This is a genomic window from Dyella sp. SYSU CM1112 (assembly GCF_058216415.1).
Genome location: NZ_JBZEGI010000023.1, coordinates 1 through 52214, shown reverse-complemented (window position 1 = coordinate 52214; position 52214 = coordinate 1). Strand labels below are relative to the sequence as shown.

The following is a 52214-nucleotide window of genomic DNA, read 5'->3' as shown; positions in this document are numbered from 1 at the left end:
CGCGTCGGCGACGACGTGCAACGTCGAAGCGCCCAGCACCTCTCGGGCCTTGATCGCCATGGGCAGCAGTTGGCGATTGTCGCCCCCTGCGGTGGTGACCTCGTGCGCCACGATCAGGCCGGTGGTGACTTCCACCGCCGTTTGCACGTTGTAAGCAGGGATCTTGCCCTCGGTGGGGCTGCGCATGAAGCGGGCCTCCGGCTCCGGATGAGGCTTGGGTGCAGGACCTTCGGCGGCATCGGCCATGTCCAGCTCGCCCAGGTATCGAGCCCAGGCCTCGCGCGCGGCCACGCTGCGCTTGCTGCTCACAGCGCGGAACTTCGAGCCATCGATGGCGACCCTGCTACCCTGTAGCAGCGCCTGGGCCTTGGCCCACTGGATGAGCGCTGCACCGGCCACCGCCACGGCTTGGCCGTGCAAACGGCGAAACTCCGCGATCACCTTATGGTCAGGCACAAGCCGCCCCAGCAGCCACATCAGCTCAATGTTCCGGCTGCACTCGGTCTCCAACCGCCGCGACGAACGGATCTGTTGCAGATAACCGTACAAATAAAGGCGCAGCAAGTCGCCCGGGTCGTAGCCCGGGCGTCCCGTTGCGGCCGGTTTGCTTCGGGCAAAACCCAGCCCCTGAAGATCCAGACTCGACACGAACGCATCGATCAACCGGCAGGCGTGATCGCCCGGCAGAAGATCGTCCAGACTCAACGCAAACAATGCGCTCTGACCGCGACCTTCGCCGGTGATATGGCCCATAAATAAAATGCCCTCGGGGTCTGCGAGGGCATTCTTGCTTGCGACCGCTTCAGCGTCTATGTGTCAGATGAGTTTTGACACAGCCTGGAAAGGCGGGCTTTTTTTTGACACTTGGATAACAAAGCTTAGCCAGCTACCACTGCATACCCTTTCAACCGCTGTGCGAAGTCCTGCAGCGCACGGATACCGCTCTGCTCTGCTTCGGTGATCCATTGCTGCAGCCCCCTGAGCGCCTGATCGGCACCACGCTGTTCCATCAGTTCGGCCAAGCGATTGCGGAAATCACATACGACGCTGAGGTTGGGACGCTTGGCCAGCACGGCCTGCATACGATCGCGACCTTCACCATCGAGCCAGCGACCACCATCAGCAAAGGCGCGGCGCATGCGGCGCGGCACGGCTTTGATGCTTTCACCGGCATGCTGCGCTTCATCCGCCAGCGTCGGCACGATCACATTGCGGTAGTAATCGGTCATCGCCTGGAAGCGGTGGGTCAGCACAGCCTTGAGGGTTTCAGCATCCGGCAGATGCACATTGGGGCGGATGTCGAGCGTTGGCGCGACGCGCAGCACCTTAGCCAGCCCCACACCGCGCAGCAGACAGATCATGGCCCAGCCGATATCGAACTCCCACTTGCGCAGCGCGAACTTGGCCGAGCTAGGGAAGGCGTGGTGATTGTTGTGCAACTCTTCACCGCCGATCCAGAAACCCCACGGGATCAGGTTGGTCGCAGTATCGGAGCTTTCAAAATTGCGATAGCCCCACCAGTGCCCAATGCCGTTGACGAAACCCGCAGCCCAGAACGGAATCCAAGCCATCTGCACCGCCCACACTGCCAGGCCGATCACGCCGAACAGGGTGAAGTTGATGATCAGCATGAGGGCCGGGCCCCAATACGGATGAGCGCTGTAAACCTTGTGCTCGATCCAGTCGTCCGGCGTGCCGCGACCGTATTTCTCCAGATCTTCTTTGATATAGCTGGCGTCGCGGTACAGCGAAACGCCATCCCAGAACACCTTCTTGATGCCGTAAATCTGCGGACTGTGCGGATCTTCCTCGGTCTCTACCTTGGCGTGGTGTTTGCGATGCACCGCCACCCATTCCTTGGTGACCATGCCCGTGGTGAGCCAGCCCCAGAAGCGGAAAAAATGCGAGATCGACGGATGCAAATCGACGCCGCGGTGAGTCTGGCAACGATGCAGGTACAAGGTCACGGTAAAAATGGTGATCTGCGTGACTACCAGCAGGTAGACAAGGATCGCCACCCACCCGGCACTACTCACACCGTTGGAGAGGAAATGCAATACAGCATCGAACATCTGAGAAAGATCCTAGGATATTGAAAAGCAGTCTAGTCGACAGCGTCCGTACCCACCAGCATGGAGTCCTGGGGCATTATGACCCCGGTTAACCCCATACTTCGTGACGACCACCGGTTGTATGGCGAATGGGGTCACCCCGACAATCATGCAATGAACGCGCCTAAACCTGCTTCACCTCCCGTATTGCAACTTAAAGAAGTCACCCGGCGCCGTGCCGGCCGGGCAGCCGTCTGCAACCTGTCTCTGAGCCTTGCATCTGGCCAGGTCCTGGGGCTGCTGGGGGTTAATGGAGCCGGCAAATCCACGACCCTGGCGATGATCGCTGGGGCGCTCCGGCCGGACCAGGGTTCGATCCGGCTGCAAGGCCAGGACTTCCTGGAGCAGCCGGAACTGGCCCGACACGCCCTTGGGTGGCTGCCTGAAGGTGCCCCCTTTTGGCCGGAACTGACCGTACGTGAACATCTTGACGCACACGGCCATCTGCGCGGCATTTCTGGCGCAAGGCTGCAGCAGGCCGGCAACGAAGTCCTTGAACGCCTGGATTTGAAAGACCTGAGCCGACGGCTGGCAGGCGTTTTGTCGCAGGGCCAGCGCCAACGTCTCGGCCTGGCCTGCGCCCTGCTCCATCGTCCTGCCCTGCTGGTACTGGATGAACCTGCTAACGCCCTCGATCCCGTGCAAGTGACAGCGCTGCGCACCCTGCTGCGCGAATTGGCCGCCAATGGCACGGCCATCATTCTTTCCACGCACCAGCTTGCCGAGGTCACCGCCGTGTGCGACCGCGTCGCCATCCTGCATGAAGGACGCTTGCGCTACGACGCACCGCTTCCGGCAGACCAGCACACCGCGCTGGAAAAAATCTTTTTCGACATCGCCATGGCCCGAGCCGCATGACCTTGCTTGCTGTGACGCGGCTCGAACTACGCCGCCTGTTTGTACGCCCTCTTGGCTGGATCATCGCCGCACTCGCCCTTGCGGAACTCGGTTGGCGTTTCGCACTGTTGCTGCAGATCTTCTTGCTCAACCAAGTGAAACTTGCCGCGTTGCCGGACGGGCCGGGCTATACCGATCTAGTGGCCGTGCGGATGTACAGCAGCCTCATCACCGGCAGTCCATTACCCTTCGGCGTGATCGAGCTAGCGTTGCTGGTGGTTCCCTTGCTGACCATGTCCACGCTGGCCAGCGAACGCAGCGCCGGCACGTTGCCCCTGTTCTTTGCGGCCGGTCTTTCCGCCTGGCGCATCCTGCTTGGTAAATATCTGGCGATATTGATCTGGCTGACGCTTTGGTTGCTGTTGGCGCTGGCCATTCCAGTGAGCCTCGCCCACGGGGCGACGCTCGATTGGGGCAAGCTCGCTGCCGCTACGCTAGGCACGTTTCTGGGACTGGCAGTGCTTGGTGCAATAGGCGTCGCCTGTTCGGCATTCGCTTCTCATCCGGCGGTCGCGGCCATTGCCGCCTTGATGGTCGGCCTGGCGCTGAACTGCATCAACCTGGGCGCACAACTGGCCGGCATCAACTATGGCTTTCTCAATTGGCTGGCCATGAGCACGCATCAGGAGACCTTACTGCGCGGCCTCGTCTCCAGCGCCGACCTGGTCTGGTTTCTGCTCGTCATCGTTGTTGCCTTGGCCCTGGGTGCGCGGCGATTGGCTGCGGACAAGGAACGCGGCTGATGACGACAAGGATCACGAACCGCCTCAATGGCTGGTTGTTTGCGCTGCTGGTGTTGCTGGGTGCCGGTGCGATCGCTTATCTCACCGTACGTCACGACCACATCTCCGATTGGACATACAACAGCCGCGTGAGCATGTCGCCGCAAACACGAGCGGTGCTGGCGAAGCTGAAAGATCCCGTCGACATCATCAGTTACGCCAGCCCACAGGGTGATCTACGGCAAACCATTGCGGCCGTGTTGCAGCGTTACCAGCAAGCCAAGCCTGACTTGCGCCTTCGTTTCGTGGATCCGCAAAAAGATCCAGCGGCAATGCGCCAGCTGGGCATCACTGTGGATGGCGAATTGATCCTTCACTATCGGGATCGCGAACAACGCCTGGATACCTTGACCGAACGCAGCCTCACCGATGCGCTGGAACGCCTGGTACGAGGCAACGACCGCATCGTTGCCTTCGTCACCGGTGACGGTGAACGACGCGCGGATGGCGTGGCGAATGCAGACCTCGGCATGTTCGTCACGCAACTCGAGCAAAGCGGGATGCGCGCAGTGCCCCTGAATTTCTCGCAGACCACAGGTGTGCCTGATCAGACCGACCTGGTCGTGCTGGCCGGACCGCAGGCACCGCTTTCCCCGGGCGCAACAAAAGCATTGATCAATTACCTCGGCAATGGCGGCAATCTGTTGTGGCTTGCCGATCCCGGCAATCTCGATCCCAGCCTGCAGCCGCTCGCCGAGGCACTCGGCATCCGCGTGCTACCCGGCGAACTGGTCGACGCCTCTTCCTCCGCACTTGGATTGAAAGATCCACGCATGATCGTGCTCGGCGATTATCCGCGCAGTGCGATCACACGCGGCTTCACACTCACCACGCTATTCCCTGAAGTCGCCCCGCTGGCGGAAGCGCAAAAAGACGAATGGCATATTGAGCCGTTCTTGCGCTCCAGCCCGCAATCCACCACACAATCGCTGGACGGCAGCGCGAGCGTCCCTCAGAAAGGCCCTCTCGATTTCGGTTTCGCACTCAGCCGCCTTTCGCCCAGCCCTGCCAAGAGCGAGCAGCGCGTGGTGGTGATCGGCAACGGGGATTTCCTCTCCAATAGCTATCTTGGCAACGGCGGCAACCGCGCGCTCGGCGAGCGCATTTTCGATTGGCTGCTGGGTGACGATGAACTCATCGACATGCCTTCGCGCGGCGCCCCTGATCGTGTGCTCCACGTATCGCAAGGTGAACTGAACGTGCTCACTCTTCTGTTCATCGTCATCATGCCGATAGGTTTGTTGATCATTGCCAGCATCATTGCGTGGCGGCGCCGGCGCGCATGAAACGAGCCACGCGTAGCCAACTATGGCTGTTGCTGGCCGTCGCACTGCTGATCGCTGCTGCCGGATGGCAATGGCGCAGCGATGACCGTGCCGCACCCGGCACTCTTCTGCCGCTCAAGCCCGATGCCATTACGCGTATCACGCTGCAGATGGGCAACGCACCCTCCGAACACTACGTGAAGCGCGGCCAGCATTGGTGGCGCGTCGAGCAAACCAACCCTTCGCACGCCGATGATTTGCGCCTGGGCGAATTGACGCGCATTGCCGCGGCTCCCGTCCAGAGCTGGCAGCCGGCCGGCAGCTACGACCTGGCCAAGATCGGACTTGCACCGCCCCAGGCCAAACTGGAATTGGACGGCCAAACCTTGCGCTTCGGCGAAGCCACCGCCGTAGGTCAGAATGTCTACGTGCAAGCGGGCGAACGGGTTGGCATCGTATCGCTTCGCTATATGCCCCGCTCCGCACAGAGCGCATCCATCCAGATGCAATGACATGCCTGAATTACCCGAAGTCGAAACCACGCGGCGAGGTATCGCCCCACACCTGATCGGTCGGCGCGTCGCCGCCGTGACGTTGCGGCGCGCCGATCTGCGCTGGCCGATTCCGCAGGAAATCTCCACGTTGCTACCTGGACAGCGCATCGACGACGTCGAACGGCGCGCCAAATATCTACTACTGCATACTCATGTCGGCAGTGCGCTGTTGCATCTGGGCATGACTGGCGTGTTGCGCGTGTTGCCGCCCGATGCCGCAGCCGGTTTGCACGATCATGTCGATATCGCGCTGGAACCTTTGCAAGGCGAACGTCCACGTATCTTGCGCTTTACTGATCCGCGGCGCTTTGGCTGCCTGCTTTGGCAAGCGGCAGGAACGACTCACGAATTGCTCGCTGATCTTGGCCCCGAGCCATTGACCGATGCCTTCGATGGCGATGTGTTGTGGCGACGATCGAGAGGGCGCAAGGCTGCCGTCAAATTATTTCTGATGGACAACGCCATTGTGGTGGGCGTGGGCAACATCTACGCGAGCGAAGCGCTATTTGCCGCCGGCATCGACCCGCGCCGCCCGACCGGCTCGATTTCTCGTGCTCGTTACCAACGCTTGGCAAGCGATGTGAAGCGCATTCTGGCCTGGGCTATCGAACGCGGCGGCACCACGCTGCGCGATTTTCTCAATCCGGATGGTGCACCGGGCTATTTCTTCCGGGAGCTATTCGTCTATGGGCGTGAAGACGAACCGTGCAAGGTATGCGGCACGCCGATACGGCAGCAGGTTATCGGGCAGCGCTCGACGTTCTGGTGTCCGCGCTGCCAGCGATAGCTGATGTTTTTTTCCGCATCTGTCTTGCGCAACCAGCCACAGCCAACGCCTGTTTCGACGTAAATTCCCGCTTGCGCGGGAACGACAGCGAACAAGGCGCTGAGTAGGGCCATCCGGCAAACAACCGCCGATTACTCTTCGTCGGGCCAATGAAATGCAACGTACGTATTGTTGAATTCCGGGTCGTCATACCCGCCACGCAGTTCGGCGACCAGGCCACCAAAGATGCCATCGACTTCCAACACCTGGCCATCGGTGAAATGTGCGCCCAGCGCTTCCAGCTCCATCAATTGCTGGCACAACGCCCCAGCGCGATCGACCTCGCCTTCAGGCACATTACGCAGACTGATATCGGGACGACCGAACTTACGCAGGCCGCGTGTGTGAATCCACTGCCGTCCCGGCGTTTCGTCGTCATCCCGCAAGATCAATGCATGGTGCCGCAAAGGAGCGCCATCCTTGATCAGATAACGATGGCGCCACTCGTCGGCACTGAACAACGTGAGGATCTGCGGATCGAGAATCGCCACGCCCCCGATATCAAGCAAGCCAGCGAGCACGCCGAAGGTATCGCGCAGATAGCCTGTATCGGGCTGATCCTTGAACTTGCCGTGCAACACCAGCACCTGCGGCGCGGCCATGGCTTGCTCGTAGGCTTGCGGCGCGTCGTTCTTGAACAGTTCGCCCAACGGCCCCTTCAGCGGATACCCCTCCCAGTCACGCAACACATGATGATGATGACTGGTCAACTGCACTTCTTCCGGCAAGCCGTCGCTGCCGTACTGCACGGATGGCACCCGGGTCGGCTGAAAATCACCGAACACGTAGAACTGCAGAATGGTTTCCTCCTCGCGAGGCTGCCAATGCGGACGCTGCCAGGCGGGAAAATAGGTGACCGGATTGCTCATGTTTTTTCCTTGATAGCCCCGATGGCTTCAGTCGTTGCCTGATCCCGATCAGGACTTGTCATCCAACGGCAAGTTCGGCTGTTGCAGTTCGATGCGGCCATGCCCCTGTGTGATTTTCTTGAACTCGGCGCGGCTCACCGAGACATAGCGCTCATTGCCACCAATCTCAACCTGAGGCCCCTCGGTGATCGCGCGTCCTTGCTCATCCACCCGCACCACCATGATGGCCTTGCGGCCGGTATGGCAAATCGTCTTGATCTCTTCCAAGCTATCAGCCCACGCAAGCAGGTAACGACTGCCTTCGAACAATTCGCCACGGAAGTCCGTGCGCAATCCATAAGCCAGTACGGGGATGTTAAGCAGGTCGACCACGTCCGTGAGTTGCCATACCTGTGTCTTGGTCAGGAACTGGGCCTCGTCGACGAACACGCAATGCAAGTCACCGTGCGCCGCCATGTCGGCACGCACGAGCGCAAGCAAATCACTTTGCGCCGTGAAACGCTGGGCCTGCGACTTCAAGCCGATGCGTGAGGCCACCATGCCATCGCCGTACCGATTGTCTAGCGCCGGGGTAAGGATCAACGTGCGCATACCGCGCTCGTAATAGTTGTAAGCGCTTTGCAGCAGATTGGTGGTCTTGCCGGCATTCATTGCCGAGTAATAGAAGTAGAGCTTGGCCATAGGCGTGCCGGATGGAACAAGTGGGGCATGGTAGAGCCGGGGGTGGGGCATGAATAGAGGGCGCCTGCGACGCTGTCTGCCCGGGCGGCCCTGCAAATGTTTTCCATCACACCGTTCCCTGAGCTTACTCTTTGCTACCATCACTCGCTCGCCGCCCGTTAGCCTCCCATGCTCAATCCCCAACAACTGGCCGCCGTCGAACACGTCGACAGCCCGCTGCTGGTGCTCGCCGGCGCCGGCTCCGGTAAAACCTCCGTCATCACCCAGAAGATCGCGCATCTGGTGCAGCGCCATAAGCTGGCGGCTTCCAAAATTGCCGCGATCACCTTTACCAACAAGGCTGCGCGTGAAATGCGGGAGCGCGTCAGCAAACTGGTCAGCGCGGAAGACGCCGAAGCGCTCACCGTTTGCACGTTCCATGCACTAGGGCTGAAATTCCTGCAGATCGAACACGCGCGCGCCGGCCTTCGACGCGGCTTCTCGGTGCTGGACGCTGATGACAGCGAGAACATCGTCAAGGAACTGGCCCCCAAAGGCGCCAAGCCGGATGTGTTGTTCGGATTGCGCAACCTGCTCAGCCGCGCCAAGAACAGCGGACTGTCGCCGGAGGAAGCCCTAGCCGCCGCACGTAGTCCGCGCGAACTGGACGCGGCGACCATCTATCAGATGTATCAGCAACGCCTCGCCGCTTTCAATGCAGTTGATTTCGATGACTTGATCCGGTTGCCCCTGCGCATTCTGGAATCCGATCAGGAATGCCGTGACACCTGGCGCGAGCGCCTGCGCTATCTGCTGGTAGACGAATATCAGGACACCAACGACGCGCAATATCGCCTGCTGAAAGCCCTGGCGAGCGAGCGTGGCCATTTCACCTGTGTGGGCGATGACGACCAGTCCATTTACGCCTGGCGCGGCGCCAATCCTGAAAACATCGATCAGCTCGGCAAAGACTGGCCGAGCCTGCGCGTGATCAAGCTGGAACAGAACTATCGCTGTGGCAAACGCATCCTGCGTGCTGCCAATCAGCTGATTGCCAATAACCCGCATGTGCATAGCAAGCGGCTGTGGAGCGACCATCCCGAAGGCGCTCCCATCCGCGTGATCGAATGCAAGGAGGCCGATCATGAGGCCGAACGCATCGCTGGCATGGCTGCCACGCTGGCCGAACGGCACAAAGTGCGCTGGCATGACATGGCGATTCTTTATCGCGGCAATTTCCAGGCACGTCCACTGGAGAAAGCACTGCGCCTGGCACGTGTGCCGTATCACCTGACCGGTGCGCTGTCTTTTCTGGATCGCGCGGAGGTCAAGGATCTGCTCGGCTACCTGCGCCTGCTCACCAATCCCAGTGACGACGCCGCCTTCCTGCGCGTGGTCAACGTACCCAAGCGTGAAATCGGCGCCACCACGCTTGAGAAACTGGGACAGCTGGCGCAATCGCGCCACTGTTCGTTGCTTGAAGCCACACGCAGCGATGGCGTGCTGCGCCAACTCAGTCCGCGGCCCGCTGCCGCACTGGCATCGTTTTCCGAGCTACTGGATGAATTGCGCAGCGCTTCATTGCACGAAAGCGCCGCGGATCTGGTCGATCGCTTACTGACCCGCACCAACTACGCGGCGCACATCGCCACGGGCACCCAGGATGCGGCACTGCGCGAACGGCGTCTTGGCAACCTGCGCGAACTGGCCGACTGGTTCCGCGCCATGCAGAAGGGCGGCAACAGCGCTGGTGATCTTGCCTCGCAACTGGCGCTGCTCACACATGCCGATCGTGACGAACCCGGCAACGCGCTGCGCATGATGACCCTGCATGCAGCAAAAGGTCTGGAATTCCGCTTCGTTTTCATCGTTGGCTGCGAGGAAGGCACGTTACCGCACGATGGTGCCATCGATGAAGGCCGCGTCGAGGAAGAACGTCGCCTGATGTATGTGGGCATCACGCGTGCCAAGGAATGTCTGACCTTGTCCTGGTCGTCCAAGACCAAGCGCTACGGTGAAGTGCACAGCAACCAGCCCAGCCGGTTCCTGCAGGAATTGCCACAGGAAGATCTGCACTGGGAGGGCAAGGATCCCGAGGCCGATAAACAAGCCGTGCGCGAAACCGCCGAATCGCACATGGCGAAGATTGCGGCGCTATTGGCCGGCAACTGAGAGCAACCATGAACGATCACCGCTTTTCCGACGAACAGCGTGCCGGACTGTACCGCGCCATCCACGAGCGCCGTGACGTGCGCTCGCAGTTCCTGCCCGAGCCGATCGCACCGGCTGTGCTGGCCCGATTGCTGCAGGCAGCGCATCACGCACCCTCCGTCGGCTTCATGCAGCCTTGGGACTTCATCGTCATCGAGAGCATCGATGTCAAACACGCGGTGAAAGCCCTATACGAGGAGGCCAATACGGATGCAGCGACCCGTTATGCAGGCGAGCGCGCGGAACAGTACCGCCGGCTGAAGTTGGAAGGCATCGTCGACAGCCCGATCAATCTCTGCATCACCTGTGATCGCCAGCGTGGCGGCCCGCACGTATTGGGCCGCAATACGATGCTGGAGACCGATCTCTTCAGCACCTGCCTGGCAGTGCAGAATTTGTGGCTCGCCGCGCGCGCTGAAGGCATCGGCGTTGGCTGGGTCAGCATTGTCGATCCCGTCAAGCTAGCCGGCGTGCTGAAACTGCCATCGCATGTTTATCCCGTGGCATATCTGTGCCTGGGCCATGTCAGCGAGTTTCTTCCCAAGCCGGAATTGGAAATCGCCGGATGGCGTTCACGCCTGCCATTGGAACAGTTGCTTCATGGTGACACGTGGGAAGGCCGCATGGAGAACGACGCGTTGCTGGAAGCCATCAATCGTTCGTAATCCCTGAAGACCTGGGCCGTCAGATCAGTGCCCTCGCCTCCAATTCGCTCTTGAGATACGCATAGTAAACGGGCGCCGCGATCAACCCGGCGAGACCGAATGCCGCCTCCATCACCAGCATGGCGACCAGCAGCTCCCACGCACGTGCACGGATGCGGATACCGATGATGCGCGCGTTGAGAAAATACTCCAGCTTGTGAATCACGATCAAAAAGCCGAGCGATGCAACGGCCACCCACACCGACACGGACAGGCCCGCAATCGTGACTGCCGTGTTCGAGATGAGATTGCCGATCACCGGCAACAAGCCGGCCAGGAAGGTAACGATCACCAGCGTCTTTGCCAGCGGCACATGCACGCCAAACAACGGTAGCGCGCCAAGCAGGAAAATGCCGGTTGCGATGGTATTGATCAGTGAAATCTTGATTTGCGCAAACACGATGTGATGGAACGCGGTCGCCAGATGCTGGCAGCGCTCCCCCAGTCTCGCTGCGAGAGGCCCGATCTGATGCTGCGGACGCTCCTGATTGAGCGCCACCAGCGCACCCAACACCAGCCCGACGATGATGCGCGCCAAGACCCGCGCCGTTTCCTTGCCGGCGTTCTGCAGGCTCAAGGCGTGCTTGCGAGTGAGATCCAAAGCCATCACCCGCAGTTCGTCGACACTATCGGGTAACCAGCTCGTGAGCGATCCAGGCAGTTGCTGACGCGCCTTCTCCACCAGCGGCATCAGTTGCTGTTGCCACAAGAGCTCCGGGTCGCTGACTTCCTTGCGGAAAAAACTGATCAACGCGATCACCAGCAAGGTGAGCAGTCCCACCACGATGACGCCTAGCACCGTCACCACCACTACGCGCGCCCGCTCGCCCGAGATACGACGACCCAGCAAGGGAGTCATTGCATGGACCAGCTCGTACACCAGCAAACCAGCGAACAATGCGGGAAGTAGATGCAGGCACAGCACCAGTAGCAGGGCAAACGCGCTTAAGACGTAACTGGTTATGCGGATGCCGCGAGTGGATTCAAAAGATGCGGGCACGCTGAGGTCCTGTGGGGGAAACCTGGTGCGGACAAGTCTGTCATAAACTTGCGCCATCCTCTGCACACTCCTTTTGCTTTTTTCACAGGGTGATTCATGATCAAGTCCCTGCCCGTCATCGTGGGCTCAATGTTCTTGCTTTGCGGCTGCGCAAGCCACGCGCCGCAGCCATCAGTGGCCGCACCGACGACGGTCGGCCAAACGACGACGCACCAGCCCGCCGTTCCCGCTGACGACAATCTCAATGCGGTCGCCTGGACGCAAACGGCGCTTGAGCACGATTTGATCTACCTTGAGACCTATCGCAGTGCGCAATCACAATTGCTTACCGCGTTGAAAGACAAAAACTGGGATGCACTGCCCGCCGAGGATCGCATCGCGCCCTATAAAGGTCTCAAACCCGCAGTCATTCTGGATATCGATGAAACGGTGCTCGACAACTCTCCCTATCAGGCACGCCTCATCCGGCACGGTGGCGAATTCAACGAAGCCGATTGGGCAGCCTGGTGCAAAGAAGAACGTGCCCGCGCCCTGCCAGGCGCCGTCGCCTTCACGCAATTTGCAGTGAAACACGGCATTGCCGTGATCTACATTTCCAACCGCTCGCAAGACCTGGATGCCGCGACAATCGACAATCTGCGCAAGGTGGGTTTGCCGGTCTCCGGCCCGAATGCCTTCCTCGGCCTGGGAACCATCCTGCGCGGCTGCGACCAGGTGGGTACCGAAAAGAGCTGCCGTCGTCAGCTGGTCAGCCAGCATTACCGCGTCCTGATGCAGTTCGGCGACCAGTTGGGGGACTTCGTCACAGTATTGAGCAATACCGAAGCTGGACGTGCGCAGGCCATGACACCCTACAGCCACTGGATCGGCGCCCGCTGGTTCGTTTTACCCAATCCGACCTATGGATCATGGGAGCCAGCCCTGTTTAATAATGATTGGAGTGCTCCGCGCGAGCAGCGACGCCTGGAAAAAATTCAGGCGTTACGTATTAACTAATAATATCAATCATTTAAGCGCATAAACTTAAAGTATTGCCTTAAATATGGCAGGGTCGTATCATCTCCCCTGCCGGATCCTGCTGACCTCCAAATCTCTGCGGGCACGGCCATTTCCCTTCCGGCTCTGCCGGCATGACCCTGCGAGACCTTCCGTCCGCGGGGTTTTCTTTTGGGCTGGACTGACCGGACTACGCATCACCTTCGCCAGGCTCTAAGATGCACCGCGCCCTAGACCTGCGGTGCTCCTTATCATCCTTGCCGTCGGCAAGCCACCGCCCTCCCATGTGAGATATTCCATGCGTTTTCAGACACTTGGCCGAAGCCTGCTACTGTTGGCAATGCTCGCCCTGGCTGCCTGCCACAAGAAGGAAGAGGCCACCGCAGTGCCAGGAGGCGCCACCCCGGAAGCTGCCGTGCAGCAATCCGTTGCACTCATCAAGGCTGGCGATTTCGCCGGTTTCTGGAAATCTGCCCTGCCCCCGGCGGACTACGCGAACCTGCGGGCCGATTGGACACGACTGCGTCCCGATGAGCATCCCATCACGGATGAAGACCGCGCCCGCTTCGCACAAGCGGTCAAGCAACTGACCGCACCCAACGCGGAGACCACGCTGTACAACCAGCTCAAGCCCAAGCTCGCGCAAATGGACCAGCGATACCACGATCAATTGCCGGTAATGATCGGCATTGGGCAGGCGATCCTCACTACCGGCATCGCACAAAGCAAGACGATGACGGAAAACCAGAAACAGCAGCTGCGCGATGCGCTCAACGTGCTATTGCCGTGGGCTCAGCAAACGTCATGGTTCGACCAGGATAAAGCGAAGCAGGCCGTGAACATTGTCGTCACCACTGCACGGCAACTCCATCTGAAAGATCCGGACCAGCTCCAGCACATGGATTTCGATAACGCCATGAAGGAGTACTCCCTTGCTTATGATGGCCTCAAGCAGCTACTGGCGATCTATGGGCTTTCCGTCGACGACGTGCTGGACTCCGCAAAAGTCACCACGCTGGGTATCGACCACGGTCACGCCCATGTGCAGATCGACTACACCTTGCTCGGCAAACCGTTGAGTGTCGATGCGCAGCTCGTGCTGGTCGAAGGTCGCTGGTACAGCCAGGACCTGGTCGACGGCGAGCGCGCGCAGCACCAACAGCTGCTGCATCCACCTGCACCGGCCAGCAGCAGCGTTCCGGCAGCCAGCTCTTCCAGCGGCGCCACACTGGCCGCCAAACCCTAGAAACCTGGTGGGTGATTTCGGGGAGAGACGAACCACTTACACTATGCAGATGCCGAATATGACGACCGCGGAAATGACCTACCGCAGCCGCGCCCCCTGGTGGTTCAACCTCGCCGGGCACCTGCTTGAGCCCTGGGTGCGCATTCGGCGGGATCCGGCCGAACCGGCCAGCCTGCTGCAAACCGACGTACCCGTTTGCTACGTGATCGAGCGCGACGGATTTTCCGACGCGTTGATTCTGGATCGTGCCTGCCGCGAGGCGGGGCTGCCCAGCCCCATGCAGCCGCTAGCGCATACGCGCCGGCGGCGCTCGGTATTCGCGCTGGCACGTCGCGACGGATGGCTGTTCGGCCGTAGCCGTCAGCGGTCGCCGAATGAACCCCTGGGCCAACTCGTGCGCTCGCTGGAAGGGTTCCCGGACCGTGACATCCAGATCGTGCCGGTCTCGATCTACGTCGGCCGCGCACCCTCGCGCGAATCGGGCTGGTTCAGCGTGCTGTTTTCGGAAAATTGGGTGGTGGTCGGCCGTTTCCGCCGCATGCTCGCGCTGCTGCTCAACGGGCGCGACGCCGTTGTGCATTTCTCGGCACCCGTCTCGCTGCGCACGGTGCTGGACGAAGCAGGTGATGTGCGCCCGGAACGCTTCGCACGCAAGATGGCGCGCGTGCTTCGCACGCACTTCCGCCGCATTCGCGCAGCAGTGATCGGACCCGATCTTTCGCACCGTCGTACGGTGGTCGATGCCGTACTCAATGCCGAACCGGTGCGCGCCGCCATCAGGTCCACTGCGGCCAAAGAAAACATCAGCTATGCGAAGGCGTGGGAACGCGCGCACAAGATGATGATGGAAATCGCAGCCGACTACTCCCACCCGGTGGTGCGCTCGGCCTCGTTCCTGTTGCGTAATTTCTGGAACAAGCTGTACGACGGCATCACCATGCATCACTTCGACAAGGCCCGCGCTGCGGCACCCGGTTACGAAGTGGTGTATGTGCCCAGTCATCGCAGTCATGCGGACTATCTGCTGCTGTCGTATCAGCTGCACGTATCGGGCGTGGTGGTGCCTCACATTGCCGCTGGCGTAAACCTCAACCTGCCGCTGATCGGAGCATTCCTGCGTCGCGGCGGCGCCTTCTTCCTGCGCCGCAGCTTCAAGGGCAACGCCCTGTATTCGGTGGTGTTCAACGAATACGTCGCGCAGTTGATCGATCGCGGCGTACCGATCGAATACTTCATCGAAGGCGGCCGCTCGCGCACTGGTCGACTGCTCGCGCCACGCGCCGGCATGCTGGCGATGACCGTACGCGCCTTCCTGCGCGCACCGCGTCGCCCGGTGCTGTTTCAGCCCGTCTACATCGGCTACGAAAAGCTGATGGAAGGCAAAAGCTATACCGGCGAGCTTTCCGGCAAGCCAAAGGAAAAAGAATCCCTGATCGGCCTGATTCGCGGACTCGGTGTATTGCGTCAGCGTTACGGCCACGTCGCGCTGAATTTCGGCGAGCCGATCGAATTGACGCCGATGCTTGACGTCGCCAGCAGCAACTGGCGCGAGACCACCACCGACGCCAGCGCCAAACCCGAATGGCTGAGTGATGTGATCGATCAGCTCGCCGAGAAGATCCAGATCAACATCAACCGGGCCGCAGACGTCAACCCGATCAACCTGCTCGCGCTCGCCTTGCTGTCGACGCCCAAGCACGCGATGGCGGAAAGCGATCTGCTCGCACAGCTCGACTTGCTGAAAGCGCTGCTGGAAGAACTGCCCTATTCGGATCGCATGACGCTTACGTCGCTGGCACCGGATGCGATCATCGCCTATGGCGAACAGATGGGCTGGATCACGCGCGTGCGTCATCCACTGGGTGACGTGCTCACCGTGGAAGGCGAACCTGCGGTGCTGTTGAGCTATTTCCGCAACAACGTGCTGCACCTCACTGCCGCCGCCGCATGGGTCGCCTGCTGCTTCCTCAACAATCGCCGCATGTCGCGCGCCTCCGTACTGCGCCTGGGGCGCATCATCTATCCCTTCATCCAAGGAGAATTGTTCCTGCCCTGGGATAGCGAAGGTTTTGGTGTACAGCTGCAAGCGACCATCGATTTCTTCGTGCGGCGCGGCTTGCTTGAAGCCACCGGAGAAGGGCGCGTGCTCGAACGGGGGCCCGGCCAGGACGATGCCGCCTATCAGCTCAAGGTTATCGCGCGTAGCCTGATCCAGGCCTTCGAACGCTACTACATCACTATCGCCGCCCTGGTGAAGAACGGGCCGCACACGATTACCTCTGCTGAACTCGAGAACGTCTGCACCCTCACCGCCCAACGCCTCAGCCTGCTCAGCGAACCGCTGGCACCGGAATTCTTCGACAAAGCGCTATTCCGAGGTTTCATCCAGAAATTGCGCGAACGCCGTGTGGTCTGGACCGACCCCGAGGGCAAGCTGGATTACGACTCCGCCCTGGAAGACATGGTGCGCGATGCACGCGTGATTCTTGCCCGCGAAATGCGCCATTCGATTCTGAAGATCACCGGCAGCGAAGAAAAAGAAACGCCGCGCGCCACGCCGGAACTGACGGAACCGGAAACACCATCCACGCCACCGGCAGCAGAAACCGAACCGATGAGCACCAGCGAAGAGCTGCATCAACGGCATGTCGCCGCCGAACACCACGAACACGAGCGTACGCCAGTCGATCACGATAAGCATTGATCGTGCAGCGACTGCACACACTCAAGGGCCCGTCACTCCATCACCCAGCGCCTTGCCGTTCACCGTCATGCCGTACAACGAATCCGGCGTATCGTGATACGCCTTGCGCGTCTGCGGAATCGAACCTTTGAAGCGCGGATCTTGCGGACGCTCGTGGGCATCCATGAAATAGGCGACATCCCACGCATCCTGATCAGTCAGTGTGTTGCCGCGACCCAATGGCATATTGGCTTTGATAAAACCGGCGGCGTTATTGATACGTTCCATGCCTGCCCCCCAGTTGAAGGACTGCGGTCCCCATAGCGGCGGGAACACCGTTTTTGTGGCGACTTGCTGCCCTTGTCCATGGTCGCCATGACAAAGCGCGCAGTCACGATGGTATACCGCTTCACCACGCGCATAATCCGGTGGCAACGCAGGCTTGGATATTTTGGGATAACCGCGTCCCGGCAACGAAGTACCGATCGGCGCGCCTTGGGACATCCAGTAGGCATAGCTTTCCAACGCCACCAGCACAGGAGAGCCTAACGGAGGCGCCTTGCCATTCATGCTGTACATGAAACATCCCTGCAGGCGTTCCGCAAAGGTGTTCACGTGATGGTTCTTGCTACGGTAGGCGGGATACATCGGATATGCGCCCCATAGCGGCGCCGAATGCGCCAGACGTCCCGCGTCGAGATGGCAGTTTTCGCAACTGAGTTGATTGCCCACGTAGGCTTTGGCGTAGCGACCAGGGTCGACGAAGACCTGTCGTCCTAGTGCAATCTGCTTGCCGAATTCGTCATTCGGTATGGCGGAATCCGAAGGCGGCTTAAAATATACGGCAGGTATTGAAGGCGAAGTCGTCGCGCGACTCGCCGAAGGCTCGGTGGCCTGGTGCGAAGGGTGACTGCAAGCCGCGAGCATCGCGCATATGACGATCGCCATCCAACGCGTCGATGTCATGGCTGCGCCTCCCCATGCATGGTAGGCGATTGCGCGGCGTACCACGCGCTGATCGCGACAATGTCCGCGTCGGTCAACTTGTCGGCCACGCTCTTCATAAGCTGCAGCGGATCGTTGTGTCGCGACCCTTGCTGCCATGCATGCAGTTCATTGCTCAAATACACGGCTGACTGCCCCGCGAGTGGCGGAAAGTGATCACCCACGCCGATGCCGCCCGGACCATGGCATTGCTCGCATGCGGGCAAACCCTTGGACCAATGTCCACGCGTGGCCAACATCTCTCCAAGCTGCGCAACATGGCCTGATGGCACGGTAACGGGTTGCCTCACCGGAACCGGCAGCGCGCTGTAATAACTCGCAGCCACCTCACGTTCCGCCTCGCTCAGTCCACTGGCTACAGGCTTCATCGTGACATTGGCACGCGAGCCACTGGCAAAGTCTTCCAGCTGTTTCAGCAAATAGGCCTTGGGCAAACCTGCCAGGCGAGGAAAACCCGCAGCAGGTTGTCCACCACCATCAGCGCCATGACACGCCATGCATGGCGCCCCGCCCCGCCCATTCCCCTGCTGGGCCAACGTGGCGCCATCCGGCGTGCCTGCCAGCGCATGCACCGTGAAAAGGGCACACAACGCGGGCAGAACACTGCGAAGCATTTTCATGGGCGTGCCGGCTGGAAGCCGTACTTGCGATAGATCGCCTGCGCCTGGGCGGACGCCATGAAAGCCAGAAAATCCTTCGCCGCCTGCGTGTGCGGTGCGTCTTTCATGCGTGCAGCCGTATAGGTGGCTGTTACGTTCTGATCCGGCGGGATAACTACCGTTTCCACCGGGCGATGCAAAATCTCTTGCTGAAAATATGCTTCTGTCGACCACACCGGCGCAGCGTCCGATTGCCCTTCCAGCACGCGCAGCGGCGATTCGCGATGGTGGATGCGGGTGAGATAGGTGCTGCCATTTTTGAGCTTGCTTTCCATGATTGTGTGGTCAAGCGCATCGCCACCCGCCTTCCGGTAGCTGGCTTCAATCTGCTTGGCGATGCCCTCCCACTGTGGATTGGGCATGCTGACGCGCACATCGGCTCGGCCAAGATCCTTCAATCCTTCGATGTGTTTTGGATTGCCTTTTGCCACCAGGATCGCCAGCGGGTTGCGGGCGTAATCGGCGGTAGCTGCAAACCAGCCGTGCTGCTTCTGCAAGGCGGTGATCGAACCTTTGCCGCCGGTAAAAATATCCGGCTTCAGCGCAATGCGAAGATTGCCCATCACCAGCGAGCCGGTTTCGATCTGCTTGGCGAGAATGCCGGGCGGCAATGTCTCCACATAGACACGCTGGTATTGCGGATAACGCTGCTTGAATGCTTCGATCAAGTCATGCACCACCATGAATTGATTGCCCGCAAAGAAAACGGTCAATTGCGGATCGACGATGTCGCCATGCAGATCGGCAATCGCGTCAAACGGCGGCACCGCGAACGAGACACCTCCCGTGGGAGGTGGGTTCCAAGGCGGAAGATAATCCGTCTGCGCAGCATAGGTGTTGCAACACACTGCAGCCAACAAGCCTGCCAACAGCGCGCGTGGCAAGCGCAAGGTGAAACACAACGACATGATCGGCTCCCCCGTCAGTCTTACAGCGGCATCAGGGCGTAACCCTTCTGCTCCAGTTCGGTGACCGTGGTCAGCGCCGATAGGCTCAGCGTCACATCTTTTGCCGCCCACTCATTCGGATAGTGATGTTCCGCCATGGCCTGGCCGCAAACCGCGACATCCACGCCTGCCTTGCGCAACTGCGCGATGACGGGAAGATTGGGATTGTCCACGCCGAACTGTGCCTTGTAGTGCTCATTGTCGAGCACCAATGAGGTGGCTGGCCCGGACGCCACGGCAACAAACTTCAGATGATCGACCGGCACCCCCGCCGACGCATAAAGATTGACCGTACGCGCAACGCGTTCCAGGGCGGGATTGACCTGGCCTGGCTTCTCGCTGCCCTTGGTCATCGAGAACACCACTTTATAGGTGGATGCCGGATCCGGCTGGTAAGCCGCATGCGGTAAGGGGTGATAGTTGCCGGCTGCGGTAATGACCTGCGTCGGCGCTCCCTGGGCAGCCATCGCAGCACAACCGAGCCCGACAGCCATACAGCACAACCACGTCGAACGCTTCATATTCCACCTCGTCAGCAGCAATGAGTCAGATTGCAGGAAGGCTACGCCGCCCGGGCTCATCCGGCCACTTCACCTTGCCTATATGGCGGATAAGGCCGCCTTATAGAAGCTATCGGGAAAGCCTAAGGGGTTCGGCTGTCCTTTCGGTACGACTTCGGCAACGTCATCGCGCCACCATCCTGTACCATGCGCGCATGAGCGAACCGTCCACCACCCATTTCGGCTTCCGCGACGTTCCGGTCGGGGAAAAACAAAAGCTTGTCGGCCAGGTCTTTACCTCGGTCGCCCGCAGCTACGACCTGATGAACGACCTGATGTCGTTCGGCGTCCATCGCTTGTGGAAGCGCCACTTCGTCGCCATCAGCGGTATCCGGCCCGGAGACCGCGTACTGGATCTCGCCGGTGGCACCGGCGATATCGCCGCGCTGATCAAGCCGGTGGTCGGCGAGAACGGTGATGTGGTCGTGGGTGATATCAATGCGGCCATGCTTAACGTAGGCCGCGACCGGATGACCGACCGCGGCCTGGTGTCCGGCTTGCGCTGGGTGCAGTCGAACGCGGAGGCGCTGCCTTTTCCGGACAACAGCTTCGACGCCATCACCATGGCCTTTGGACTGCGCAATGTCACGCACAAGGACAAAGCCCTGCGCGATATTTTCCGCGTGCTCAAGCCCGGTGGCCGGGCCCTGGTGTTGGAGTTTTCAAAAGTCCGCAGCGAATTGTTCAGCAAACTCTACGATTTCCACTCGTTCCAGGTGCTGCCCAAACTGGGCCGGTTGTTCGCCGGCGATGCCGAAAGCTATCAGTACCTCGCCGAGTCGATCCGCAAACATCCGGACCAGGACACGCTCAAAGCCATGATGGAAGAAGCCGGCTTTGGTGGCGTCGAGGTACGTAACCTCAGCAACGGCATCGTCGCCATCCATCGCGGCTACAAGCTCTAAGTTCCGCTAGTTTTCGCCAAGCCCAGAACATGCTGCGCATTGACTATGCGCATTACGCCATGCGCAGGTCTTCCAGAAGCGTGCCGGTCTCCAGCGTCTCTTTCTCGTGATCGGGATCGCGCCAGGCTTCCTTCAAGGCTGCCTCGTACCATTGCCGCATGGATGGCAACGACAACATACGCTGCACATAAGCCTGCAAATCGCCGTCCATCGGCAGCCGATAACTCTGTATGCGAAACGCCACAGGGGCGTAAAACGCATCGGCCGCCGTGAAGGTGGCTCCTGCAAGGTAAGGCCCACCGAAGCGTGTCAGTCCCTCGCTCCATAATTCCTTCAGGCGAGTAAGGTCGCTCGCCAAGGCGGACGGCACCACGTGCAATTGCAAACGAATGCCGCAATTCATCGGGCAGTACGAGCGCAACGCCTGGAATCCCGAATGCATTTCTGCCGCCGCGCTACGCGCCCAGGCGCGTGCACGGGCATCCGTCGGCCAGACGCCAGCATGGCGCTCGGCCAGGTATTCGGTAATCGCCAGCGAATCCCATACGGCAGTGTCCCCATCATGCAGGCACGGGACTTTCCCGGTCGGTGAAAAGGCGCGGAAGACAGACCAGCTCGATGAGGTGCCGGATCGGAACGGCGTGAGCTTTTCTCCGAACGGAATGCCGAGTTCCTTCAATAACACCCAGGGCCGCAACGACCACGACGAATAGTTTTTGTTGGCAATGTAGAGGGTGTACATGGCTTTTCCTTAGGCATTTTTCAGGGGTTTGCGGCGCACAGATCGAACATCACGATTTGCATGCTTGCTCGACAGCAGGCACAACAGTTTTGGCTGCAGCACCAGAACGGCGAGTGTTTGCCAAGGCGACACCACCGACGGTAATCGCGCCACCGACCAATGTCAGCCAACCCGGCTTCTCGCCCAGCCACGCCCAGCCGATCAGCACAGCAATAGGTGGCGAAAAATAGATGAAACTGGAAACCTGCGAGGTCGGCGCACGTCGCAGGGCAGCGTTCCATGCCAGGTAACCCAAGAACGTGGGCGCCACACCCAGATAGATAAGCGCAGCGATATGTGTCCATGGTGCGGCTACAAGCGCACGCGGCAGATGCAGTCCGAACGGTACGGCCCCCAGCGTTCCAGCAAAAAAGGCGAATGCGGTTACGCCAATCACGTTGTTGCGGCCGAACAGCGGCTTCTGCCCAACGAAGAAAATCGCACACACAAGCACACTGATCAGCACCCATGCCGCCATGGGCTGGAATGCCACTCGCTTGCCACTGGTAATCACCACCAACACAACCCCGAGCAAGGCGACTATCAATCCCATCGCCTGACGCATCGTAATCCGCTCCCCGATCCAGAAAGCGGACAGCGCGGTGGTCACGGCTGGCACCAGCGAAATCAAAATGGCAGCCGTACCGCTGGCGACGCGCGTCTCCGCCCGGTTGAGGCAAAGGTGATAAACCGTGAGGCCAAGCACGCCCAGCACGGCCAATTGCAGCCAGTCGCTACGCCTCGGCAACGGCACTCGCTTGCCCCACAGCAATATCGCGAAACAAGCAGAGCCGATCGCCAACCGCGCCAAGGCGACCTCGCCCGGTGTGAACGAGGTAAGTGCATAGGCAATCGCCGCGTATGCCGAAGACCAGGTAACTAAAGCGATCGCTATGTAAACCAGTGCGCGCCCGTCAAGGCATTCGGCATCGTTCATAACCGGCTCCGTGGGAAGAGTGGGAAATGCTAGTGCTGCGGCATTGCCCGAGGAATAATGGACCCAATACCCTCCCCCCTATTTCGCCGTCGATCAAAACGACATCGCTATTTATGACCTACGAATCGAAAGCCGAATGGGATGCCAAGGACTGGCAGCTGCTCGAAGCCCTGCAGCACGACGCGCGCCTGGGCTATGCCGAGCTTGGCCGCAAGGTCAACCTGTCTGCGCCGGCTGTCGCCGAGCGCGTAAAGCGCCTGGAAGAAGCCGGCGTGATTACCGGTTATCGCGCCATGGTCGATCCAAAGCGCGTCGGTTTCGGGATCGAAGCGATGGTGCGCCTGCGCTGCGATGGCGGGATCTGCTCACGTATTGGAAGCATTGTCGCGGGCGTGCCCGAAGTCCTGGATTGCCGCCGCCTCGCCGGCGAAGATTCCGCCCTGTTGCGCGTGGTAGCGATGTCCGTCTCGCATCTGGAAGCCGTGCTCGATCGCCTGCTGAAAATCCATCCAAGCATCAGTACGACCACGCTGATTGTCTTGCAGACACCTCATGCCAACCGTCCGCTGACGCGTACCATGTGGGACGCAGCGCGCGTGCTGTCGCAAGACTAATTACACCCCACCAACCCGCCCGATGGATCATCAGCATGCGCACGATGTACCCCGAGATCGAACCCTATCGCACACATCGCATGGCGGTCGATCAGCGGCACACCCTCTATGTGGAGGAATGCGGCAATCCAAGTGGGCTGCCGGTCGTCTTTCTGCACGGTGGTCCCGGCGCGGGCCTGTCGCCCTATCATCGGCGCTTTTTCGATCCGGCGCGTTATCGCATCGTCCTGTTCGACCAGCGCGGCGCCGGACGTTCCACACCTTTTGCTGATCTCACGGACAACACGACCTGGCATCTCGTCGCCGACATCGAAGCTATCCGCGAACAATGTGGCATCGAGCGCTGGGTCGTGTTCGGCGGTTCGTGGGGTTCCACGCTTGCTCTCGCCTATGCGCAGACACATCCGGAACGCGTGCTTGGCCTGGTATTGCGCGGCATCTTCCTGTGCCGGCCGGAGGAAGTCCGCTGGTATTACGAAGAAGGCGGCGCATCGTGGATCTTGCCGGAGAAGTGGCAGCGCTACGCTTCGGCCATACCGCTGGAAGAACGCGCCAACATGCTGGATGCCTATTGGCGAAGACTGACCAGCACCGACGAAACCGTGCGCCTGGAGGCCGCCAAAGCCTGGGGTGCATGGGAGGGCGGCGGCATTACCCTGGAAGAAAGCCCGGAAACCGAAGCAAGCTTTGCCGCCCCTGAAGTCGCGCTGAGCCTTGCCCGCATCGAAGCGCATTACTTTCGCAATCACGCCTTCCTCCAACCTAACCAACTTCTGCGTGACGTCGGCAAACTGCGCGGCATTCCCAGTGTGATCGTGCACGGGCGCTACGACATCATCTGCCCCGCCAAGAATGCCTGCGATCTTGCCGCGGCATGGCCTGAGGCGGAACTGCATATCGTGCTGGCGGGACATGCCGCTTCGGAGCCGGCCATCGTCGACGCACTCGTGCAGGCGACGGATCGGCTTGCTGATCGTTATGTGTGAGGCTTTGAGATAAGGTCACCGCGCGATCGTCGATAAACACGGCATGTTTCATGCGCCACCTGCGAAGCGTGCGCCGATAGCTCCGAATACCAGCGGGCAAGACATCGTATAAGTGACGCACACGTCCATCACCGCAAGAAACGGATATCGCGTGCGTGGCACATTGGAGACACTGCAGCGTCGTGCTACGTAGAGAGACGCCTGCCATGCTGACCTTCTTCGACTATCCCGCTTCTCAAAATGCCTGGAAAATCCGTCAGCTTTTACATCACCGGCAGCAACCCTATCGCACTATTTCTATCAGCATCTTCGAAGGCGAAGGCCAAACGAAGGACTACCTTCGCATCAGTCCCACAGGAACAGTACCCGCGATCCAGCTGGACGACGGCCGCACCCTTGCGGAATCGAATGCCATCCTGTTTTTCTCGCCGACGGCACGTCTTATTTGCCCAATGATGTTTTCGGCCGCGCGAAGGTGCTGCAGTGGCTTAGTTTTGAACAGGAACGGGTGGAGTCGGTTATCGGCTCGCTGCGTCACTGGGCATTGACCGGCAAACTGGAGCGTCGCGCGCCGGCGCTGGTGGCGCTGAAGCGCAATGCCGGTCTGCGCACGCTGTGGATTCTCGATCGCGAACTGGCGCACCGGCCGTTTCTTACCGAATATGGGACAGCATCGCGGATATCTCTGTATTCGCCTATGCCAGCCGCGCGGAGGAAGCCAGCTTTGCGCTGGAAGGCTATTCGCACATCCTTGCCTGGATAGAGCGCATCAAGTCGCAATCCGGCTTCCTATCCACCGTGCATGCGTATGCGGACGACCCGCACAGCGGCCACGAACTCCCCTAGCACCGGGTCTGGCAACGCGAAGAAGACGACGCAGCCATCGCAATGCTGCTTATAAAACAGCCTGCCAGCAGCGCCTGAGCGCCGCCAAGGACCTCTCTCACAGGCCAGACAAAGGGCGGCGATGGCATACTCGCCGCTTCCCACTGTTTGGAAGCTGTCCGATGTCCCCGCTTCGAACCTTGGCTCTTGGCGCGCTGCTTTTGCCGCTGGCTGCGCACGCCAACGATCCCTATTCCTATGCCCAGCCCGAGGAGGTACGCATCACTCACCTGGATCTGAAGCTGAAAGTCGACTTTCAGCATCGCCAGCTGGACGGTCAAGCAACATTGACGCTGAACTGGGAAGATCCCAAGGCCCATGCACTGGTTCTCGACACACGCGACTTGAACATCGCCAGCATTGCGTCGGTCGATGCCGGCGGAAAGAGCACCCCTCTGAAGTACGCGTTGGCGCCACGCGATAAGCAACTCGGCAGCAAGCTTACAATCCAGACACCACAACGTCCGCACGAAGTACGCATCGTTTACACCACGTCGCCCAGCGCCTCTGGATTGCAGTGGTTGTCGCCTGCCCAGACAGCAGACAAAAAACAGCCCTTCATGTTTTCGCAGTCCGAATCGATCCATGCACGTTCGTGGGTGCCGCTGCAAGACTCTCCGGCGATTCGCTTCACTTACACCGCCCAGGTGAGCGCACCTCAAGACACGCGCGTCGCCATGAGCGCGCCGAACGATCCAGCGCATCCATTGAATGGATCGTTCGCTTTCAACCAGACACATCCGATTCCTTCTTACTTGCTGGCTATCGCAGCCGGCGATCTCGCCGTCCGCGAAACCGGTCCGCGTTCTGCCGTGTACGCAGAGCCTTCGGTGGTCGGCAAAGCCGCACACGAGTTTGAAGACACCGAAAAAATGATCGAGACCGCCGAGAAGTTGTACGGCCCTTATCGCTGGGGCCGCTACGACATCCTGGTGCTTCCGCCAAGCTTCCCCTATGGCGGCATGGAGAATCCGAACATGACGTTCGCCACGCCGACCGTGCTGGTAGGCGACAAGAGCCTGGTGTCACTGGTTGCGCATGAGCTGGCACATTCCTGGTCCGGCAACCTCGTGACCGCCGCGTCGTGGCGCGACATCTGGCTCAATGAAGGCGTGACCACCTATGTGCAGGGACGCATTACCGAGGCGCTCTATGGCAAGCGGCAAGCCGATGAAGAGACGTTGCTGAGCATCCATGGGCTGCAAAAGGAAATCAGCAGCATTCCGTCGAATGCGCAGCGGCTCGCACCGAAGCCGGGCAACATCGATGCGGACGACACACTCTCCGATGTCGCCTACAGCAAAGGCTCCTGGTTTTTACGCACGCTGGAACAGCGTTTCGGCCGGGAAACATTCGATACCTATCTCAAAGGTTATTTCGATCACTTTGCCTTCCAAAGCATTACTACCGAACAGATGCTTGGCTATTTGAAGCCGAATCTGATCGACAAATACCCGGGCAAAATGAGTTGGGATGAAGTGAAGGACTGGGTGTACGGCACGGGTATTCCCAAAGATGCACCGATCCCCGATTCACCACGCTTCGACGCTATCGACAAAGAGCGCACGGCATTCCTGGCCGGAATCCTGCCGGCGAACAAACTGGACGCGAAGGACTGGAACACACAGGAATGGATGTACTTCCTGGATGGGCTGCCCGATAGGCCGCCACTCGCCAAGATGCAAGCGCTGGACGCCGCATGGCATCTCACCGGCACACCTAACGCAGAGATCGGCATGCGCTGGTATGTGCACGCCATTGCGGCTGGCGACAAGGCAGCATGGCCGGCCGCTGCGGAACATATGACCCGCATCGGGCGTCTCTACCTGACCATGCCGATCTATGTTGCGTTGAGCAAGACGCCCGATGGGCTGGCATTCGCCAAGCAGGTGTACGCCAAAGCCAAGAGCGGTTATCACCCGTTGACGCAGCAGGCGGTCGAAGCACTGTTTGCAAAAGCTCAGGCCGGCCACCACTGAACAGGTCACGCGCCATTCTTCGATGTAGGAGTAGCGCGTGCGATCCATCTAAAATCTGCTCCCAGCCTTGCTATAAAACGAACGCGCATGTTGAACGCAATTTTGTGGCAATCACTACTCATCACTCTTCCTTCTCCTTTGAAGGAAGAGAACATGCTTCTTGAGGCATACGCATGAACACCAACACGACCCGCCCCCTCTGGCAACGCCTGCTGATCCGCCGCCTTAAATTCCTCGGCATGCTTGTCGCCCTGGTGATCGTGGTACTCGGCGGCAGTTATCTGTTCGCCCCGCAATGGCTGATCAAGGCCAACATATGGCGCGAAGCCATGAATGCACAGCTACAGAAGCACTCTGTGCAAGCCGGCGACACGCGTTGGGTGTACTACGAAGGCGGCCAAGGCCCCACCATCGTGCTTCTGCACGGCTTCGCCGCAAGCAAGGAAGTGTGGTTGAAAGTGGCGCCCATGCTTACGGCGCACTTCCATGTGGTGATTCCCGACCTCCCCGGCTGGGGCGAGTCGTCGCGCATTCCTGGCGCCAGCTACAACATCGACAACCAGGCGGATCGGCTGAACGACTTCATCCAGACACTCCACTTGCAGCACTCGCTGATCGTGGGACATTCCATGGGCGGCGCAATCGCCGGCGTCTATGCCGCCGAGCATCCCGACGACGTCGCGGAACTGGCGCTCATTGATTCATTCGGACTGAAATTCAAGGAGAACGCTTTCGCCAAGGAAGCCCTCAGCGGCAAGGATCCTTTCATTTACAACGATCGGGCCGGCTTCCTGCGTGCGAATGCGTGGGCGTTCGAGCATGTTCCCCACATTCCCGGACGCTTTATCGATGTATTCGTGAAGAACAACATCAAGAATCGCGCTTTCATCGAAAACACCTTCAAGGAGCTGAGCGAAACCTCGCAGGCACTATCGCTGCAAAACCGACTCGACAAACTCACCATGCCGGTGCTCGGCATGTGGTGCCGCGATGACAAGATTATCGATATCTCCGCGCTGGAGAGCCTGCGGACCGGCCTCACCCACGCCCCGGCGATCAGCACCAGCATTCTCAACGGCTGCGATCACATGCCACAGATGGAAAAGCCGCAAGCCTTCTCGGAAGTGTTGACCAATTTCATCCTGGCGCATTAGCTCGCAACCCCACGACACGAAGATCCCCGCGAACAGCGGGGATTTTTTTGCGTGCACTGAAAATCCGGCTAGCCTCCGGTCGCAAACCCCGGATAAAGCGTCATGCCGCCATCGATGAAAAGCGTGCTTCCTACAACATAATCGGACAGGTCGGAGGCCAGCCATACTGCGGCGCGCGCAACGTCTTCGGGCTCGCCGACTCTCCCATAGGGCACGAGCGTCATCAGACGCTTGTACGCATCCGGCGTGTTCCAGGCCGAGGTGTTGATCGGTGTGCGAATCGCCCCGGGTGCAATGCCGTTCACCCGGATGCGATGCGGCGCCACTTCCTGCGCCAGGCTTTCCATCAGCAGTTTGATTGCGCCTTTGGAACTGGCGTAATTCGCATGGCCCGCCCACGGAATTTCCTGATGCACCGAACTCATGCAAATGATTTTCCCCGCCGCACAGGACACTTCCGGCACGACACCTCTCCGGATGAATTCGCGGATCGCTTCCCGCGCGCACAGGAATTGCCCCGTAAGATTGACGCTTAGCACCGTATTCCATTGCGCCAGCGTCATGGCATGAAAAGGAGCATCGCGCTGCAGGCCCGCGTTGCTAACGAGAATGTCGATCGTACCGAAGCGCTCGATCACGTCACGAAACATCGCGGCAACGTGTTCTTCGGATGACACGTCCGCCTCGTAGGCGACGGCATTGACACCGTATGCACGGATAGACTCAACGACTTCATGGGCTGCCGCATCGCCCGTGACGTAATTCACCGCAACGTCGGCGCCGGCCTCGCCAAGTGCGATCGCCACGGCTCGGCCAATGCCCGAATTTGCGCCGGTAACCAGTGCTTTCTGGCCGACCAGCGTTTTGGGAAGCGTCAACGATGGCGCAGTGGAGTGCGCAGGTGCTGCCGCGGTATTCATCATGCATGTCTCATGGGTGATAGGGGACAAGCGTGTCGGCAAGCATGTTGGATGGACGTGAGCGCTGCGGCCATACGGTGTATGGAAGCTTTAGGCCGCTGCTGCAGCCATCGCATAATTGGCCTGATGCTCCGGCTTTTCATGCAGCAGACGGCGGGTTACGCCATTCGTCCAGCCGAAGCCATCCTGCAACGGGTATTCACCGCCGTCGCCACCGACCGAGCCTTCCGGCTGCACCAGCAAGACGTACTTTTCCACCAGCTTGCTTTCACGTTCATACAAACTGCCGATGGTGCGCAGCCAGCGATGGGCGATCTCTTCCGCCATGTCCAACCGATAACGGCGCAGGCCATGGATCGCTAGCCATTGCAGCGGTGCCCAACCATTCGGCTTGTCCCATTGTTCGCCGCTGCTAACCTCGGTGGTGCCCAGGCCGCCCTCTTCCAGCAGCCGCGCGCGCAACGCCTCGGCGACACGTTTTGCTTGCACGTCGGTCGCAAGACCGACGTAAAGAGGGACGCTTGTCGCTGCATTGAGCACCGGGCGCAGTGCATGCCGCTGCCAGTCGTAATCCAGAAAGCAGCCGTCCGCGTCGCTCCAGAGCACCTGGTTGATGGCCTCATGGCGCGCCTTGGCCTTGGTCGCGAAGCGCTCTGCCTGCCCGGCCTGTCCGTCAGCGCGGCTCAAGACCGCAATCTGACGTTCCAGCTGATACATGAAAGCATTGAGATCGACCGGCACGATGGCCGTGGTACGGATGGTTTCGAGCTTGCCCTCATCGCACCAGCGCGAACTGAAATCCCAGCCCGACGCGGCACCCGCCCGCAAATCGCGATAAACCTCGGTGGACGGCCTTGACGTGCGCTTTGCCGTTGTGACGTCTTCGCGATGCGATTCCTCGCGCGGTGTGTCGCGATCGTCCCAATAGCGATTGAGCAACGCACCATCGTCCAGCCGCACACAATGCCGATGCGCGTCGCCAGGGCGAAGCACGTCGGCGCCATCCATCCAGAAATCGTATTCCTTCTGCAATTGCGGCAGATACTCGATGGCCTCGCAAATCTTGTGGTGCTCGAACAGCTCCACCATAAGCGCGAACACCGGCGGCTGGGATCGGCTCAGATAGTAGGTTCGATTGCCATTGGGTACGTGACCGTACGTATCGATCAGATAGGCAAAATTGTTGGCCATCGAACGCAGCAAATCATGACGTCCGCTCTCGGCCAGGCCCAGCATGGTGAAGTAGGAATCCCAATAATAGAGCTCGCTGAACCGGCCCCCCGGCACCACGTAGTCATTCGGCAGGGGCAGCAGCGAAGATTTCGGCGGATGCAGATGCGGACGCCGTGTCAGCACATCCCATAAGCCGTCGATATGATCACGCAGCGACTGCCCGGGCTCAGACACATAATGGCTATGGTGGATATGCGGAATTTCGAAGTGCTCGTGCACGAATGCGGCAAGATCAAAGTCCGCCTGGCCTCGCTGCGCACGATACATGGCGAGAATCCGTTCCGGCTCGCCCAGCGGCACACAGTCGACGAAGGTCTTGCTGTCCGGAAAGACACGCCCTAGCTGCACCTCCACAAACAATTCCTGGTAACGGTCCGCAGGTGTCAACGTGTCGGCGGGTGCCACGCCTGCGGGCTTGATACGCGGGATTGCAATAGGCTGTTGCTTCATCGGCAAGGTCGGATAGCGCCACATGCGGGCGGACGGCCTGCAAGACATGCAGGCTTCGAGCTAGGCAAACCCTACGGTGATGGCCGTGGAGCCATGGTGAAATCCGCGCCGCCATCCCCGAAAGGACATCGCGCACGCGCATCCTGCGTTATCGGCTTTTTCTAGGGCCTGTTTACGCTACTGGCGTGGCACGCGTTGTCGTTGCGTAGCCGTCAGGTGGTAGTGCGTGGCGCAGGCCTGGCTGGCTGCCAGGTCAAGCCGCGCGCTGCCGCATGGCGGCTACGCAACGGCAACCCGAAGGGCTGGGTCTGTTTGCCCGCCATACCGCGTCATCGCTTAGTTGTGGACCGACGTACACGCCTTCGCTCTTCCTTGTCTGGCGCGCAAATAGCTCCCAGCGCGAGCGACGCCAGTAGCGTAAACAGGCCCTAGGCGATGGCTTAAAGCACCCACGGCACAAGCGCTTTTACATCGCGCATGTAATGCCGGTATTGGTCACCAAACAGCTCGCACATCCAGCGCTCTTCCAATCGCAGCTTGCGCCAGAAAGCGATCGCGACAAGAGCTGTGCCGACGAGCGCACGCCATTCGCCTATGACCAGCGCCGTGCCGAAGAAAGCGAGCAATAGCCCGGTATAGATGGGGTGGCGCACGATGCGGTAAGGCCCCCGAACGATCAGCTCATGATCCCGTTTGAGCTGTACGATCCCGCTCCAGTTACGGCCAAGAACGACACGCGCCCAGCAAGTAAATGCCAAGCCGGCTACCGTAAGAAAGAAGCCGAGCCAGATAACCCATGGTTGATCCGGAACAAACCGGTCATTCAAAAACGTGTGGTTCAACCGTGCAAACCGGTGGAATACGAGTATCGCCGCCAGCATGAGCAACAAGAGATGGCGCCCCAGGCGCGAGGAAGCCGATTCGGTGCGTACGGCCGGCTTCACCCGAATGGCACTGATTGCCCAGTAGAGCAACCATAGCAGCCAGATACCAGCAAACATCTGGTTGAAAGTCATGAATATCCCTTCGCCCTCGCACACATCATGGATGTTACGCCTGTGGCAGCACGGCCCGCATGGGAAGTATGTGGCGCATGCTCATTGTCCCGTCTGCCTGGTGCGCGATGCCAGGGCCGTGCTCAATCCGCGACGTCAGCGATCAACCTATCCAGTTCCGCTTTCAGCAGGGCACCATGCTGACGCAGCCAGTCGCGCTGCTCTCGCCAATCCGGAAAGATGGATTCCACGTGCGCCCAAAATCGCGGTGAGTGATTGCGCACTTTCAAGTGACATAGCTCGTGCACCAGCACGTAGCGCAACGCTGCGGCCGGCGCCAAGGCCAGGGCAAGGTCGAGATTGATGCGGTCGCGCGTATCCAGACTTCCCCACAAACTTTTCATCGGCCGTACGCGCAATGCTGTCGGCGCAAGTCCGAGCTGTGGAACATAGCTGGCCAGCCAGCGCGAAACGTCACGACGAATCTGTGATTCAAAATAAGACGCGAGCAATCCGCGCGCTACTGGCAACGCACGGCTGTGCGGCCGTGGGATTTCAAGGGTGAGGCCGCCATCGTGGGCAACGACGCGTGGATAGGCGCCTTCGGCCCAATCCAGCGCCACGGTTTCGCCGCGCAGAGGAAAGTCAACGGACACCCCTACTCGCAGGGGCGGCAATGGCTGCGTCACAAGATTCAGTTCGCCGAGCTTTCTTTCCAGCCAATCAGCGTTGTGCCGCAAAAACGCATTGACCTGCGAAGGATGCGTACCTTGCGGGTAAGTGATGCGCGCGCCCTTGGTCGATACAGTCAGGCGCAATCTTCGCGCCCGCGGATGCGAAGCTTTGAGCACACGAATAGTGTTGCCGCTGGGTGTCGCCAGCTCCAGCCAGTCGCCGTCGAGATACGCCATAGTGCTTGCCTTTCTTACTGCCGCCGAAGGCTGAAAAGGCCCCGGGTGTCCGCAGAATGTGGGGCGGCAGGGGCTCCGCGCAAGGGCTTTTTTTGCCGCTCCTCGGGAAGTCAGGCAGGGCGCGCGTCTCAGGGGTACTGGGACAATCGCCCAGGCGGATGTAGGCGTGCCACTCCCATGAAGCCCCCCGATCCGGGTCCCGGGCCAAACAGGTGGCTTTACCCCTTCATTCCAGCCCGGATCATTCCGGGCGTGGCAGACCGAACCATTCTTCCAGCTTGGCCAGCAGGCGCTCCAGCTCCAAAGTCAGCAAGGCGAAGCGGGCATCCATTTCCGCCGCAGCATCCTGCTGGCTGTCGCCCAGCTCATCGAGCACCACGTCAAGAAACTTCAGCTTGCGCAGCACCAGGTCTTCACCCAGCACAAAACTGATGCGATCGTCGAAAACCAGGCCAAGCTGGAAGACTTGCTTGCCGTTGCGGAGGTGTTCTTTCACTTCCTCCGCATCCAGGTCCTGACGGCGACACCGCGCGATCGCGCCGGTCGCCGTGGCTGGATCGCGCAGTTCGCACTCGTCGCCGAGCACCAGGCCGCCCGGCAATTTGCCATGGGCAAGCCAGTCGGTCATCAATGCACGCGGCCCTTCTTCAGGCGCGAGCGGTACCGCGGGAAAACTGCCCAAGGCTTCGCGCACCTGGGTCAGTGCATTCTCTGCGCTTTTACGACTGGCGGTATCAAGCACAAGCCAACCGTTCTTGCGATCAACGTAAGCGGACATGCGCGAACTGCGCACGAATGCACGCGGCAATAATTCGGTAAGCAGATCTTCCTTGATCCGCTTGCGTTCGCGGCCGCCGACCTTGCGCCCTTCCTCTTCGGCGATTTTCTGCACCTTGCGCTGCAGCTCGTCGTTCACCACCGCAGCGGGCAGCAGCTTTTCTTCACTGCCCACGGTCACCAACGTGCACGCATGGACGACATGCGTCATCGCTGCTTCGTCACCGCGCCCGACTGGCGGCACGAAACCGCGCGTGCCCATTTCCAGCGGCCCACATGGGCGCAGCCGGTGTTCGCCCAGCACGTCATCCAGACGTTGGAGATCTTCGGCCACAGAGGGTGAAAAGCGGAACAGCGTGAGATTACGAAAAAACATGCTTTGGCCCGATAGATATGCCCCTCCCCCTGCTTGCAGGGGGAGGCTGGGAGGGGTTATTGGGACTTGCCGTAAGCGTGGAATACACGCCACGCCTTCCCTGCTGCGCACGCAGGCGCGCGCGTGGCCATTGGCACTCAGCGAATCACAGCAGCCACCGCGGCCACCACGTTATCGAGATTGCTGCGATTCAACGCGGCCACGCAGATACGTCCCGTACCGATGGCGTAGATCGCATGCTCCTCGCGCAAGCGGTCCACCTGGGCCTTGCTGAGCCCGGAATACGAGAACATGCCTGCCTGCTTCTGGATGAAACCGAACTGCGGCGAGCCCTGTGCGGCAAGCTTCTCCACCATGCTGGCACGCATGGCATGGATGCGCCCGCGCATCTCGGCCAGCTCCTGCTCCCACACCACACGCAGCTCGGCGCTGTTGAGCACGCCGGCTACCAACGCACCGCCGTGCGTGGCAGGGCTGGAATAAATAGAGCGAATGATGCGCTTGACCAGCGACTGCACACGCAACGTTTCGTCGCGCGTGGCACCGACGACCGACAACGCGCCCACGCGCTCGCCGTAAAGCGAGAACGACTTGGAGTACGAATTGGCCACCACGAAAGATTCAATACCCGATTCGGCGAACAAGCGCACCGCAGCGGCATCTTCATCGATGCCCTTGTCGAAGCCCTGGTAAGCCATGTCGATGAAGGGAAGCAGCTTGCGATCCTTCACCAACGCAACCATTTGCTTCCACTGCTCGACCGAGAGATCGACACCAGTGGGGTTATGGCAGCACGCATGCAGCAACACGACCGTGCCGGGCTCCAGCTTGCCCAGATCCGCCAGCATGCCGGCAAAATCCACGCCGTGCGTGGCGGCGTCATAGTAAGCGTAGTCCACCACCTCGAAACCAGCCGCATTGAATACCACGCGATGGTTTTCCCAGCTCGGGCTGCTGATCGCCACCTTGGCCTTGGGCAATGCTTTCCTCAGCAACTCCGCTCCCACGCGCAATGCGCCACTGCCACCGATGGTTTGCGACGTGGCGACGCGGCCGGCTGCCAGCAGCGTGGAATCGGGACCGAACACCAGCTTCTGGGTTGCCTGCGTATAGGCAGGCAGACCATCGATCGGCAGATAGCCGCGCGGCAGCGACTCACGCGCCAATGCTTCTTCCACCTGGCGCACGGCGCGCAGCACCGGAATGCGGCCGCTTTCGTCGTAATAGATGCCTACGCCCAGGTTGACCTTGCCGGGACGCGGGTCGGCCACGAAGGCCTCGGTAAGACCCAGGATCGGATCGCCCGGGGTCATTTCAACAGATGCAAAGTGGGACACGGCTCTACTCGATTAGGGAAAAGGGGTATGGACGTCCAGACGTCCGCCAGCACAGCTAAGGGTTGTTCTCGTCATCAGTTCCCGCCAGCCAGCCGTGGACATCGGCCCGCCGGGCGCCTTCGCGGGCACCGAGCGAGACGAAATCGAACAGCTGGCGATCGGCCAGTTGCGAAGGCGCCACGTTGCCCAGCGCGCGAAACATCGTCTCGCTACGACCGGGAAACTGGCGCTCCCAATCCTGCAACATGCGGCTCACCGCCTTGCGCTGCAGATTCTCCTGCGAACCGCAAAGATTACAGGGAATGATCGGAAACTGCTTGTGCTCGGCGTAGGCGACGATGTCGCTTTCCTTGCAATACGCCAACGGACGAATGACCACATGCCGCCCATCATCCGAGCGCAGCTTGGGCGGCATTGCCTTCAGGCTGGCCTGATAGAACAGGTTGAGGAAAAAGGTACCGAGAATATCGTCGCGATGATGGCCCAGCGCGATCTTGCTGATTCCGTTCTCGGCAGCCCAGCTGTACAGCGCGCCGCGGCGTAGCCGCGAACAGAGGCTGCACATGGTTTTGCCTTCCGGAATCACCCGCGTGACAGTGCTATACGTATCCTGTTCGATGATGTGAAAAGGCACGCCTTGCTCGGTGAGGTACTGCGGCAGCACATGCTCGGGAAAACCCGGCTGCTTCTGGTCGAGATTCACAGCAATCAGTTCGAAGCGCAGCGGCGCTTTCGCCTGCAACGACGACAGGATATCCAGCATGGTGTAGGAATCCTTGCCGCCCGACAGGCACACCATCACCTTGTCGCCTTCTTCAATCATGTTGAAATCGGCGATCGCCTGGCCGACGTGATGACGCAGGCGCTTGGCGAGCTTGCCGGCTTCATAGGCCTTCTTGCGGGCGATGTCAGGCTGAACAGCCTCAGGATGGGCGGACATGGAAAACACTTCGACGGCGGGCAGGCGTTTATTGTAACCGCCCCTCGCCCCAGGCCGGGCGCGGTACAATTCGCCGTCTTCATTACCGCTCCCGCGATGACCGCCATGCAGGCCCAAGATCCCGCCCAGATCGCTCATTTGTTGGCCGAGTTGCGCCAAGAGCATCGCGATCTGGATGTCGCGATCCAGCAGATGGCCTCTTCTATCGGCCGGGATGAATTGCAGATTACGCGCATGAAAAAACGCAAGCTGCTATTGAAGGACGCCATCGCCCGACTCGAAAGCAAACTGATTCCCGATCTGGATGCGTGAGCGGCAACGGACTGCAACGCCTCCTCAACGCACTTGCCCCACTGCCTGCCGCCTGCTCATGCCCACCCTGACTCCCACCATGCTTGAAGACGATCACGTGCTGCTGGAACCGCTCGGGCTCCAGCATGTTCCCGAACTGGAGGCAGCGGCGGCTGACGGCGAACTCTGGGACCTGTGGTTCACCAGCGCGCCGGCGCCAGGACAGACCGAAGCCTATGTCAGGAAAGCGCTCGATGGCCTGGCTGCCAATGCCATGCTGCCGTTTGCAGTGCGCGAAAAGCGCAGCGGCGACATCGTCGGCACCACACGCTTTTACGAGTTTGCACCGGAATTGCCGCGCATCGCGATTGGCTACACCTGGTACGCAAAACGGTGGCAGAAGAGCCATCTGAATACCGCGTGCAAACGTCTGCTGCTGCAGCATGCCTTTGAAGTACTGCAATGCGTCGCTGTGGAATTTCACACGGATGGACGCAACCTCGATTCGCAACGCGCCATCGAACGGCTCGGCGCGCATCGCGATGGCGTACTACGCGCCCACAAGCGGCGCCCGGACGGCACGCTACGCGACACGGTGTGCTATTCAATCCTCGCTGGCGAGTGGCACGACGTGCGGCGCTGGCTGGACATGCGGCTAGCACGCCTGAGTATCCAAGCAGCTAAAGCAACCGGTTGAGCAGACGATCCAGGCGCACACGACTCAGCCGGCGCAGCAGCTTGCGTATTTCCGCAGGGTAATGCCGCGGAGAATCCAGGGCGCGGTCGTCTTCCAGCTGGGTGGCATAGCCACGCAGCGCTTCCCATTCCGCCTCATGCCTGGCAACAAGCAGCCCGGACGGATCGCGCAGCAGCAAGGCATTCTCAAGATCCAATGCCCACCCTCGCGGATTGAGGTTGTTGCCGGTAAGTACCGCCACGTCATCATCGATCAGCAAACCTTTGGCGTGGTAGCTGTTGTCGCCATCACGCCACAACCAAAGCTTGAGCTGGCCTCGCGCCATATGCCCGCGATGGGTACGCGCAAACCGTCGCAAGTTGTTCTCATAGAGATACGGAAGCAGGCCGATCCGGCGGAAAGCCTGCGACGGCGGAATGTAGAAATCATTGGCCGTTTTGTCGCCCACCATGATGTCGATTGTGCAGCCGCGTCGAAGCAGATGGCCCAGAGCGGTACGCACTGGACGCGGCAAATTGAAATAAGGTGTCAATAACACCACACGCCGTCGCGCATGGCGTAGCAGTGTCAGCAGTGTTTCGTTGAGCTGATTGTCGCTGCGACCAAACCCCAGTAAGGGAGTGACTGCGATATCCCCATCGGACATCGATTCGGGAGGTACGTGATAACGCGCCCGCTGCAAATCGTGCCGTAATCGGCGGATATAGGGCTGTAAATCACGTGTCGACGGTAGCGGTGAACGGTCCAGCCGGACGACCGCCTCCTGGTCTCGCAAATGCCGCTGCACGAAATCCACCAGGCTATCCGCCAAGCCAGCGTGTCGGATCAGATGATAGCGATCGAGCCGATAACGGCCCTGATGGGAAAGATATACGTTGTTGATGCTGGCGCCGCTATACAGGACCTGATCGTCGATAACAAAACCTTTCAAATGCAGCACGCCGAACAATTCGCGGTTTTGCACCGGCACGCCGTAAATCGCCACGCCCTCCCCTAAACGCTCTACATTTTCACGATAGAGCGACACGTTGCCCCGGCTCGCAGTCTTCCCGATCAGCCCACGCTGTGCGCGATGCCAATCCACGTATACCTCCACCTCAAGGGCTGGTCGCGCACGACGCACAGCCCATAACGCCTGAAGGATCTCGCGCCCGGCTTCGTCGTCTTGCAGATACAAAGCCACGATGACGATACGTCGCCGTGCCTGGGCGATCAGCTCCAGCAAGGTTTCGCCGAACGCATGCGGTCCACTCACCGACCGGATGTCACCGGCCGGCACTGCAAACGCGGGCAGGATGCCCGAGTGGCCCGTTGCAAAACGAGCCACAGCGCCTTGCTGTGGGGCCGACGCGTTTGATGAGGAATGAGTGAGGGGCATAGCCGTCATGGTAGCTGGCTGGAGGTTTTTCGCCCTGTTGGCCCGCTTTCACACCGCCTCGACGCGCTCCCGAAAGGATGAAGTGATGCAGCCGAAAGGTTTCCATCCGCCATCGCAGCCGCCCTGGCTGCCGCACCCATCGCATTTGCATGGTGTTGCGAGCATCTTTCGCCACGGCAATGATTGCCAGCCCATTTTGGTTTCGTATGAAACGAAACTTCCGCAAAGCGCTTGATCAATATGGACGTCCATCCGTCTGTATGTGATCCATCGATCAAATCGGAAAAATTTTCATAAAAAAAAGATTGACACTCTATCCATGTCTGCCGTACGGTCGACGACATGCCGCAACGCAACAGCCACCGCTATCTGATTTACGCGATTCGACCTCCCTCGATCGCGGATGTGCTGCCATTCGCCGGCCTCCTTCTTATTTCCCTTGTACTCGTACTCCTTATTACCAACGGAGGTGCGGGCTGAGGGCGCGTGTCAAGGTAAAGCAAAACTGACCTAGATACCCTGAAGAACCCCGCACCCGACAAGGATGCGGGGTTTTTTATCGCCCTTCGCCCCGCCCGAAACGGAGCCAGGCATGAAACCCGAAACAGCACAACCGAACGACAGCGGCGAAAACGCCGATAGCGCCGAGGATTGCGTACGTATCTTCGATACAACCCTCCGCGATGGTGAGCAGGCGCCCGGGTTTTCCATGGATCGCCGCGCGAAATTGTGCATGGCACAAGCCCTGGAAACACTGGGCGTGGACATCCTGGAAGCGGGTTTTCCGCAGGCATCGCCGGATGATTTCGCAGCCGTCGAAGAGATCGCGCGAACCTTGCGTCACACCACGGTATGCGGGCTGGCGCGATGTCAAACCGTCGATATTGACACCACCGCACGCGCGCTGGAACGCGCCCATCATTCACGCATCCATCTCTTTCTTTCCACCAGTCCACTGCATCGCGAGCACAAGCTCGGCATGAGCAAGCAGCAGGTACTGGACACCGCCGTCGCCTCCATCGAACACGCGCGCAAATACTGCGCAGACATCGAATTCTCTGCCGAAGATGCGCTGCGCACCGAGCCGGAATTTCTCGTCGAAGTCTTCAGCGCCGCGATCGCTGCCGGTGCCACCACGCTCAACGCACCGGACACCGTGGGCTACACCACTCCTGCCGAAATGGTGGAACTATTCACCTACCTGCGCCGGCACGTGCGCGATGCACACAAAGCCGTGTTTTCCGCGCATTGCCACGACGATCTGGGCATGGCCGTCGCCAACAGCCTGGCTGCCATCAGCGCCGGCGCACGCCAGGTGGAATGCACCATCAACGGTATCGGCGAGCGCGCAGGCAATGCCGCGCTGGAAGAAATCGTCATGGCGTTGAAAGTTCGCGCCCCCCATTTCGGGCTGCATACCGCCATCGATACGCGCAAGCTGTATCCCACGTCGCGCTTGTTGACGCAGCTGACGGGCCAAGCCGTTCCGCGCAACAAAGCGGTGGTGGGCGAGAACGCTTTCGCACACGAATCGGGCATCCACCAGCACGGCATGCTCAAGCATCGCGGCACCTACGAAATCATGCGTCCGCAGGATGTCGGCATCGCCGAAACCACGCTGGTACTTGGCAAGCATTCGGGCCGTCACGCACTACGCCAGCGTCTTGAGTCCCTCGGCCACACGTTGGACGATGCAGCCATCGAAGTGGTGTTCAAACACTTCAAGGCGTTGGCCGACCGCAAACGCGAGATCCGCGACGAAGATCTGGAAGCGCTGGCGCTCGGCCAGGATCCGGATGCCACGGGCCCCTGGCATCTCACTCAACTCAATACCAACTCGCATCTCGGCGGCAGTGCGTCCGCTACCGTAAAACTGCACCACGAAGATGGCCGCGACGTGGGCGAAGCCGCCCTTGGCGACGGTCCGGTCGACGCAGTGCTGCGTGCGATCGAGCGCGCCACTGGCACCGACATGGTGCTGACGCAGTTCCGTGTGCGGGCGATCAGCGAGGGCGGCGACGCACAAGGCCATGCGCAGCTCACGGCGCGCCATGCTCAACGCGATTGGCATGGCAGCAGCGTCAGCACCGACATCGTTGAAGCGACCGCACACGCGGCGCTCGCCATCGTCAATCGCATCGAACGCCAGTTTCCGCAGCGCCTCCAACAGCCAACGACTGAAGAAAACGGTCTTGGGATGCCGCCTTTCGAGCGTCGCGCGCAGCTACATGTGCACAAGGAGACCTCCGCATGAGCACGCCATTCCTCTGGCACAACGGCCAGATCAAGCCGTGGGCCGATGCCACCGTCCATGTCAGCACGCATGCGCTGCACTATGGCTCGTCCGTTTTCGAAGGCGAGCGCGTGTATGCCACGCCGGAAGGCCCCGCCTATTTCCGCCTCGCTGATCACACACGGCGGCTATTCGAATCGGCGCGCGTCTACGAAATCGAGATCGGCTATAGCGAAGAGCAAATCAACGAAGCATGCCTCGAAGTGATTCGCGCCAATCGCATGGCTTCTGCCTATGTGCGGCCTATCGTGTTTCGCGGCGCCGGCGGGCTCGGCGTTCTCCCCAGGAACGACGCGCCCGTCGACGTCGCGATCATGGCGCTGGAATGGGGTGCGTACCTGGGCGAAGCCGCTGAAGTGGGCGCGGATGTTTGCGTTTCGTCCTGGCATCGCCCTGCTCCCAACACCATCCCGAGTTGGGCAAAGGCGGGCGGCAATTATCTGAGCAGTCAGCTGATCGGGCTCGAAGCACGCCGTGGCGGTTTCGACGAAGGCATCGCACTGGGACATAACGGCCTGTTGAGCGAAGGCGCCGGCGAAAACCTGTTCCTGGTCAAACGCGGCAAGCTGCTCACGCCACCCTCGAGCGCCGGCATCCTGGCCGGTATCACGCGTGATTCGGTGATCACACTCGCAGACGATCTCGGCATTATGGTCGAAGAGCGCGACCTGCCGCGCGAAGCGTTATACAGCGCCGACGAAGTCTTCATGACTGGCACCGCGGCCGAGATCACGCCCGTGCGTTCGGTCGATCGCAAGACGATCGGCAACGGTACGCCAGGCCCCATCACGCGCGCACTGCGCGACGCATTCTTCGGTCTATTCGATGGTCGCACGCAAGACCGGTATGGCTGGCTGACGTCGGTCAGCACAGCGATGCCCGATCGCGGAAGTTCGACTGCGACCGTCCACGCACCCATTTCTCAAGCAGAGCAGGTTACGGCATGACTCCTCGTACGCTATTCGAAAAAATCTGGGATGCCCATGTCGTGGCGCCCGAAACCGCTGACACCCCGGCGGTGCTGTACATCGATCTGCATCTGGTGCACGAGGTCACCTCGCCGCAGGCCTTCAGTGAATTGCGCGCACGCGGCCTCCGCCTGCGTCGTGCGGACCGCACGCTGGCGACGCTCGATCACTCCACGCCCACGCTACCGCCGCAAGCAGACGGCGAACGCCCTTACGCCAACGCCGAAGCGAAGGCACAAGTGGCGCAGCTGGAAGCCAACTGCAAGGAATTCGGCGTGCAGCTGTACGGCTGGGATAGCAGCGATCGCGGCATCGTGCATGTGATCGGCCCCGAACTGGGCGCCACGCAGCCCGGCATGACGATTGTCTGTGGCGATAGCCATACCTCCACCCATGGCGCGTTTGGCGCCTTGGCGTTCGGCATCGGCACCACGGAAGTCGGTCACGTCATGGCCACGCAATGCCTGCTTCAGCGCAGGCCGAAGACCTTGGCCATCCATGTCGATGGCGCCCTGCCTCGCGGCGTGGGCGCGAAAGACCTGATCCTGCACATCATCGGCGAGATCGGTATCGACGGCGGCACGGGCCACGTCATCGAATACCGCGGCGAAGCGATCGAAGCGCTATCGATGGAAGAGCGCATGACGGTCTGCAACATGTCGATCGAAGCCGGTGCGCGCGCCGGCCTGATCGCGCCGGACGATACGACCTTTGCGTGGCTGAAGGATCGCCCGCGCGCACCGCAAGGCGCAGCCTGGGAAACGGCCGTACAGCACTGGCGCAGCTTGCGCAGTGACGAAGGAGCGACATACGACCGCGAAGTCCGGATCGATGCAGCCCGGATCCGCCCGACGGTCACGTATGGCACGCATCCGGGCATGGCGATCGCGCTGGACAAGCCCGTACCTGCGGCGCGCAATCCGGTCGAGCAGCGCGCGCTTGATTACATGAAGGCCAAGCCCAACCAGCCCATGCAAGGTACGGCCGTGGACGTGGTGTTCATAGGCAGCTGCACCAACTCGCGCCTCTCGGATCTGCGCGAAGCCGCCAGCGTGATGCGCGGCCGGCGCATAGCCCAAGGCGTACGCGTGTTGGTGGTGCCGGGGTCAGAAGCCGTACGCCGCGATGCAGAGAAAGAAGGTTTACACGACGTGTTCCTGGCCGCCGGCGCGGAATGGCGTATTCCGGGCTGCTCGATGTGTATCGCCATGAATGGCGATTTGGCGCAGCCGGGCCAACTCGTGGTGAGCACCTCGAATCGCAATTTCGAAGGACGCCAAGGCAAGGGCGCGCGCACCGTGCTGGCAAGTCCCGCGACCGCCGCCGCTTCCGCCATTGCCGGCGCAATTGCCGATCCGCGCGAGTACCTGGCGGAGGTGGCCGCATGAGTCTGCTCTCACCCCCTCTCCCCTCCGGTGAGATGGCCGGGGTGAGGCGCCGGCCTCGCCACGCGCTTCATGCGAAGTGCTCTCCCTCATCTCAATCCTCTCCCCGAGGGGGAGAGGACGCCCGTTCCGTTGGAGCGTCTTTATGAAACCTGTCACTCGCCTTCATTCACGCACTGCCGTCCTGCTCGATGAAAACATCGACACCGACCGCATCATCCCCGCGCGTTTTCTCACCACCACCGAACGCGCAGGCCTGGGCAAGTTCTGCTTCAACGATTGGCGTTACAGCCAGGACGGCAGCGACAACCCTGACTTCCCGCTCAACCAATCCCAGGCGCGCGGCTGCTCAATCCTGGTTGCCGGACGCAATTTCGGTTGCGGCTCCTCACGCGAACATGCGCCGTGGGCGTTGCTCGACTACGGCATCCAAGCGGTGTTGTGCAGCGAGATCGCCGACATCTTCCGCGGCAATGCGTTGAAGAACGGCCTGCTAGCCATCGTGCTGGACGAAGCCGAGCATCGCTGGCTGCTGCAGAACCCCGGCGTCGAGCTTTCCATCGATGTGCGCGAACAAGCGATCGAACTGCCGGATGGCGGACATATTCGCTTCCAGCTCGAACCGTTCGCGCGGCACTGCCTGCTCAATGGCGTGGATCAGCTCGGCTTCCTGCTTCAACACAACGATGCAATCACTCACTACGAACAGTTACAGGAGAAGGCGGCATGAAGGCGCGTATCGTTACCCTGCCCGGCGACGGCGTAGGTCCCGAAGTCATCGACGCGGCAGTCGCCGTACTGGAAGCCGTCGCAGAACGCAGCGGGCACACGTTTGAATTCGAATCGCATCTGATCGGTGGCTGCGCCATCGATACCACCGGCGAACCGCTGCCTGCGGCCACGCTGGAAGCCTGCAAGAAAGCGGATGCCGTATTGCTGGGCGCCGTGGGTGGCCCGAAGTGGTCCGATCCACAGGCCAAAGTGCGTCCTGAGCAAGGCCTGCTCGCTTTGCGTGCTGCCTTGGGCGTGTACGCCAATCTGCGTCCGCTGCAGGTACACCCGTCGCTGGCGTCGCTGTCGCCGTTGAAGAACGAGAAACTGAAGAACGTCGATGTGCTGTTCGTGCGCGAACTCACCGGCGGCACCTATTTCGGCGCGAAGACACGCACGGCCGACACCGCCACCGACGAATGCAAATACACCGTCGCCGAAATCGAGCGCGTCACGCGCCGCGCATTCGAACTGGCGCGCGAACGGCGCCAGCATGTCACGTCGGTCGACAAGGCGAATGTATTGGAGACCTCGCGCCTGTGGCGCAGCACCGTCACGCGCATCGCCGCGGACTATCCGGATGTGAAGCTGGAACATCAGCTCGTCGATTCGATGGCGATGCTGTTGCTCACGCAACCGTCGCGCTATGACGTCGTCGTCACCGAAAACCTGTTCGGCGACATTCTCACGGACGAAGCCGCCGCACTGGCCGGCTCGCTCGGCTTGCTGCCTTCTGCATCGCTGGGCGAAGGCAAAGCCGGCCTGTACGAACCGATCCATGGTTCGGCACCCGATATCGCCGGACAAGGGCTCGCCAATCCGCTCGGCGCCATACTTTCCGCTGCGCTGATGCTGCGCCATTCGCTGGGACTGGAGATCGAGGCCACCACCATCGAAGCCGCCGTCGGCCACGTGCTGACGCAGGGCCCGCGTAGTTGCGATATCGGCGGCAAAGCCACCACCGGTGCGATTCGCGACGCGGTGATCGCCGCACTCGATGACGTCGCCACGCCCGCCTTTTTGTGCGGCCTGCGCGCGTGCGGCTGAGGTCATGATGCGTAGCGATCTGATCAAATCCGGACCCGACCGTGCCCCCGCGCGCTCCATGCTGCGCGCCACTGGCTTGCAGGACAGCGACATCGCCAAGCCGCTGGTCGCGGTGGTGCATACCTGGTCGAACGTAAGCCCCTGCAACCTCAATCTGCGTGACCTGGCCGAACATGTCTCGGCGGGCATTCGCGCGGCCGGTGGTACGCCGGTCGAATTCAACACCATTGCCGTGACCGATGGCATCGCAATGGGCACGCCCGGCATGCTCGCGTCGCTGATCAGCCGCGAGGTGATTACCGATTCGATTGAGCTGGCCGTCGATGGTCACTGCCTCGATGCGATGGTGGTGCTTTGCGGTTGCGACAAAACCATTCCCGCCGCCGCCATGGCGATGGCACGCCTGAACATTCCCGCCGTCGCGCTGTACGGCGGCAGCATTGCGCACGGCACGCATAACCATCATCCGATCACCATCCAGCAAGTGTTCGAAGCGGTCGGCGCACACGGTGCCGGAAAAATCAGCGACGAAGAACTGGCCTCGGTTGAAAAAGACGCATGCCCTGGCGCCGGTGCCTGCGGTGGCCAATTCACCGCCAACACCATGGCGATGGTGCTGCAGACGCTGGGGTTGTCGCCGATGGGCTTCAACGATATTCCCGCCACGCATCCGGCCAAGCAGCACGCCGCGTTCCGCTGCGGTGAGCTGGTGATGGATTGCCTGCGTGCGGAGCGCAAGCCGCTGGACATCCTGAGCGAAACGGCCTTCCGCAACGCTGCACGCATGGTGGCGGCCACCGCCGGCTCGACCAATGCCGTGCTGCATCTGTTGGCCATCGCACGCGAAGCCGGTGTGCCGTGGACGATCGAGGATTTCGAACCGGCTTCCGTGCATACACCGGTGATCGCCGATCTATTGCCGGCGGGCCGCTACACCGCCGTGGAACTGTTCGGCGCGGGCGGCAGCGCGCGGGTGGCGCAGGAGTTGATCGCCGCCGGCATGCTGGACGAAGCGCCCACCGTGACCGGCCGCAGCTTGTACGAAGAATGTGCTGCCGCGCCGCGCGCTGAAAAGCAGGATGTGGTGCATCCGGTCAGCGCGCCGCTGAAGCCACGCGGCGGCTACTCGATCCTGTACGGCAATCTCGCGCCGGAAGGCTGCATCCTCAAACTCGCCGGCAAAGGCGCCACCCATTTCGAAGGGCGCGCACGTGTCTTCGAAAGCGAGGAGCAGGCCTTCGCCGCCGTGCAAGCCGGTGGCATTACCCAAGGCGATGTGGTGGTCATCCGCAACGAGGGCCCCGCCGGCGGCCCCGGCATGCGCGAAATGCTGGGCGTCACCGCGGCCTTGATCGGCCGCGGGCTGGGTAACGACGTCGCACTGATCACCGATGGACGCTTCTCCGGCGCCACGCACGGCTTCATGGTCGGACACATCGCACCGGAAGCCGCACGCGGCGGCCCCATTGCCTTGCTGCACGAAGGCGACCGCATCGTGATCGACGCGCAGACGCGCACGATTTCCACCGATGCCGATCTCGCTACGCGCCGCGCGACCTGGCAACCGCCCGCTCCCAAGGTCAAGCGCGGCGCACTCGCCAAATACGCGCAACTGGTCGGCTCCGCTTCCGAAGGCGCCACCACCTATCCGTCTACCCATGCCACCCAACCATCCGTGACATCACCTATCGACGCAGGAGTCATCGCATGAGCACCACCGCCACCACCGAAACGCTTGCCAAGGCGCGCATCGCCGTTCTTGGCTATGGCAGTCAGGGCCGCGCCCACGCGCTCAATCTGAAAGACTCCGGCCTGGATGTCGTGGTCGGGCTGCGTCCGAACGGCCCCACCTGGCAGAAAGCCGTGGCCGACGGTTTCCATGTCGTCGAGCCGGCCGAAGCCGTGCGCGGCGCCGATCTGGTTGCCGTGCTCACGCCGGACATGGTGCAGCCCGCGCTGTACAAGCAGGCGATCGAACCGAACATCAAGCCTGGCGCCGCGCTGTTGTTCGCACATGGTTTCAACGTGCACTTCAAGCAGATCGAGCCACGTTCCGACATCGACGTCGTGCTGGTGGCCCCCAAGGGACCCGGCGCGCTGGTACGCACCGAATACGAACGTGGCCGTGGCGTGCCTTGCGTATACGCCGTACATCAGGACGTCAGCGGCCACGCTGAAGAGAAAGCCAAGGCGTATGCGGCTGGACTCGGCGGCGCGCGCGCCATGTTGATCAAGACCGACTTCAAGGAAGAAACCGAAACGGATCTGTTCGGCGAGCAGGCCGTGCTGTGCGGCGGCGCCAGCGAACTGGTCGTAAAGGGTTTCGAAACCCTGGTCGAAGCCGGTTACCAGCCGGAGATCGCTTATTACGAAGTGCTGCACGAACTGAAGCTGATCGTCGACCTGTTCTACGAAGGCGGCATCACCCGCATGCTGGAGTTCATCTCCGAAACCGCGCAATACGGCGACTACGTGAGCGGTCCGCGCGTGGTCGACGCTGGCACCAAGGAACGCATGAAGGCCGTGCTCCAGGACATCCAGGACGGCACTTTCGCGCGCAACTGGATCGCCGAGTACAAGGCCGGCCTGCCGAACTACAAGAAGCTCAAGCAAGCGGATCTCGATCATCCGATCGAACAGGTCGGCGCCCAGTTGCGTGCGCGCATGCCCTGGTTGCAGGCCGGTGCCAAGGCGGCGCAAGCGCCGCTGAAGAAAGTGGGTTGAAACCCATGCAGCGCTCTCCCAACGCCCCCATCCTCCGGCGGGAGAGCGCTGCATGGACCTTCGCGGAATGCATGCCATGAAACGCTTTCACATCGCTCTCGCCGTGCACGATCTCGATGCATCCATCACCGATTACAGCACCCGCCTCGGACAACCGCCGAGCGCGGTGGTACGTGGCAAATACGCCATGTGGCGCACCGATCTGCTGAATTTCTCGATCAACCAGAACCCGCAGCGCGCCGGCCAACTCCGGCACGTGGGTTTCGAAGACGACAGCGCCGACGGCTTCCGCAGCACCACGGACGTCAACGGCATCGAGTGGGAGCACTTCTCGGCGACCGAACAGGACGCACGCATCGTGAGTACCTACGGCGTACCCGTTAACTCATGAGGCCGGCTGGCATTCCATTTATCCGCTGACGACTCTCGCTTTGACCATCACCAAGGGATCACCGTGAACATGCCGTTGCTACAACTCGCATCCGCCGCCGAGGCCGATCAGGCCATCGCGCGTCACCCGCTCGCCGGATCGGCCATGAGCGGTGCGGATGTCGTCGTACAAGTGCTGGCTGATGAAGGTGTCGAGGTACTTTTTGGTTATTCCGGCGGCGCGATCCTGCCCGTCTACGATGCGGTGTTCCGGTACAACGCGGAACACCCTCGCGCGGACGGCAGCGAACCCATGCCGCTGATCGTGCCCGCCAATGAGCAAGGCGCGGGTTTCATGGCTTCCGGCTACGCGCGCGCTTCCGGCAAGGTCGGCGTGGCCATCGTCACCTCCGGTCCCGGCGCCACCAACATGGTGACGCCCGTGCGCGATTCGACTGCGGATTCGATTCCGCTGGTGGTGATCTGCGGCCAGGTTGCCACCCAGGCGATCGGCAGCGATGCGTTCCAGGAAGCGCCGATCAGCAACATCATGGGCTCTTGCGCCAAACACGTCTTCCTGGTCACCGAGGCGGAGAAGCTGGAAGCGACCTTGCGCACCGCATTCACCATCGCGCGCAGCGGTCGTCCTGGTCCCGTGGTGGTGGATATTCCCAAAGATGTGCAGAACGCCCCCATTGTTTTCGATGGCTGCAGCGAATTGCCCTTGCCCGGCTACCGCGCGCGCCTGCGTGCGGTGGAGCAGGCGATGCTCAGCGACGCCGAATGCGCCGCGTTTTTCGCAGCGCTGTCGAAAGCGAGACGACCGCTGATTTATGCAGGCGGCGGCGTTGTCGCGGCGAATGCCGCACCGATTTTGCGTGCATTTGTCGAGGCATTCGGCCTGCCCGTGACGACCACGCTGATGGGCATTGGCGGTTTCGACACCACTGATCCGTTGGCGCTGCACATGCTCGGCATGCACGGCACCGCCTATGCCAACTATGCCGTCGAAGACTGCGATTTCCTGCTGGCGCTCGGCGCCCGTTTCGACGATCGCGTCGCCAGCGTGCCGACCCAGTTCGCACCCAGGGCGACCTTCATCGCGCATATCGACATCGATCCGGCAGAAATCAACAAGGTCAAACAAGCGGATTGGTGTCACGTCGGCCCGCTGGACCGTGCGCTGCATCGTCTTACGCACTACGGCACGGCGCATGGCCATCAAACGATGCGGGCCGATTGGCATGCACATGTCGCGGCACTCAAGCGCACGCACGCGATGAACTACGATCGCGCCAGCGCGCTGATCCAACCCTATGCCGTGCTGGAAGAAATCAACCGGCACACAAAGGGAAACGCCATCATCACCACCGGCGTCGGGCAGCACCAGATGTGGGCGGCACAGTACCTGGATTTTCGGGCGCCGCGTCATTGGCTGACATCGGGCTCGATGGGCACGATGGGTTTCGGGCTGCCTGCGGCCATCGGTGCGCAATTCGCGCAGCGCGACGCCCTGGTGATCGACATCGATGGCGACGCCAGCATCCGCATGAACCTGGGCGAATTGGAAACCGTCACCACTTACGCGCTGCCGGTCAAGATCGTCGTGCTGAACAACGTCGGCGACGGCATGGTGCGGCAATGGCAGAAACTGTTTTTCAAGGGCCGTTTCGCTTCGTCCGACAAGAGCCTGCATCGCAAGGATTTCGTGCGCGCGGCCGAAGCCGATGGATTTGCCTGGGCACGCCGCTTGGAACGCCGCGAAGAGCTCGCCGCCACCATCGCCGAATTCCTGGCTTTCGAAGGCCCCGCGTTCCTCGAAGTCATGATCGATCCCGATGCCGGCGTCTATCCCATGGTCGGTCCGGGCGCCAATTACTCGCAAATGATCACCGGCGACTTCATTCCCTCGCGCACGACAGCGCAAGCCAGCGAAGCCGCCGCGTCCGACAGCTTCTGACCCATCACGATCCGCTGAGACCCACCACAGGACCAGGCCATGCAACACACGCTCTCCATCCTTCTGCAGAACGAAGCCGGCGCGTTGGTTCGCGTCGCAGGCCTGTTTGCGGCACGCGGACATAACATCGATACGCTCACCGTGGCCGCCACGGCCGACCCCGCCGTATCGCGATTGACGCTTACCGTTCGCGGCGACGATGCTGCCCTGACGCAAATCCTGCAGCAGACCCGCAAACTGGTCGATGTCTTGCAGGTCGAGCACCCGGCGCAGGCATGAACGCGCGCCTGGCGGACAGCGATACCGTTCCCACTGCGGCGTCGGTTTTACGCCGTGCCGAGGCGGCGCGTGTCTACGAAGTTGCACATCACACTGCACTCGAACAGGCATCCTTGCTTTCAGCCCGCCTCGGCACGCGCGTATGGCTCAAGCGCGAAGATCAGCAACCAGTGTTTTCGTTCAAGCTGCGCGGCGCCTACAACCGCATGGCGCAACTTGATCCAACCGAGCGCGCGCATGGTGTCGTCGCCGCTTCGGCCGGCAATCATGCCCAGGGCGTCGCGCTGGCGGCTTCGCGTTTGCAGATACGCGCCACCATCGTGATGCCGGTGACCGCGCCACAGGTCAAGGTCGATGCGGTGCGGCGACTGGGCGGTGCGTTTACCGACGTCGTGCTGCACGGTGATTCCTACAGTGACGCGCAAGCCGAGGCGCAACGTTTGCGCGATGAACGCGAGGCCACCTTCGTGCATCCGTTCGACGACCTGGACGTGATCGCCGGCCAGGCAACCATCGCGCTGGAATTGCTCGCCCAGCACCAGGGCCCCCTCCAAGCCGTGTTCGTACCCATCGGCGGCGGCGGCCTTGCGGCGGGCATGGCCGCCGTCATCAAGGCGCGGCGCCCCGATGTGCGCGTGATCGGCGTGCAGGCGCACGACGCAGACGCCATGGCACGTGCACTCGAAACCGGTACGCGAGTAAGCCTGGATGAGGTGGGGCTGTTCGCCGACGGCACCGCCGTCAAACAGGTCGGCACGCTGACATTCTCCCTATGCCAACGCTATCTGGATGATGTGCTGCGCGTGGATACCGATGCCATTTGCGCGGCGATTCGCGACATCTACCAGGACACGCGCAGCATTCCGGAACCTTCCGGTGCGCTCGCGCTCGCAGGCTTGAAGCAATATGTCGCTACCCATGGGGCCTGCGATGGCGCGCTGGTCGCGGTGGTTTCCGGCGCCAACATGAATTTCGACCGGCTTCGCTTCGTCGCGGAACGCGCCGAAGTCGGCGAGCAGCGCGAAGCGGTGTTTGCGGTGACCATTCCCGAGCAACGCGGCAGCTTTCGGCGTTTCTGCAACGCCTTGGGACAGCATGCGATTACCGAGTTCAATTACCGCATCGGCGATGCGCAAGCCGCGCATATTTTTGTCGGCGTACAAACAGCGCAACGCGGCGAGCGCGAAGCGCTGGCCGATGCGTTTCGCGCCAACGATTTCGGCGTGCTCGACCTGACCGACGATGAGCTGGCGAAACTGCATCTGCGCCATATGATCGGCGGTCGCTCACCGCTGGCGCGCGATGAGCGCCTGTACCGTTTCGATTTTCCCGAACGCCCCGGCGCATTGGCCCGCTTTCTGGATCGCATGCATCCGGACTGGAACATCAGCTTGTTCCACTATCGCAACCATGGCGCGGATTACGGGCGCATCCTGGTGGGTATCCAGGTTCCGCCGGACGAACTCGCCTTGCTGCGGGATTTTCTTTCCACGCTCGGCTACCCATACATGGACGAAAGCGACAATCCGGCTTATCGCCTGCTGCTGCGCGCCTAACGCATGCTGTGATGCATACCGTACGTGGTCCTGGCGAAAGCCGGGGTCCGTGTCTTCGCTTGCCGAGAACGTCACCGGAGCCCGGCTTGATCAGGTAGAAATCCCGCAATGCATGGAGCCGCGAGCCATCGCGGCTCATTACGTTTACGGGTCTACTGAACGTCGAACAGACATCGACGCGTGTTCTTTACGACGACACCGTCATCCCGACAGGTGAAATGTCTCAGATTGCGTTCGCTGCGCTCGCTTTCACAATCATCTGAAGTAAAAAATGCTTGGCAGCCACAGCGTCGCGTCCATGTCGCGACCCTGATTTCTCCAACGCGCACCGTCTACGCCGC

The 52214-nt window shown here is 60.9% G+C and carries 49 protein-coding genes; 30 read left to right on the top strand and 19 right to left on the bottom strand.

Going from position 1 to position 52214, the window contains the following annotated elements:
- Together AC4HNJ_RS20785 and AC4HNJ_RS20780 are read right to left on the bottom strand one after the other, a co-directional pair.
- The coding region (locus AC4HNJ_RS20785; protein WP_490481524.1) for a transposase at positions 1 to 753 on the bottom strand (753 nt) is incomplete at its 3' end.
- 125 nt (positions 754 to 878) lie between these two features.
- Positions 879 to 2072 carry a DesA family fatty acid desaturase gene (locus AC4HNJ_RS20780; RefSeq protein ID WP_490481523.1) on the bottom strand — a complete coding sequence of 398 codons (1194 nt, stop codon included), beginning with the start codon at positions 2070 to 2072 and terminating at the stop codon, positions 879 to 881.
- 60 nt (positions 2073 to 2132) lie between these two features.
- On the opposite strand from AC4HNJ_RS20780, the gene AC4HNJ_RS20775 reads away from it, so the two are divergent.
- Genes AC4HNJ_RS20775 through mutM form a run of 5 tightly spaced genes read left to right on the top strand, consistent with a single transcriptional unit; the run spans position 2133 to position 6396 of the window.
- Entirely contained in the window at positions 2133 to 2969 is an 837-nt protein-coding gene (locus AC4HNJ_RS20775) for an ABC transporter ATP-binding protein (protein WP_490481522.1), read from the top strand.
- Positions 2966 to 3751, top strand: coding sequence for an ABC transporter permease (locus tag AC4HNJ_RS20770; RefSeq protein ID WP_490481521.1), 786 nt, complete (start codon positions 2966 to 2968; stop codon positions 3749 to 3751). Before AC4HNJ_RS20775 ends, AC4HNJ_RS20770 begins: the two co-directional genes overlap by 4 nt.
- Entirely contained in the window at positions 3751 to 5076 is a 1326-nt protein-coding gene (locus tag AC4HNJ_RS20765) for a GldG family protein (RefSeq protein WP_490481520.1), read from the top strand. Before AC4HNJ_RS20770 ends, AC4HNJ_RS20765 begins: the two co-directional genes overlap by 1 nt.
- A complete protein-coding gene (locus AC4HNJ_RS20760) occupies positions 5073 to 5567 on the top strand; it encodes a hypothetical protein (RefSeq protein WP_490481519.1) in 495 nt (164 codons plus the stop codon). The genes AC4HNJ_RS20765 and AC4HNJ_RS20760 overlap by 4 nt, the downstream gene beginning before the upstream one ends.
- Position 5568: 1 nt before the next feature.
- Positions 5569 to 6396, top strand: a complete 828-nt coding sequence (mutM, locus tag AC4HNJ_RS20755; RefSeq protein WP_490481518.1) for a bifunctional DNA-formamidopyrimidine glycosylase/DNA-(apurinic or apyrimidinic site) lyase — start codon at positions 5569 to 5571, stop codon at positions 6394 to 6396.
- Positions 6397 to 6527: 131 nt separating this feature from the next.
- Here the strand turns inward: mutM and AC4HNJ_RS20750 are convergent, their stop codons facing one another.
- Both AC4HNJ_RS20750 and AC4HNJ_RS20745 read right to left on the bottom strand, forming a co-directional pair.
- Positions 6528 to 7304 (bottom strand): hypothetical protein, encoded by a 777-nt coding sequence (locus AC4HNJ_RS20750; protein WP_490481517.1) that lies wholly within the window; start codon positions 7302 to 7304, stop codon positions 6528 to 6530.
- A 48-nt stretch (positions 7305 to 7352) separates the two neighbouring features.
- Positions 7353 to 7985: a thymidine kinase gene (locus tag AC4HNJ_RS20745; RefSeq protein WP_490481516.1), complete on the bottom strand. Its 633-nt coding sequence runs from the start codon at positions 7983 to 7985 to the stop codon at positions 7353 to 7355.
- 168 nt (positions 7986 to 8153) lie between these two features.
- Here AC4HNJ_RS20745 and AC4HNJ_RS20740 point away from each other — a divergent pair, with 168 nt between their 5' ends.
- On the top strand, positions 8154 to 10136 hold the full coding sequence (locus AC4HNJ_RS20740) for a UvrD-helicase domain-containing protein (protein ID WP_490481515.1): 1983 nt from the start codon (positions 8154 to 8156) through the stop codon (positions 10134 to 10136).
- Positions 10137 to 10144: 8 nt separating this feature from the next.
- Positions 10145 to 10840, top strand: a complete 696-nt coding sequence (bluB, locus tag AC4HNJ_RS20735) for a 5,6-dimethylbenzimidazole synthase (protein WP_490481514.1) — start codon at positions 10145 to 10147, stop codon at positions 10838 to 10840.
- A 19-nt stretch (positions 10841 to 10859) separates the two neighbouring features.
- On the opposite strand, the gene AC4HNJ_RS20730 is transcribed toward bluB, so the two are convergent.
- Positions 10860 to 11936, bottom strand: coding sequence for an AI-2E family transporter (locus AC4HNJ_RS20730; protein ID WP_490481513.1), 1077 nt, complete (start codon positions 11934 to 11936; stop codon positions 10860 to 10862).
- 39 nt (positions 11937 to 11975) lie between these two features.
- Here AC4HNJ_RS20730 and AC4HNJ_RS20725 point away from each other — a divergent pair, with 39 nt between their 5' ends.
- From AC4HNJ_RS20725 to plsB, 3 genes are all read left to right on the top strand, one after another.
- Complete coding sequence (locus tag AC4HNJ_RS20725; RefSeq protein WP_490481512.1) at positions 11976 to 12875, top strand: 5'-nucleotidase, lipoprotein e(P4) family; 900 nt, start codon at positions 11976 to 11978, stop codon at positions 12873 to 12875.
- Between the two features lie 298 nt (positions 12876 to 13173).
- On the top strand, positions 13174 to 14121 hold the full coding sequence (locus AC4HNJ_RS20720) for a hypothetical protein (protein ID WP_490481511.1): 948 nt from the start codon (positions 13174 to 13176) through the stop codon (positions 14119 to 14121).
- A gap of 49 nt (positions 14122 to 14170) precedes the next feature.
- Entirely contained in the window at positions 14171 to 16825 is a 2655-nt protein-coding gene (gene plsB / locus AC4HNJ_RS20715; protein ID WP_490481527.1) for a glycerol-3-phosphate 1-O-acyltransferase PlsB, read from the top strand.
- A gap of 21 nt (positions 16826 to 16846) precedes the next feature.
- Here plsB and AC4HNJ_RS20710 read toward each other — a convergent pair whose 3' ends face one another.
- From AC4HNJ_RS20710 to AC4HNJ_RS20695, 4 genes are read right to left on the bottom strand one after another with little or no spacing between them, the layout of a single operon-like run.
- Positions 16847 to 17770 carry a c-type cytochrome gene (locus tag AC4HNJ_RS20710; protein WP_490481510.1) on the bottom strand — a complete coding sequence of 308 codons (924 nt, stop codon included), beginning with the start codon at positions 17768 to 17770 and terminating at the stop codon, positions 16847 to 16849.
- On the bottom strand, positions 17767 to 18429 hold the full coding sequence (locus tag AC4HNJ_RS20705; RefSeq protein WP_490481509.1) for a c-type cytochrome: 663 nt from the start codon (positions 18427 to 18429) through the stop codon (positions 17767 to 17769). Before AC4HNJ_RS20705 ends, AC4HNJ_RS20710 begins: the two co-directional genes overlap by 4 nt.
- Positions 18426 to 19376 carry a substrate-binding domain-containing protein gene (locus AC4HNJ_RS20700; RefSeq protein ID WP_490481508.1) on the bottom strand — a complete coding sequence of 317 codons (951 nt, stop codon included), beginning with the start codon at positions 19374 to 19376 and terminating at the stop codon, positions 18426 to 18428. Before AC4HNJ_RS20700 ends, AC4HNJ_RS20705 begins: the two co-directional genes overlap by 4 nt.
- A gap of 20 nt (positions 19377 to 19396) precedes the next feature.
- Entirely contained in the window at positions 19397 to 19936 is a 540-nt protein-coding gene (locus AC4HNJ_RS20695) for a DsrE family protein (protein WP_490481507.1), read from the bottom strand.
- A gap of 194 nt (positions 19937 to 20130) precedes the next feature.
- Between AC4HNJ_RS20695 and ubiE the strand changes: the two genes are divergently transcribed.
- A complete protein-coding gene (ubiE, locus tag AC4HNJ_RS20690; RefSeq protein ID WP_490481506.1) occupies positions 20131 to 20880 on the top strand; it encodes a bifunctional demethylmenaquinone methyltransferase/2-methoxy-6-polyprenyl-1,4-benzoquinol methylase UbiE in 750 nt (249 codons plus the stop codon).
- A gap of 52 nt (positions 20881 to 20932) precedes the next feature.
- On the opposite strand, the gene AC4HNJ_RS20685 is transcribed toward ubiE, so the two are convergent.
- The gene (locus AC4HNJ_RS20685) at positions 20933 to 21622 is read right to left on the bottom strand and encodes a glutathione S-transferase family protein (RefSeq protein WP_490481505.1); all 690 of its coding nucleotides are present in this window, start codon (positions 21620 to 21622) and stop codon (positions 20933 to 20935) included.
- A 49-nt stretch (positions 21623 to 21671) separates the two neighbouring features.
- Complete coding sequence (locus AC4HNJ_RS20680) at positions 21672 to 22598, bottom strand: DMT family transporter (RefSeq protein WP_490481504.1); 927 nt, start codon at positions 22596 to 22598, stop codon at positions 21672 to 21674.
- Positions 22599 to 22711: 113 nt separating this feature from the next.
- Between AC4HNJ_RS20680 and AC4HNJ_RS20675 the strand changes: the two genes are divergently transcribed.
- From AC4HNJ_RS20675 to AC4HNJ_RS20650, 6 genes are all read left to right on the top strand, one after another.
- Positions 22712 to 23212 (top strand): Lrp/AsnC family transcriptional regulator, encoded by a 501-nt coding sequence (locus AC4HNJ_RS20675; RefSeq protein WP_490481503.1) that lies wholly within the window; start codon positions 22712 to 22714, stop codon positions 23210 to 23212.
- Between the two features lie 35 nt (positions 23213 to 23247).
- Complete coding sequence (gene pip, locus AC4HNJ_RS20670) at positions 23248 to 24198, top strand: prolyl aminopeptidase (RefSeq protein ID WP_490481502.1); 951 nt, start codon at positions 23248 to 23250, stop codon at positions 24196 to 24198.
- A 206-nt stretch (positions 24199 to 24404) separates the two neighbouring features.
- A complete protein-coding gene (locus AC4HNJ_RS20665) occupies positions 24405 to 24746 on the top strand; it encodes a glutathione S-transferase family protein (protein ID WP_490481501.1) in 342 nt (113 codons plus the stop codon).
- Entirely contained in the window at positions 24644 to 24961 is a 318-nt protein-coding gene (locus AC4HNJ_RS20660; RefSeq protein ID WP_490481528.1) for a hypothetical protein, read from the top strand. The genes AC4HNJ_RS20665 and AC4HNJ_RS20660 overlap by 103 nt, the downstream gene beginning before the upstream one ends.
- 244 nt (positions 24962 to 25205) lie before the next feature.
- Positions 25206 to 27062, top strand: a complete 1857-nt coding sequence (locus tag AC4HNJ_RS20655) for a M1 family metallopeptidase (protein WP_490481500.1) — start codon at positions 25206 to 25208, stop codon at positions 27060 to 27062.
- A gap of 173 nt (positions 27063 to 27235) precedes the next feature.
- Positions 27236 to 28216: an alpha/beta fold hydrolase gene (locus AC4HNJ_RS20650; protein WP_490481499.1), complete on the top strand. Its 981-nt coding sequence runs from the start codon at positions 27236 to 27238 to the stop codon at positions 28214 to 28216.
- Between the two features lie 68 nt (positions 28217 to 28284).
- On the opposite strand, the gene AC4HNJ_RS20645 is transcribed toward AC4HNJ_RS20650, so the two are convergent.
- The 7 genes from AC4HNJ_RS20645 to ttcA all read right to left on the bottom strand — a co-directional run bounded on the left by AC4HNJ_RS20645 (position 28285) and on the right by ttcA (position 36155).
- Complete coding sequence (locus tag AC4HNJ_RS20645) at positions 28285 to 29139, bottom strand: SDR family oxidoreductase (protein ID WP_490481498.1); 855 nt, start codon at positions 29137 to 29139, stop codon at positions 28285 to 28287.
- 87 nt (positions 29140 to 29226) lie between these two features.
- Positions 29227 to 30867, bottom strand: coding sequence for an alpha,alpha-trehalase TreF (treF, locus tag AC4HNJ_RS20640; protein ID WP_490481497.1), 1641 nt, complete (start codon positions 30865 to 30867; stop codon positions 29227 to 29229).
- 392 nt (positions 30868 to 31259) lie between these two features.
- Entirely contained in the window at positions 31260 to 31835 is a 576-nt protein-coding gene (locus AC4HNJ_RS20635) for a methyltransferase family protein (RefSeq protein WP_490481496.1), read from the bottom strand.
- A gap of 122 nt (positions 31836 to 31957) precedes the next feature.
- Entirely contained in the window at positions 31958 to 32725 is a 768-nt protein-coding gene (locus AC4HNJ_RS20630) for a M48 family metallopeptidase (RefSeq protein WP_490481495.1), read from the bottom strand.
- 241 nt (positions 32726 to 32966) lie between these two features.
- Entirely contained in the window at positions 32967 to 33878 is a 912-nt protein-coding gene (locus tag AC4HNJ_RS20625; protein WP_490481494.1) for a recombination-associated protein RdgC, read from the bottom strand.
- A gap of 137 nt (positions 33879 to 34015) precedes the next feature.
- Complete coding sequence (locus AC4HNJ_RS20620) at positions 34016 to 35215, bottom strand: amino acid aminotransferase (protein ID WP_490481493.1); 1200 nt, start codon at positions 35213 to 35215, stop codon at positions 34016 to 34018.
- Between the two features lie 55 nt (positions 35216 to 35270).
- Positions 35271 to 36155 (bottom strand): tRNA 2-thiocytidine(32) synthetase TtcA, encoded by an 885-nt coding sequence (ttcA, locus tag AC4HNJ_RS20615; protein WP_490481526.1) that lies wholly within the window; start codon positions 36153 to 36155, stop codon positions 35271 to 35273.
- A 105-nt stretch (positions 36156 to 36260) separates the two neighbouring features.
- Here ttcA and AC4HNJ_RS20610 point away from each other — a divergent pair, with 105 nt between their 5' ends.
- Together AC4HNJ_RS20610 and AC4HNJ_RS20605 are read left to right on the top strand one after the other, a co-directional pair.
- On the top strand, positions 36261 to 36467 hold the full coding sequence (locus tag AC4HNJ_RS20610; RefSeq protein ID WP_490481492.1) for a YdcH family protein: 207 nt from the start codon (positions 36261 to 36263) through the stop codon (positions 36465 to 36467).
- A gap of 58 nt (positions 36468 to 36525) precedes the next feature.
- Positions 36526 to 37143 (top strand): GNAT family N-acetyltransferase, encoded by a 618-nt coding sequence (locus tag AC4HNJ_RS20605; RefSeq protein WP_490481491.1) that lies wholly within the window; start codon positions 36526 to 36528, stop codon positions 37141 to 37143.
- Here the strand turns inward: AC4HNJ_RS20605 and pssA are convergent.
- Positions 37127 to 38470 (bottom strand): CDP-diacylglycerol--serine O-phosphatidyltransferase, encoded by a 1344-nt coding sequence (pssA, locus tag AC4HNJ_RS20600; RefSeq protein WP_490481490.1) that lies wholly within the window; start codon positions 38468 to 38470, stop codon positions 37127 to 37129. The genes AC4HNJ_RS20605 and pssA overlap by 17 nt on opposite strands.
- A gap of 643 nt (positions 38471 to 39113) precedes the next feature.
- On the opposite strand from pssA, the gene AC4HNJ_RS20595 reads away from it, so the two are divergent.
- From AC4HNJ_RS20595 to ilvA, 11 genes are all read left to right on the top strand, one after another.
- Positions 39114 to 40775, top strand: a complete 1662-nt coding sequence (locus tag AC4HNJ_RS20595) for a 2-isopropylmalate synthase (protein WP_490481489.1) — start codon at positions 39114 to 39116, stop codon at positions 40773 to 40775.
- Positions 40772 to 41761: a branched-chain amino acid transaminase gene (locus tag AC4HNJ_RS20590; RefSeq protein ID WP_490481488.1), complete on the top strand. Its 990-nt coding sequence runs from the start codon at positions 40772 to 40774 to the stop codon at positions 41759 to 41761. The genes AC4HNJ_RS20595 and AC4HNJ_RS20590 overlap by 4 nt, the downstream gene beginning before the upstream one ends.
- Entirely contained in the window at positions 41758 to 43170 is a 1413-nt protein-coding gene (gene leuC / locus AC4HNJ_RS20585) for a 3-isopropylmalate dehydratase large subunit (RefSeq protein ID WP_490481487.1), read from the top strand. The genes AC4HNJ_RS20590 and leuC overlap by 4 nt, the downstream gene beginning before the upstream one ends.
- Positions 43171 to 43312: 142 nt before the next feature.
- Entirely contained in the window at positions 43313 to 43897 is a 585-nt protein-coding gene (gene leuD, locus AC4HNJ_RS20580; RefSeq protein ID WP_490481486.1) for a 3-isopropylmalate dehydratase small subunit, read from the top strand.
- Positions 43894 to 44985: a 3-isopropylmalate dehydrogenase gene (leuB, locus tag AC4HNJ_RS20575; protein ID WP_490481485.1), complete on the top strand. Its 1092-nt coding sequence runs from the start codon at positions 43894 to 43896 to the stop codon at positions 44983 to 44985. Before leuD ends, leuB begins: the two co-directional genes overlap by 4 nt.
- 7 nt (positions 44986 to 44992) lie before the next feature.
- Positions 44993 to 46696: a dihydroxy-acid dehydratase gene (gene ilvD, locus AC4HNJ_RS20570; RefSeq protein WP_490481525.1), complete on the top strand. Its 1704-nt coding sequence runs from the start codon at positions 44993 to 44995 to the stop codon at positions 46694 to 46696.
- Positions 46693 to 47709: a ketol-acid reductoisomerase gene (gene ilvC / locus AC4HNJ_RS20565; RefSeq protein WP_490481484.1), complete on the top strand. Its 1017-nt coding sequence runs from the start codon at positions 46693 to 46695 to the stop codon at positions 47707 to 47709. Before ilvD ends, ilvC begins: the two co-directional genes overlap by 4 nt.
- Before the next feature lie 76 nt (positions 47710 to 47785).
- Complete coding sequence (locus AC4HNJ_RS20560) at positions 47786 to 48100, top strand: VOC family protein (protein WP_490481483.1); 315 nt, start codon at positions 47786 to 47788, stop codon at positions 48098 to 48100.
- A 69-nt stretch (positions 48101 to 48169) separates the two neighbouring features.
- A complete protein-coding gene (gene ilvB / locus AC4HNJ_RS20555) occupies positions 48170 to 50038 on the top strand; it encodes a biosynthetic-type acetolactate synthase large subunit (RefSeq protein WP_490481482.1) in 1869 nt (622 codons plus the stop codon).
- A 39-nt stretch (positions 50039 to 50077) separates the two neighbouring features.
- A complete protein-coding gene (ilvN, locus tag AC4HNJ_RS20550; protein WP_490481481.1) occupies positions 50078 to 50317 on the top strand; it encodes an acetolactate synthase small subunit in 240 nt (79 codons plus the stop codon).
- Positions 50314 to 51873, top strand: coding sequence for a threonine ammonia-lyase, biosynthetic (gene ilvA / locus AC4HNJ_RS20545; protein ID WP_490481480.1), 1560 nt, complete (start codon positions 50314 to 50316; stop codon positions 51871 to 51873). The genes ilvN and ilvA overlap by 4 nt, the downstream gene beginning before the upstream one ends.
- Positions 51874 to 52214 lie beyond the last annotated feature (341 nt).

What these genes read in the sequence shown, in the direction of transcription:
- AC4HNJ_RS20590 (WP_490481488.1), top strand. Translation starts at nt 40,772, where the DNA reads ATGAGCACGCCATTCCTCTGGCACAACGGCCAGATCAAGCCGTGGGCC.
- ubiE (WP_490481506.1), top strand. Translation starts at nt 20,131, where the DNA reads ATGAGCGAACCGTCCACCACCCATTTCGGCTTCCGCGACGTTCCGGTC.
- ilvC (WP_490481484.1), top strand. Translation starts at nt 46,693, where the DNA reads ATGAGCACCACCGCCACCACCGAAACGCTTGCCAAGGCGCGCATCGCC.
- AC4HNJ_RS20765 (WP_490481520.1), top strand. Translation starts at nt 3,751, where the DNA reads ATGACGACAAGGATCACGAACCGCCTCAATGGCTGGTTGTTTGCGCTG.
- AC4HNJ_RS20695 (WP_490481507.1), bottom strand. Translation starts at nt 19,936, where the DNA reads ATGAAGCGTTCGACGTGGTTGTGCTGTATGGCTGTCGGGCTCGGTTGT.
- AC4HNJ_RS20780 (WP_490481523.1), bottom strand. Translation starts at nt 2,072, where the DNA reads ATGTTCGATGCTGTATTGCATTTCCTCTCCAACGGTGTGAGTAGTGCC.
- AC4HNJ_RS20650 (WP_490481499.1), top strand. Translation starts at nt 27,236, where the DNA reads ATGAACACCAACACGACCCGCCCCCTCTGGCAACGCCTGCTGATCCGC.
- AC4HNJ_RS20745 (WP_490481516.1), bottom strand. Translation starts at nt 7,985, where the DNA reads ATGGCCAAGCTCTACTTCTATTACTCGGCAATGAATGCCGGCAAGACC.
- ttcA (WP_490481526.1), bottom strand. Translation starts at nt 36,155, where the DNA reads ATGTCCGCCCATCCTGAGGCTGTTCAGCCTGACATCGCCCGCAAGAAG.
- leuB (WP_490481485.1), top strand. Translation starts at nt 43,894, where the DNA reads ATGAAGGCGCGTATCGTTACCCTGCCCGGCGACGGCGTAGGTCCCGAA.
- AC4HNJ_RS20605 (WP_490481491.1), top strand. Translation starts at nt 36,526, where the DNA reads ATGCCCACCCTGACTCCCACCATGCTTGAAGACGATCACGTGCTGCTG.
- AC4HNJ_RS20680 (WP_490481504.1), bottom strand. Translation starts at nt 22,598, where the DNA reads ATGAACGATGCCGAATGCCTTGACGGGCGCGCACTGGTTTACATAGCG.
- bluB (WP_490481514.1), top strand. Translation starts at nt 10,145, where the DNA reads ATGAACGATCACCGCTTTTCCGACGAACAGCGTGCCGGACTGTACCGC.
- AC4HNJ_RS20740 (WP_490481515.1), top strand. Translation starts at nt 8,154, where the DNA reads ATGCTCAATCCCCAACAACTGGCCGCCGTCGAACACGTCGACAGCCCG.
- AC4HNJ_RS20625 (WP_490481494.1), bottom strand. Translation starts at nt 33,878, where the DNA reads ATGTTTTTTCGTAATCTCACGCTGTTCCGCTTTTCACCCTCTGTGGCC.
- leuC (WP_490481487.1), top strand. Translation starts at nt 41,758, where the DNA reads ATGACTCCTCGTACGCTATTCGAAAAAATCTGGGATGCCCATGTCGTG.
- AC4HNJ_RS20595 (WP_490481489.1), top strand. Translation starts at nt 39,114, where the DNA reads ATGAAACCCGAAACAGCACAACCGAACGACAGCGGCGAAAACGCCGAT.
- AC4HNJ_RS20655 (WP_490481500.1), top strand. Translation starts at nt 25,206, where the DNA reads ATGTCCCCGCTTCGAACCTTGGCTCTTGGCGCGCTGCTTTTGCCGCTG.
- AC4HNJ_RS20730 (WP_490481513.1), bottom strand. Translation starts at nt 11,936, where the DNA reads ATGGCGCAAGTTTATGACAGACTTGTCCGCACCAGGTTTCCCCCACAG.
- AC4HNJ_RS20635 (WP_490481496.1), bottom strand. Translation starts at nt 31,835, where the DNA reads ATGACTTTCAACCAGATGTTTGCTGGTATCTGGCTGCTATGGTTGCTC.
- AC4HNJ_RS20560 (WP_490481483.1), top strand. Translation starts at nt 47,786, where the DNA reads ATGAAACGCTTTCACATCGCTCTCGCCGTGCACGATCTCGATGCATCC.
- ilvB (WP_490481482.1), top strand. Translation starts at nt 48,170, where the DNA reads ATGCCGTTGCTACAACTCGCATCCGCCGCCGAGGCCGATCAGGCCATC.
- treF (WP_490481497.1), bottom strand. Translation starts at nt 30,867, where the DNA reads ATGTCTTGCAGGCCGTCCGCCCGCATGTGGCGCTATCCGACCTTGCCG.
- AC4HNJ_RS20760 (WP_490481519.1), top strand. Translation starts at nt 5,073, where the DNA reads ATGAAACGAGCCACGCGTAGCCAACTATGGCTGTTGCTGGCCGTCGCA.
- plsB (WP_490481527.1), top strand. Translation starts at nt 14,171, where the DNA reads ATGCCGAATATGACGACCGCGGAAATGACCTACCGCAGCCGCGCCCCC.
- ilvD (WP_490481525.1), top strand. Translation starts at nt 44,993, where the DNA reads ATGCGTAGCGATCTGATCAAATCCGGACCCGACCGTGCCCCCGCGCGC.
- ilvA (WP_490481480.1), top strand. Translation starts at nt 50,314, where the DNA reads ATGAACGCGCGCCTGGCGGACAGCGATACCGTTCCCACTGCGGCGTCG.
- AC4HNJ_RS20700 (WP_490481508.1), bottom strand. Translation starts at nt 19,376, where the DNA reads ATGTCGTTGTGTTTCACCTTGCGCTTGCCACGCGCGCTGTTGGCAGGC.
- pip (WP_490481502.1), top strand. Translation starts at nt 23,248, where the DNA reads ATGCGCACGATGTACCCCGAGATCGAACCCTATCGCACACATCGCATG.
- AC4HNJ_RS20775 (WP_490481522.1), top strand. Translation starts at nt 2,133, where the DNA reads ATGGAGTCCTGGGGCATTATGACCCCGGTTAACCCCATACTTCGTGAC.
- AC4HNJ_RS20675 (WP_490481503.1), top strand. Translation starts at nt 22,712, where the DNA reads ATGACCTACGAATCGAAAGCCGAATGGGATGCCAAGGACTGGCAGCTG.
- ilvN (WP_490481481.1), top strand. Translation starts at nt 50,078, where the DNA reads ATGCAACACACGCTCTCCATCCTTCTGCAGAACGAAGCCGGCGCGTTG.
- AC4HNJ_RS20610 (WP_490481492.1), top strand. Translation starts at nt 36,261, where the DNA reads ATGCAGGCCCAAGATCCCGCCCAGATCGCTCATTTGTTGGCCGAGTTG.
- mutM (WP_490481518.1), top strand. Translation starts at nt 5,569, where the DNA reads ATGCCTGAATTACCCGAAGTCGAAACCACGCGGCGAGGTATCGCCCCA.
- AC4HNJ_RS20725 (WP_490481512.1), top strand. Translation starts at nt 11,976, where the DNA reads ATGATCAAGTCCCTGCCCGTCATCGTGGGCTCAATGTTCTTGCTTTGC.
- AC4HNJ_RS20750 (WP_490481517.1), bottom strand. Translation starts at nt 7,304, where the DNA reads ATGAGCAATCCGGTCACCTATTTTCCCGCCTGGCAGCGTCCGCATTGG.
- AC4HNJ_RS20720 (WP_490481511.1), top strand. Translation starts at nt 13,174, where the DNA reads ATGCGTTTTCAGACACTTGGCCGAAGCCTGCTACTGTTGGCAATGCTC.
- AC4HNJ_RS20710 (WP_490481510.1), bottom strand. Translation starts at nt 17,770, where the DNA reads ATGACATCGACGCGTTGGATGGCGATCGTCATATGCGCGATGCTCGCG.
- AC4HNJ_RS20645 (WP_490481498.1), bottom strand. Translation starts at nt 29,139, where the DNA reads ATGATGAATACCGCGGCAGCACCTGCGCACTCCACTGCGCCATCGTTG.
- leuD (WP_490481486.1), top strand. Translation starts at nt 43,313, where the DNA reads ATGAAACCTGTCACTCGCCTTCATTCACGCACTGCCGTCCTGCTCGAT.
- AC4HNJ_RS20630 (WP_490481495.1), bottom strand. Translation starts at nt 32,725, where the DNA reads ATGGCGTATCTCGACGGCGACTGGCTGGAGCTGGCGACACCCAGCGGC.
- AC4HNJ_RS20685 (WP_490481505.1), bottom strand. Translation starts at nt 21,622, where the DNA reads ATGTACACCCTCTACATTGCCAACAAAAACTATTCGTCGTGGTCGTTG.
- AC4HNJ_RS20705 (WP_490481509.1), bottom strand. Translation starts at nt 18,429, where the DNA reads ATGAAAATGCTTCGCAGTGTTCTGCCCGCGTTGTGTGCCCTTTTCACG.
- AC4HNJ_RS20665 (WP_490481501.1), top strand. Translation starts at nt 24,405, where the DNA reads ATGCTGACCTTCTTCGACTATCCCGCTTCTCAAAATGCCTGGAAAATC.
- AC4HNJ_RS20770 (WP_490481521.1), top strand. Translation starts at nt 2,966, where the DNA reads ATGACCTTGCTTGCTGTGACGCGGCTCGAACTACGCCGCCTGTTTGTA.